Genomic DNA, 55,893 nt, shown 5'->3' with positions numbered 1-55,893 from the left:
TGCATGCGCGGATCGCCGCGATCTGCGACGTCTACGACGCGGTGACCTCGATCCGGCCCTACAAGCGGCCATGGTCGCCGCACGAGGCGCTGGCGCGGATGCTGGAGTGGGAGGGGCATTTCGATCCCGTGCTGCTCGACGCGTTCATCGCCAACCTCGGCATCCAGCCGCTGGGCGCGCTGGTGCGGCTGAACTCGAACCGGCTCGGCATCGTGCTCGACGGCGGCGAGGATCCGGCGTTTCCGCTGGTGCGCACCTTCTTCGACGTTCCCGACGCGTCGCTGCGGCCGATCGAGGACGTCGATACCAGCCGCGATCCGATCCTGCGCAGCGAACGCGGCGATTACTGGTTCCCCGATCGCTGGCCGGACATCCTGGCCAGCGTGCAGGCGGGCGAGACGCCGATGCCGCTCGATCCCGTGCCGATCGCCGCGGCGGGGGGACGATAGGTGCCCGCGCCCGATCGCGCCGCCACGCGTCTGCCGCGGCTCGCCGCTTGGTGGAAGGGCCCCGAGGGAGCGCCAGCGCCCGCGCCTGCGCCCACACCCGCGATGCCGGCGCCCGACACCGGTCTCGCCGCGATGCGCCGCGCCGGCGACCGCGCGCTGATGCAGCGGATCACCGCCTTCCTCGAGGCGCACGACCTGCCGCCGACCGCGGACTATCTGCTGATCGCGCGCGCCTATGCGGCGGGCGAGGATCGCGCATTGAGCGAGGCGATCGACGCGCGGCTGCGCGAGCGGCGACCGATCTCGCCCGCGTTTCTCGACACGCTGCCGACGTCGGCGCATGCCGAGCGGCTGGGCGCGGCGACGCTGGCCGAACTCGCCGATACGCTCGGCGCGACGCTCGCCGAAAGCAGCCGGACGATCGACCGGTCGTGCGATTCGGCGCGCGCCTATGAAGCCGCGCTCGACGGGGAGGTGCGCGATATGGCGGCCGATCCGCGCGGCTCGCTCGACCGGCTGGTGGCGCTGACCACCGCGGCGATCGAGCGTTCGCAACTGCTGGCCGGCGAGCTCGAGTCGATGGCGCGCGAATCTGACCGGCTGCGCAGCCGGCTGACCGCCGCGCGCCGCGCCGCCGAGCAGGATCATCTGACCAAATTGCCCAACCGCCGCAGCTTCGACGCGCGCATGGCACGCAGCGGCGTCGAACAGCCGCGCTGCGTCGCCCTGTGCGACATCGACGATTTCAAGCGCGTCAACGACCGCCACGGTCACGACGCCGGCGACCGGGTGTTGAAGGTCGTGGCGCGCCACCTGAAGACCGCGCTGGGGGGCCGGGTCATGGTGGCGCGCCACGGCGGCGAGGAATTCGCCTGCCTGTTCGAAGGAACGACGCTGCACGCCGCACGCCTCGCGCTGGACGATGCGTGCGAGCGGCTGGCGGAGCGCAGCTTCGTCAACCAGGTCGACGGCGTCGCGATCGGGCGGGTGACGCTGTCGATCGGGGTGGCGGCGCTGCGCGACGACCCGAGCGGCGCGATGCGCGCCGCCGACGCGGCGCTCTATGCCGCCAAGCGTGCCGGCAAGAACCGCGTCGTCGTCGCGGCGGGCGAGACGGACACCGGCGAACCGCAATTGGGTGGTTAAACCGCGCCGCGGCGGTTAGGGTCGCCCGCGTCCACTATCAGGTGACCCATGTCCGACGAATTCTACCGCATCAAGCGCCTGCCGCCCTATGTCATCGCCGAAGTCAACGGCATGCGGGCCGCGGCGCGCGCGGGCGGCGAGGACATCATCGATCTCGGCATGGGCAATCCCGACCTGCCGCCGCCCGAGCACGTCCTCGAAAAACTGATCGAGGTGACGCGCAAGCCCGACGCGCACGGCTATTCGCAGTCGAAGGGCATTCCCGGCCTGCGCCGCGCGCAGGCCAATTATTACGGCCGCCGCTTCGGCGTCGACCTCGATCCCGAGACCGAGGTCGTGGTGACGATGGGATCGAAGGAAGGGCTGGCCAGCCTTGCGACGGCAATCACCGCGCCGGGCGACGTCGTGCTGGCGCCCAACCCGTCCTATCCGATCCACACCTTCGGCTTCATCATCGCTGGCGCGACGATCCGGGCGGTGCCGACGACGCCCGACGAGGCCTATTTCGAAAGCCTCGAGCGCGCGATGGCGTTCACCGTGCCGCGCCCGTCGGTGCTGGTGGTCAATTATCCGTCCAACCCGACCGCGGAGGCGGTCGACCTCGCCTTCTACGAACGGCTGGTGGCGTGGGCGAAGGAAAACCAGGTCTGGGTCATCTCCGACCTCGCCTATTCCGAGCTGTATTACGACGGCAATCCGACGCCCTCGATCCTGCAGGTGAAGGGCGCCAAGGACATCGCGGTCGAGTTCACCTCGCTCAGCAAGACCTACAGCATGGCGGGCTGGCGGATCGGTTTCGCGGTCGGCAACGCGAAGCTGATCGCGGCGATGACGCGGGTGAAGTCCTACCTCGATTACGGCGCGTTCACGCCGATCCAGGCGGCGGCGTGCGCGGCGCTCAACGGCCCGCAGGACATCGTCGAGAAGAACCGCCAGCTCTACCACAAGCGCCGCGACGTGCTGGTCGAAAGCTTCGGCCGCGCGGGCTGGGAGATCCCCGCGCCGCGCGCGTCGATGTTCGCCTGGGCGCCGCTGCCGCCAGCGGTCGCGCACCTCGGCAGCCTCGAATTCAGCAAGCAATTGCTCACCCACGCGCAGGTCGCGGTCGCGCCCGGCGTCGGCTATGGCGAGAACGGCGAGGGCTTCGTCCGCATCGCGCTGGTCGAGAACGAGCAACGGCTGCGCCAGGCGGCGCGCAACGTGAAGCGCTACCTCCAGTCGATGGGCGTCAACACCCCGGGCCGAAAGGCAGGCTGATGTTCGTGTTCCGCGGGCTGGAAAGCCATCCGCGTTCGTTCCTGAAGGCGGTGTCGTGGCGCACCGTCGGATCGATCGACACGTTCGTGCTCGGCATGCTGTTCACCAGCGGCAACGCCAGGATCGCCGGGTCGATCGCAGGGACCGAGGTCGTCACCAAGATCCTGCTATTCTATTTCCACGAGCGCGCCTGGTCGCTCGTGCGCTGGGGCCACCGCCCCGCGGCCGAGCCCGACCAGTCGGGCGAAGGCCCGGTGGCGGCGTGAGGGCGGGCTTCGCCTTCTCCACGCGGTTCCGGGTGCGCTACGCCGAGATCGACGGGCAGAAGGTCGTCTTCAATTCGCGCTACCTCGAATATGCCGACGTCGCCGCGACCGAATTCTGGGAATGGACGGGGATCGCCGAAGCGCTCGGCGACGTCTGGCGCCACACCGAATTCCACGTCCGCAAGGCCGAGGTCGACTATCTCAAGCCCTTCGTCTGGGGCGATACGATCGAGGCGCACGTCCGGATCGACCGCGTCGGCGCGACCAGCCTGACGTTGGCGATGGATCTGGCGCACGGCGACACCGGCGCGCTGCACGCGATGATCCTGCTGGTGATGGTCAACGTCCACCTGCCGACCGGACGCCCGCTCGCGATCGGCGACGCGGTGCGCGCGTTCCTCGAGCGGCTCTAGGCGGTCTCGCCCCCCGAGACCTCTTCGGGCAGCGCCCAGATCAGGTCGCCCTTCTCGAGCACGCGGCCATCGTGCGCATGGACGGCAACGGCCGCGATCGGCCGCCGGTCGCGCGTGTCGACCAGGATCGGGAAGGCCGGCGCGCACAATTCCCAGCGCTCGCCCCATTGTCTCAGCGCAATCATCGTCGGCAGCAGCGCATGCCCCTTTTCGGTCAGCGTGTAGCGGATCTTGCGGCGGTCGCCGGGCAGCGGCTCGCGTTGCAGGATGCCGTGATCGACCAGCCGCGCCAGCCGGTTGGCGAGGATGTTGCGCGCGATGCCGAGCTCGCCCTGGAATTCCTCGAAATGATGCAGCCCGTTGAACGCCGCGCGCAGGATCAGGAACGCCCAGCGTTCGCCCATCGCTTCCAGCGCGGCGGGCAGGCTGCATTCGCGAAGCGTCTCGCGCAATCGGGGCCCATCGGCCGGTGTCGTCATCTCGATCCTTTGCGACCGCGAACCTAGCGGAAAAGCACAGCCGCGTAAGACCTTTATACGTTTTCAGTTGCAACCTGCAACCTATAACATTAGGCGACGGCATCGCTGTCGTTCAGACCGTCCGGAAAAGGATTCTCCCATGAAATCGTTCGCCCTGCTCGCGCTCGCGGTCGCCACACTGTCCGGCACCGCCGCCGTCGCCGCGCCGGCCGATCAATATGTCGCCGTCCCCGCTGCGGCATCGGCGAAGACCAGCTTCATCACGCGCTCGACCGTGTGGCGCTCGCAGAACGGTGGATTCGTCGCCGGGTCGGCGCCCGAGCGCCCCGCGGTGCTGTGCGAGCTGGTGGTGCGACAGGTGGGGGCGCTGACCAGCTTCGCGGTCGCCGGCCGGGCCTATGACGCCGACCAGCTCGCCAAATGCAATGCCAAGGCGAAGAAGGGCTGATCCGACGCGACCGGCCCGCGGGGGCCGGTCGCGCGCGTCTGCTCAGGCCGGGCCGATGAGGTGCACGATGTTCGCATTCGCATCGGTGGTCGCATTGATACCGGTGACGTTCGCCAGCAGCTGCGGCGCGGCGTTGCGGCGGATGGTGACCGCGATGCAGATCGGGTCGCCGCTGAAATCGATGACGCGCGACCGGTTGGGACCCGACAATTGCCCGCCGTGGCTCAGCGTCGCGAGCTGCGCGCTGGTCAGGTAGAAGATCGTGCTGGCGCTGGTCTGGTACAGCTGCGTCCAGCGCGCCTGCGCGACCTGATCGGCGGCGGTGACGAACTGCGCCTGCTGCGTCCCCGGATTGAGTCCCGCGGTGGTCGTCCAGGCGTGCTTCAGCGCGGTGACCTCCTGCACCGACATGCCGAGCACGGTGCGCAGATAGGTTTCGAAACCCCGGTCGAAGATCGTGGCGACGGCCTGCACGTCGAGCGGGCGGACGTGCTTGATCAGAAAATCGGCGGTGATACCCATGATGCCCTCCGGACGACGGATCGGTGCTGATCCGGCTGCAAGGTGTATCGTCGGAGCGGCGCGGCGCCCCACCGCCGATTGATCCGTTCTCGTCGTTCCGGCCGGGTCGATCCGTGTGCAGGGCCACCCGAATAATCCGCGGCGGATACTGTTGCGCACGCCGCCGGCGATACCCGCCCGGCGAAACCGGCCCGAAAAAACGCAACAATATGTTGCAAAGCGGCATCGCCCTCCCCCATGTGGTCGTCGTGCTACGGCAATACGAACTGGTCGACCGCGTGCTCGACTACGACCCGGACGCCGACGAGGCGCTGCTCAATCGCGCCTATGTCTTTTCGATGCAGGCGCACGGCTCGCAGAAGCGCGCCAGCGGCGACCCCTATTTCAGCCATCCGATCGAAGTCGCCGGCATCCTCACCGATCTGAGGCTCGACGACGAGACGATCGCCACCGCGATCCTGCACGACACGGTCGAGGACACGGTCGCGACGTCGGAGGAGATCGAGCGCGTCTTCGGCAGCAACGTCGCGCGGCTGGTCGACGGCGTCACCAAGCTCAGCAAGATCGAGGCGCAGACCGAGAACGAACGCGCCGCCGAGAACCTGCGCAAGTTCCTGCTCGCCATGTCGGACGACATCCGCGTGCTGCTGGTCAAGCTCGCCGACCGCCTGCACAACATGCGCACGCTCCATCACATTCCGAAGCCCGAGAAGCGGCGGCGGATCGCGAAGGAGACGATGGACATCTACGCCCCGCTCGCCGAGCGGATCGGCATGTACGAGTTCATGAAGGAGATGCAGACGCTCGCCTTCGCGCAGCTCGAACCCGAGGCGTACGAGTCGATCGCCCGGCGGCTGGAGCAATTGAAGACCGGCGGCGGCGACCGGATCGCGCGGATCGCCTCCGGCCTCAAGCTGCTGCTCGGGCGCGCCGGGGTCGAGGCCGAGGTGACCGGGCGCGAGAAGCATCCCTATTCGATCTGGCGCAAGATGAGCGAGCGTCACATCAGCTTCGAACAGCTGTCCGACATCATGGCGTTCCGCGCGATCGTGCCGACGGTCGAGGATTGCTACAAGGTGCTGGGCGTCATCCACCGCCGCTGGCCGATGGTGCCGGGGCGGTTCAAGGACTACATCTCGACCCCCAAGCGCAACGGCTATCGCTCGCTGCACACGAGCGTGATCCACGCCGACAATGCGCGCATCGAGATCCAGATCAGGACCGCGGAGATGCATGCCGAGGCGGAATTCGGCCTCGCCGCGCATTGGGCGTACAAGGAAAAGAAGGTCCGCGCGGACAGCCAGCACAGCTGGATCGCCGACCTCGTCGAGATTCTCGAGACCGCCGGCAGCCCCGAAGAGCTGCTCGAACACACGCGCATGGCGATGTACCAGGATCGCATCTTCGCCTTCACTCCGAAGGGCGAGCTGATCCAGCTGCCCAAGGGCGCGACGCCGATCGATTTCGCCTATGCGGTCCATACCGACCTCGGCGACCAGGCGGTCGGCGCCAAGATCAACGGCCGCGTCGTGCCACTGTCGACGGTGATCGAGAACGGCGACCAGGTGCAGGTGCTGCGCTCGAAGGGGCAGGTGCCGCAGCCCGGCTGGCTTAACTTCGCGATCACGGGGAAGGCGCTGGCCGGCATCCGCCGCCACCTGCGCCATCGCGAGCGCGACGAGCTCATCTCGCTGGGCCGCAAATTGTACGACGACATCGTCCGCCGCCTGCCCGCGCAGCTCGGCAACGATGCGCTGCCGCATGCGCTGTCGCGGTTGAAGCTCGCCGACGAGGCGGCGCTGATGACCGCGATCGCGCGGCGGACGCTGTCCGATGCCGCGGTGATGGAGGCGTTGATGCCGGGATCGGCGGGCGCCGACGCCGGGCTGCTCGCGCCGCAATCGACCGCGATCTCGATCAAGGGGCTGACCCCCGGCGTCGCCTTCGACCTCGCCGAATGCTGCCACCCGGTGCCGGGCGACCGCATCGTCGGGCTGCGCCGCCCGGATGCGGGGATCGAGGTGCATGCGATCGACTGCCGCGTGCTCGCCGAACTGGCCGAGCGTGGCGCCGACGAGACCGACTGGGTCGACGTCGACTGGGGCGACCAGGGCGAGGGCGCGGTGGCGCGGATCGCGGTGCAGGTGAAGAACGAACCCGGCGCGCTCGGCATCGTCTCGACGATCATCGGCGCGCACCGCGCGAACATCATCGCGCTGCGCCTCGATACGCGCGACTCGATCTTCCACACCAACGTCATCGACGTCGAGGTCCACGACATCCACCAGCTGATGCGCCTGATCGCGGCGTTGCGGGCCGCGGATGCGGTGAACGCGGTGGAGCGGGTCTGACCTGACCTACCCCTCGTCATTCCCGCGAAGGCGGGAATCCATAATCACGCCGGTCGGGGCAGGAAGCGCCGGCGTCAGCCAGTATGGATCCCCGCCTTCGCGGGGATGACGAAGGTGGGTTTCACGCGAAGACGCGAAGCCGCGAAGAAGAAGAGGATGTTCGCGCGGAGGCGCGGAGAACGCAGAGGGGTTGCGCTTGCGATGAGTGTCGTACGCTCCCCCCAACCGTCATCCCGGCGAACGCCGGGACCAATGGAGGCGGGACGAGCGTAAGGATGCGAATCGGTCGTTGCGGAGTCCATGGGTCCCGGCGTTCGCCGGGATGACGGATGGAGGTGGGGAGGCGTCACGTTCCCCCACATACGCTCTGCGTCCTCCGCGCCTCCGCGCGAACAAAAAAAGCTAACCCAGCAGCCCCAACGCCTGCAATTCCCCCCGCAACGTCGGCTCGTCCACGAAATGCAGCGCGATCAGCCCGACGCTCCGCGCGCCCGCGACGTTCGCCGCATTGTCGTCGATGAACACCGTGCGTTCCGCCGCCACCCCGAACCGGTCGAGCGCGAGGCGGTAGATCGCGGGGTCCGGCTTCACCAGCTTCTCGACCCCCGACACGACGACGTCGCGGAAGCGATCGAACATCGCCGCCTCGCGCGCGCGGAACGGCGGCCAGAATTCGTGGCTGAAATTGGTGATCGCGTAGAGCGGTACGTCCGCCGCCGCCAGTTCATCGACCAGCGCGGCCATCCCCGCGATCGGCGCGCCGATGCTGTCAAGGAAGCGCGGCCCCCAGGCGGCGATCAGCTCGGCATGCTGCGGGTACAGCGCGGCGAGCTCCGCCGAGGTGTCGGCGAAGTCGCGTCCGGCGTCATGCTGGAAATGCCATTCGTGCGTGACGACGTCGCGCAGGAACGCATCGAGCGCCCGATCGTCGTCGATCAGGCGCCGGTAGAGGATCCGCGGATCCCAGTCGTACAGGACCCGGCCGACGTCGAAGATGACGGCCGTGGGAACGGCCGCGGTGTCGACGACGGCCGTGGGCGTCCCCAAAGGGTTCAGCCCTGGCGCGCCTTGAAGCGGCGGTTGGTCTTGTTGATGACGTAGGTGCGGCCGCGGCGGCGGATCACGCGGTTGTCGCGATGGCGGTCCTTGAGCGATTTCAGGCTGTTGCGGATCTTCATGATCGATTCGCTTCTTTTCGTGTTGGCTGGGTGTCGATGAAAGCGCGAGCGCCTAGAGAGCACGGGCCCGATAGTCAAGCAACGGCACGCGCGTTAGAGCGTTCCCCACGTACACCATATCGCAAAAGGGTAGCCCGTCATGACCATCCGTCCGCTTCTGGTTCTCGGGCTGGGCGCCGCCGCACTCGCCGGCTGCACCACCACCGCGCCGCTGCCGCCGACCGAGGTGATCCGCTATCACCTGGGCGAACCGATCGCGCGAGGCACGATCGCGGTCGAGCCTCTGTCCGGCGGTGCGCCCGCCAGCCTGGAGTTCAAGACCTATGCCGCCGCGGTGCAGACCGAGCTGCTCAAGGTCGGCTATACCGTGCCCGCGCAAAGCGCGCGGCCCGATTTCGTCGCGACCGTCGGCTTCACCCGCACCAGCCGGCAGGGCCCGCCGCGCCAGTCGCCGATCAGCATCGGCATCGGTGGCGGCGGCTTCACCGGCGGTGGCGGACGTCGCGGCGGCGGCGGGGTGGGCCTGGGCGGCGGCGTCGGATTCCCGATCGGCAAGAGCCGCCCGACCGAAGTGCTGGTCGCCGAACTCGCGGTGACGATCAAGCGCCGTGCCGACCAGTCGCCGGTCTGGGAAGGCAAGGCGCAGGGCGTCAGCGACATCAAGGGCGCCGACGAACAGGCGGGCAAGCTCGCTCGCGCGATGTTTACCGGCTTCCCCGGGCAATCGGGGCGGACGATCACCGTCAGGTAACGAAGGTCACCCTCACCCTGCGCCGCCTGACGGCGTCTTTCCCTCTCCCGATGGGAGAGGGAGGGAGCGGCAAAGGGATCCCATGAAAGTATTACTTTCATGGGGCCCGAAGCCGCGGAAGGGTGAGGACGAAGTCACACCACCAACGCATCAGGCAGTCCCCATGACCCTTCACATCAACGCCGCCTTCGACGGCGGCAACATCCGCGTCGTCGCGATCGACGGCGACCGCGTCGACCTCGAGATCGTTCAGGATCACGCGTCGGACTTCTTCCAGTGGTTCTATTTCCGCGTCGCCGGCGCGCGCGGGCGGCGGCTGACCTTCCGCATCGTCAACGCCGGCCAGTCCGCCTATCCGTTCGGCTGGCCCGGCTACAAGACGCGCGCCAGCAGCGATCGACAAGCGTGGCGGATGATCGACACGACCTACACCGACGGCGTGCTGGCGTTCGATTATACGGTCGAGAGCGAACTCGCCTGGTTCGCCTATTTCGCGCCCTATACGATGGAGATGCACGACGATCTGGTCGCGCGCATCGCGCTGCGCCCGGGGGTGACTCATCGCCAGCTCGGCACCTCGCTCGGCGGGCAGGCGATCGATTATTTCCGGGTCGGCTCGGGCGAGAAACCCGTATGGCTCTACGCGCGCCAACATCCCGGCGAATCGATGGCCGAATGGTGGATGGAGGGCGCGCTCGACTGGCTGACCAGCGACGCCGCCGCGCCGCTGCTGGCCAAGGCGACCGTCCACGTCGTCCCCAACATGAACCCCGACGGCACCCGCCGCGGCCACCTGCGCACCAATGCCGCGGGCGTGAACCTCAACCGCGAATGGCATGCGCCCTCGGCGGAGCGCAGCCCGGAAGTGCTGTGCGTGCGCAACGCGATGGACGAGACCGGCGTCGCCTTCGCGATCGACGTCCATGGCGACGAGGCGATCCCGGCGAACTTCATCGCCGGCTACGAAGGCATTCCCAACTGGACCGAAGACCACGGCGCCAAATTCTACGCTTTCGGCCGCCGCCTCGCCGAACACACACCCGATTTCCAGGTCGAGAAGGGTTACGAGAAGGCGAGTGCGGGCAATGCCAATCTGTCGATGTCGACCAACCAGCTCGCGCAGCGCTTCGGCGCGGTGTCGGTGACGCTGGAGATGCCGTTCAAGGACCACGATCCCAACCCGGATGCCGCATACGGCTGGTCGCCGGAGCGGTCGAAGGCGCTGGGCGTGTCATGCCTGGAGGTGCTGACCGGGATGATCGACGAGATCTGATCGTCCGCCCGAGCATCCCCCTCCCAACCGTTCGCCCTGGTGAACAGGTCGTCGAGGCCCCCGGCCTCGACTGAAACGTCCGGGGGACGTTTCATCTGCTCACTGTCGAAGGGCAGGTGAGACACACCGCACTTCGACAAGCTCAGTGCGAACGGTGGGGGCCGGCGGCCGCCACCATTCGACACGCGCGCATTCGGGGATTAACGGACGCGCTCCATATCCTTCCGGGAGCCTTCGATGCCGCGCCTCGTCCTGATCCGCCACGGCCAGTCCAGCTGGAACCTCGAGAACCGCTTCACCGGCTGGTGGGACGTCGACGTCACCGAAAAGGGCGCCGCCGAGGCGCGCGCGGCGGGCGAATTGATGGCCGCCAGGGGCCTCGATTTCGACATGACCTTCACCTCGCTGCAGACGCGGGCGATCAAGACATTGAACCTCGCGCTGGAGGCGATGGGCCGGCTGTGGCTGCCGACGGAGAAGGACTGGCGTTTGAACGAGCGCCACTACGGCGGCCTCACCGGGCTCGACAAGGCGGAGACCGCAGCGAAGCACGGCGACGCGCAGGTGCACATCTGGCGCCGCAGCTTCGACGTGCCGCCGCCGGTGCTCGAGGCGGGCAGCCCCTACGACCTGTCGCAGGACCGCCGCTATGCCGGCATCGCGATTCCGGCGACCGAGAGCCTGAAGGACACGATCGATCGCGTGCTGCCCTATTGGGAAGAGCGGATCGCACCGGTGCTCAAGGCGGGCCAGCGCGTGCTGATCTCGGCGCACGGCAATTCGCTGCGCGCGCTGGTCAAGCATCTGTCGAACATCCCGGACGACGAGATCACCGGGCTGGAGATTCCGACCGGCCAGCCGATCGTCTACGAACTGGACGACGCGCTGAACGCGACGGATCGATACTATCTGAACGAGCGGTAGGTCGTTCCACCACATACCCCCCTTGTCACCCCGGACTTGTTCCGGGGTCCACCCATCCGCCAGCGTCGGACAAGAGGCGTGAAACGCTGCGTTTGCGGCGCAGTGGACCCCGGAACCAGTCCGGGGTGACGAAGGATTAGCATCACAGGCACTCGCACCCACGCGCGCCCGTTGCCCTCCCCTGCCTCTCCCGCTAACCGCGTCCCATGACATTGGTCGGCATCATCATGGGGTCCGTGTCCGATTGGGACACGATGCGCGGCGCGGCGGACGTGCTCGCCGAGCTGGGCGTGGCGCATGAGATCAAGGTCGTCTCCGCGCACCGCACCCCCGACCGGCTCTACGATTATGCCAAGACCGCGGCGAACCGCGGCCTCAAGGTGGTGATCGCCGGCGCGGGCGGCGCGGCGCACCTGCCCGGCATGGCGGCGGCGATGACGCATCTGCCGGTGCTCGGCGTGCCGGTGCAGAGCAAGGCGCTGTCGGGGCAGGACAGCCTGCTCTCGATCGTCCAGATGCCCGCCGGCATCCCGGTCGGGTGCCTCGCGATCGGCAAGGCGGGTGCGATCAACGCCGGGCTGCTCGCCGCCGCGATCCTCGCCACCAGCGACCCTGCGCTGTCGCAGCGGTTGCAGGCGTGGCGGCAGCGGCAGACCGACGCGGTCGCCGACGAGCCCGCCTGATGCTGCTCCCAGGCGCGACGATCGGCATCCTCGGCGGCGGGCAGCTCGGGCGCATGCTCGGCGTCGCCGCGGCGCAGCTGGGCTATCGCACCCACGTCCTCGCCCCCGATCGCGAGAGCGTCGCCGCGCAGACCGCGTCCAGCCTGACCCGCGCCGATTACCACAACCGCATCGTCCTCGCCGATTTCGCCGCGGCGTGCGACGTCGTCACCTACGAGTTCGAGAATATCGCGCTCGCCCCCGTCGAATGGCTCGCCGAGCGCGTCCCCGTCCACCCGCACCCGCGTGCGCTGGCCGTGGCACAGGAGCGAATCGCGGAGAAGCGCTTCGTCGAGCGCGTCGGCGGCCGCCCGGCACGCTGGGCGGCGGTCGACAGCCGCGAGAGCCTGGAGGCGGCGCTGGCGCATGTCGGCACCCCCGCGGTGCTCAAGACCGCGCGCTTCGGCTATGACGGCAAAGGGCAGGTGCGGCTCCACTCGCCCGCCGATGCCGATGCGGCGTGGGAGGCGATCGGCGGCCCCGCGGTGCTCGAGGCGTTCGTCGATTTCGCCTACGAATTCTCGATCCTGATCGCGCGCGGGCAGGACGGCGCCACCGTCCGCTACGATCCGCCGCACAACGTCCACCGCGATGCGATCCTGCACAGTTCGACCGTCCCGGCGCCGGCGGACATCCTGGCGCAGGCGGAGGAGGCGACCGCGCTCGCCGGCCGGATCGCGGAAAGCCTCGATTACGTCGGCGTGCTGGCGTGCGAGTTCTTTGCGACGGCGGACGGCCCGGTGTTCAACGAAATGGCGCCGCGCGTCCACAATTCGGGGCATTGGACGATCGAGGGCGCCGAAACCTCGCAGTTCGAAAACCACATCCGCGCGATCTGCGGCCTGCCGCTCGGCTCGACCGCGCTGACCGGGCGCAGCGTGGCGCTGGAGAATCTGATCGGCGACGATCCCTGGCAGCCGGTGCTGTCGGAAGCCGGCGCGCACCTCCACCTCTACGGCAAGGGCACCGCCCGCCCGGGGCGCAAGATGGGCCACATCACCCGCGTCGTGCGCTGAGCGACGATGACCGCGACGGCGAAACCATGGGACGAAGAGCAGGTCCGCCACTGGCTGGCCCGCCGACTTCAGGCCGCGCGGCTGGATCAGGCCGCCGCGGATCGCCGTGGCTACGAAGCGCAGGACGATTACGACAAGGCCGCCGCCGAGGAATGGCTGTGCCACGCGCTCCAGCCCGCCGCCTTCACGCAGACGCAGGCGAGCTTCGCCGCGCGGCTCAAGGACCTGATCGCGCAGGACGACTATCCGGCGACGGGTATCAACGACGACGTGCGGTTCACACGCCATGTCCGCAGCCATGCGCGGCGGCTGGCCAAGATGACCAAGGCGAACGAAGGCTTCGAGAACACGCTACGTTGGCAATGACCGCTGGTCAGGGAAGACGTTCGCCGATATCGATCCGGTTGCCATCGGGGTCCGCGAATACGAACGCCCGTTGTCCGTAATCCTTTTCCGTCAGTCCTTTGATGATCCGGACGCCTTCGGCTTCGCAGATCGCGTACAGCATCGAAGCATCGCTCACGAACATGTGCATGACGTTGACGGTTGAGGCTTTGTGGTCCGGCTTTTGGCTGAGGTGTATTTCCGCCTGATCTTTTTTCAGCACCATGAAGCCGACCGGATCGCCGTTTTCGAACGCCTTCGTGAAGCCCAGCACCCGCACGTAGAAATCATGCGCAGCGTGAATATCGCGCACGCAGATGCCGGGAGCGGTTCGGCCGAACGTGACTGCGGCTATGGTGGACGACGCCATCTTCTCTTCCTCTTCGGGCAGGGGCGGCGGTGCGCATGCCGGGTCGGGAGCGGTGTCCGTTCCATCGTTCGTGCAGAACGCACGAGGGCTTGTCAACGGAGGCGGCGTTGCGGCGTTACGCCTTCCCGAACGCCGACGATCCGCTCCCGCCAAACGCAAACGGCCCGCCTCCATCGGAAGGCGGGCCGCCGGTACGCTAGGCTAAGCCGATCAGCTGCGCTTGCCCGACAGCGGGAAGCTGCCGAACGCGCCGGCGCCGACGGTGCCGGTCAGCGTCTCGCCCTCGGCGGTGGCTTCGCAGTCGAGCGTCATCGGCATCGGCACGGTCATCTGCTGCTTCCAGCGGATCGTGTTGCCGTCGACCTCGCCCGATACGTCGCTCGATCCCATCGCGCCCGACGCGGTGCCGGTGAAGCTCGACCCGTCGCTGTTGACGGTCAGCGTCAAATTCTGGTCGCCCAGCGGCGATTTCACGGTGCAGTCCCAGCTGCCGTCGACGTCTGCCATTGCCACTCTCCTTACTTGGTTGCGGTCACGGGGCCGGCGGGGGCGCCGGCGACCGCGCTTGCGGCCATGACCTCGACCGGCAGGCCGAGGCTGTCAAGCTGCGGCTTCACCTTGGCGGCATCGCCGACCACGACCCAGGTGATCCGCTTCGGGTCGAGCGCGCCCTGGATGGCCGTGTTGAGCTGCGGCAGCGTATAGCCGCGATAGCGCGCGGTCAGCGTCGTCTGGTAATCGTCGGGGCGCTTGTACAGGTCGTTGCTCTGCATCGCGCTGAGCACCGCGTCCGACGTTTCGTAGGTGCCGGGCAGCGCGTTGATCGCGCCGTTGATCGCGCGGCGGAACTCGACCTCGGTCATCGGCTCCTTGCCGAGGAAGGCGACGACGTCGTCGCGCGCCGAGGCAAGCGACGGGCCGGTCTTGTCCGCCTGCACCGGCGCCGACAGGATGAAGGGTGCGGCCTGTTCGGCGGTCTGGAAGCCGCCGCGCGCGCCGTACGACCAATGCCTGTTCTCGCGCAGGTCCATGTTGAGCCGGCCGAGGAAGCTGCCGCCGAGCGCGTCGTTGGCGGTGTTGAGCGGCAGCAGGTCCTGCGTCCCCTTCAGCGCGGTCGGCACGACGCCGACGATCACCGACTGCGGGCTGTCGGGACGATCGATCAGCAGGATGCCGGGCTTCGCCGGGGTCTGCGCCACCGCGAAGTTCTTGGCCCCGGCAGCACCCGTCGCGGTCCAGTCGCCCAGCGCCGCGTCGAGCGCCGCGGTCACCTCGGCGAGCGGCCGGTCGCTGGTGACGAAGATCTTCGCCTTGTCCGGACGCAGCCAGGCGTTGCGGAACGCGACGAGATCGGCGCGGGTCAGCCCGGCGACGGCGCGCGGATCGCCGCCCCCCTGCGCCTTGGCGTAAGGATAGTCGGGACCGTAGGTCACGCGCGGCACGACGCGACCGATCAGCCCCTGCGGATTGGTCAGCTCCTGCTGGATGCCGGCGATCGTCTGCGCCTTGACGCGCGCGAGCTCGGCCTCGTCGAACGCCGGGTTGCGCGCGACGTCGGCGAACAGCGCCAGCGCGGGCTTCAGGTTGGCGCTCGGCACCTGCAGCGACAGCGTCGTGCGATCGAGGCTGCCGCCGGTTCCGATCTGCGCGCCCAGCCGCTCCTTCGCCTCGGCGAACCGGATCGAATTGAGCGTGGTCGTGCCCTCGTCGATCATCGCCAGCGTCAGCCCCTGCGTGCCGAGCTTGCCCGGCACGTCGGCGGCGATGCCGGCGTCGAAGCTGAGCACCGCCTGCGTCACCGGCACCGCATTGCGCTGCGCATAGACCACCTCGATGCCGTTACGCAGCTTCGCGCGCTGCACGGTCGGGAAGGTGAGGCCGGTGAGCGCGCCGACCGGCGGCAGCGGCCCGCGCGTGCCCTTGACCGGCGTCTCGGGCGCCGCCTTCACCGCAACGGCGGGCGGCACCTGCGCCTCGGCATAGGCGTCGCGCGGGCCGGGCACGACAGTGAGCGCATAGGCCGGGCGGCCGAGCCATTTGTCGGCCGCCGCCTTGACGCTCGCCGGCGTCTGCGCGGCGAGACGGGCGAGGCGCACCTTGTAGAAGCCGGGATCGTCGTAGAACAACGCACCCTGCGCCAGCGCCACCGCCTTGCCGCCGAAGCCGCCGACCGATTCCAGCCCGCCGATCGTGCTCGCGACGCGGGTGGTCACCACGCGGTTGACCTCGTCCTGCGTCGGGCCGGTCTTCAGGAAATCGGCGAGGATCGCGTCGATCCGCTGCTCGACCAGCTTCGGGTCGACGCCCGGCTTCACGATTGCGCGGATGCCGAAATTGCTGACCTGCGCACCGCCGCCGGCATAGGCCGAGACGTTCACCGCCAATTTGTCCTGCTTGATGAGCACGTTGTCGAGCCGGCTCGACGCGAGCCCGCCGAGCACCGACGCCGCGACGTCGAGCGCCGCCGCATCGGGATCGTTGCCGCCCGGAATCGCCCAGTTGCGCGACACCATCACCGCGGCGACGCGATCCTTGATCGTCTCCGCCTTGGGCGCGGCCAGTGTCGGCACCGGCGCGGGGCGCTTGACGCTCTTCGGCCCGGCCTTGATGCTCCCGAAATACTTGGTGACCAGCGTCTTCGCGGTGGCGACGTCGACGTCGCCGGCGAGCACCAGCACCGCATTGTTCGGGCCGTAATGGCCGGTGAACCAGTCCTTGACCGTCTGCAGCGATGCCGCATCCAGATCGGCCATCGAACCGATCGTGTCATGGCCATAGGGGTGGTCGGCGGGGAACAGCCCTTCGGTGATCTTGTAGCGGGTCAGGCCATAGGGCTGGTTGTCGCCTTGGCGCTTCTCGTTCTGGACGACTCCGCGCTGCTCGTCGAGCTTGGCTTGCGTGATCGCGCCGAGCAGATAGCCCATGCGGTCGCTTTCCAGGAACAGCGCGCGTTCCAGCGCGCCGGTCGGCACCGTCTCGAAATAATTGGTGCGATCGAGGTTGGTGGTGCCGTTGAAGTCGGTGGCGCCGACCTGTTTCAGCGGTTCGAAGAAATCGTCGGGGGCGTTTTCCGATCCGTTGAACATCAGATGTTCGAACAGATGCGCGAAGCCGGTCGAACCCTTGGGCTCGTGCTTGGCGCCGACGTCGTACCAGACGCTCACCGCGACGACCGGCGCCTTGCGATCGGTGTGGACGATGACGCGCAGCCCGTTGGGCAGCGTGAACTGCTGATAGGGGATGTCGACCTGCTTGACGAGGCTGGCCACCGGCGCGGGCTTGGCCGCCTGCGGGGACGTCTGGGCGTGCAGCGGCGCGGCAAGCGCGATCGATGCCACGCCGGCGAGCGCGAAGAACTTGGTCATTGGGATCCCCGGTGCTGTCTTGAACGACTGTATCGCTGGAGCATAACGGTGGGGCGATCACTAGCAAGCGATTGCGTGCGGCTTTTTAACGCCGCACGACCGGACGCGGCGGGCCGACCGACACTCTTGTGTTGCACAATGGCAACACTACATCCGGTGCAAGACAGATAGGGGCGACCATGAACCTCGAAAAATTTACCGACCGCGCCAAGGGCTTCCTCCAATCGGCGCAGACCGTCGCGATCCGCATGAACCATCAGCGGATCGCACCCGAGCATATCCTGAAGGCCCTGCTCGAGGACGAGCAGGGCATGGCCGCCGGGCTGATCGCCGCGGCGGGCGGCGACGCGCGGCGTGCCGTGACCGAAACCGATACGGCGCTCGCCAAGCTGCCGGCGGTGTCCGGCTCGGGCGCACAACAGACGCCCGGCCTCGACAACGATACCGTCCGCGTCCTCGATTCCGCCGAACAGATCGCGCAGAAGGCCGGCGACAGCTACGTCACCGTCGAACGGTTGCTGGTCGCGCTGGCGCTGTCGCTCAATACCGCGGCGGGCAAGGCGCTGAAGGCCGCGGGTGCGACGCCCGAGGCGCTCAATACCGCGATCAACGACCTGCGTGGCGGCCGCACCGCCGACACCGCGTCGGCCGAGGATCGCTACGACGCGCTCAAGAAGTTCGCGCGCGACCTGACGCAGGCGGCGCGCGACGGCAAGCTCGACCCCGTGATCGGCCGCGACGAGGAGATCCGCCGCACCATCCAGATCCTCGCGCGCCGCACCAAGAACAACCCCGCGCTGATCGGCGAACCCGGCGTCGGCAAGACCGCGATCGCGGAAGGGCTCGCGCTGCGCATCGCCAACGGCGACGTCCCCGATACGCTGAAAGGCCGCACGCTCATGTCGCTCGACATGGGCGCGCTCATCGCCGGCGCGAAATACCGCGGCGAGTTCGAGGAGCGGCTGAAGGGCGTGCTCGACGAGGTGAAGGCCGACGAGGGCGACATCGTCCTGTTCATCGACGAGATGCACCAGCTGATCGGCGCCGGCAAATCCGAGGGCGCGATGGACGCGGGCAATCTGCTGAAACCCGCGCTCGCCCGCGGCGAGCTGCATTGCGTCGGCGCGACGACGCTCGACGAATATCGCAAATATGTCGAGAAGGACCCGGCGTTGCAGCGCCGCTTCCAGCCCGTCTTCGTCGGCGAACCGACGGTCGAGGATACGATCAGCATCCTGCGCGGGCTGAAGGACAAGTACGAGATGCACCATGGCGTGCGGATCACCGACGGCGCCTTGGTGTCGGCGGCGACCCTGTCCAACCGCTACATCACCGACCGCTTCCTGCCCGACAAGGCGATCGACCTGATGGACGAGGCGGCGAGCCGCATCCGCATGGAGGTGGAATCGAAGCCCGAGGAGATCGAGACGCTCGACCGCCGCATCCTGCGGTTGAAGATCGAGCGTGAGGGGCTGCGTCGCGAAACCGACGACGCCTCGCGCGATCGTTTCGCCAATCTGGAGGGTGAGCTCGCCAACCTCGAACAGCAATCGGCCGAGCTGACCACGCGCTGGCAGGCGGAAAAGGACAAGATCGCCGGCGAGGCGAAGCTGAAGGAACAGCTCGACGCCGCGCGGCTCGAGCTGGAGCAGGCGCAGCGCGCGGGCGACCTCGCCAAGGCGGGCGAACTCTCCTACGGGCGCATCCCCTCGCTCGAGAAGCAGCTTGCCGAGGCGCAAGGCGCGACGAAGGGCGCGATGCTGCGCGAGGAGGTCACCGCGGACGACATCGCCGGCGTCGTCAGCCGCTGGACCGGCGTGCCCGTCGAACGCATGCTGCAGGGCGAACGCGACAAATTGCTGCGCATGGAAGAGGTGATCGGCAAGCGCGTCATCGGTCAGGCCGATGCGGTACGCGCCGTCTCCACCGCCGTCCGCCGTGCGCGCGCCGGGCTGCAGGACCCGAACCGGCCGCTGGGCTCGTTCCTGTTCCTCGGGCCCACCGGCGTCGGCAAGACCGAGCTGACCAAGGCGCTCGCCGAATTCCTGTTTGACGACCCTTCTGCGATGGTCCGCATCGACATGAGCGAATTCATGGAGAAGCACGCCGTATCGCGGCTGATCGGCGCGCCTCCCGGCTATGTCGGCTATGAGGAAGGCGGCGTGCTGACCGAGGCGGTGCGGCGCCGGCCCTATCAGGTCGTGTTGTTCGACGAGGTCGAGAAGGCGCACGGCGACGTGTTCAACGTGCTGTTGCAGGTGCTCGACGACGGTCGCCTGACCGACGGCCAGGGCCGCACGGTCGATTTCAGCAACACGCTCATCATCCTGACCAGCAACCTCGGCAGCCAGTATCTGGCCAACCTGGAAGAGGGGCAGGACGTCGAGACCGTCGAGCCGCAGGTGATGGAAATCGTCCGCGCGCATTTCCGGCCCGAGTTCCTCAACCGGCTGGACGAGGTGATCCTGTTCCACCGCCTGGGCCAGAGCCACATGGCGCCGATCGTCGACATCCAGGTGGCGCGCGTCGGCAAGCTGCTGGCCGACCGCAAGGTGACGCTCGACCTGACCGATGCCGCGCGCGCGTGGCTCGGCCGGGTGGGCTACGACCCGGTCTATGGCGCACGACCGTTGAAGCGCGCAGTCCAACGCTACCTGCAGGACTCGCTCGCGGAAATGATCCTGCGCGGCGAGGTGAAGGACGGCGCGAGCGTACGCGTGGATGAGGGCGACGGGAAGCTGGCGTTGCGGGTCGAATAGACCCGTTCCGCCGGGAGCGTGATGACATCAGCGCGACCCGTTCGGGCTGAGCCTGTCGCAGTCCTCCGCTCCCGCCTGCATTGCGACAGGGGAGGCCGGCCGTTCGACAAGCCCGGGGCGAACGGGACGATGATTCATTCCGTTCTGATCGACAGACAAAAAAAGGGCGGCTCCGGTGGGAGCCGCCCTTTCCCGTTTTCCGAGGAGACGGGATTTAGAAGTTGAACTTCGCGCCGGCGCGATACTGACGGCCGAAGATGCCGTCGCCGCCCTGCACCGCGTTATACAGATACGCGCCATAGGTGACCGGATCGATCGGAGGCAGGCGGTTGAAGATGTTCAGCGCATTGACGTAGAACGTGAACTTGTCGTTGACCTTGAAGCTCGCGTTCGCATCCGCCGTGATGTAGCTCTTCACGCGGCAGCCGTAATAGGCCGGTGCCTGACCGCAATCCTTGTACGCGTCGCCCTGATCCATCGCCGACAGGTCGTAACCCGACGTGTAGTTGACGGTGCCGGTCAGCGCGAAATCGCCGAAGTCGAACGTGTTGACCCAGTTGCCCTTCCACTCGAACGTGCCCGAACCGGCCGTCAGGTTGAAGTTGCCGAGCGTGTCGACATAGGTCTGGCGGACACCGTCTACCGTCGTGCTCAGCTCGAGGATGAGGCTGGCATTAAGGTTGGTATTCCACTTGAACGACCCGAAGTCGACGAAGCCGTTGGCACCGAAATCGATGCCTTCCGACTTGATCGTCTGCGCGTTGATGAGCTGCGAGCGGACGAACGCGATCTTCGGCTTGGCGGTCGGGTTGTTGACGTCGACCGCATCCGGGATGACCTCGAAGCCCGCCGGGATCGCCGAACCGGCATAATAGGCCGCGATCGCCGGCGACAGATCCGGCGTGGTGATCGCGCCCGTCTTCTTGATGTTGTAGTAGTCGACGGTCAGCGACAGGCCGCGCACCGGCTCGACCTTGATGCCGCCGGTGAAGCTGCGCGACTTCTCGGGATCGAGGTTCGGCGAGGCCAGCGTGGTCTGCCCGATCGAGTAAGCGGTGATGTAGCCCGAGCAGTTGTTCGGCGTCGCCGCCGTACAGATCTGACCGGCGCCCGGATTGGTGCTGTACTGGCGCAGGAACGCCGCCGGGATGCCGTTGAGCGACTGCGTCACGTAACCCGTCGTGGGCAGGGCGTTCGCCTCACCGAACGAGGGGATGCGGAACCCGCGCGAGTAGGTGCCGCGCAGGCTGACCTGGCGGATCGGCTGGAAAAGCGCACCGAACTTCGGCGAGAAGGCGCTCTGCCCGCTCGAATAATGATCGTAGCGGCCCGATGCATTGACCGTCAGCTGATCGAAGATCGGCGCGTTGACCTCGTAGAAGGCCGACGAGACGGTACGATTGCCCTTGGTGCCGAAGGCGTTGAGGCGGAAGTAGCGCTGGGTCGGGCCGTTATAGTCGGCGTTGGCGCTCGGCGCATCGACCGCTTCGTAGAAGATCGATCCGCCGACCGCGACGCGCAGGTCGCCACCGGGCAGCGCGAACAGCGCCTTGCCGAGGGTGAACTGGGCCTGGACGAGGTCCGAGCTGTCGTCGGTGATGTTGGTCGGCGTCAGATAGTCGCGCACCGCCTGGCTGTTTTGCGACGGATTGACGAAGTTGTAGCTGCCGTCCTTGATGACGTCGAGCAGGTGCTGGATGTAGACGTAGCCGTTCTGCGTCAGGCGCAGGTCGGTATGCATCGCGGTCGCATCGAAGCGATAGTCGACGTCGTTGAGGATCGTGCCGTTGATGCCGAAGGCGGCACGATAGACGCGGCTGCGCGTCTGGTTCGATTCGCGCGAATCGGACAGCGTGCCGATGATCCGTGCGACCTGACCCTGCAACGCGTACGGGTTGTTCGGGTTGAACGTGCCGTTGGTCGCGTTGCACGCACCGACCGTGCTGCGCGGGCAGATGTACACCGGAAGCGCGAGGATCGCCGAATTGGGATCGATCGCAGGCGTCGCATTCTGCGAGGTCGAATATTGCGGGAAGAGAATGCCCGCCGGCGCGTTCGCGCGGATGATCGACGGCGTGCCGGTGTAGCTCGACGTCGCCTGCTGGAAGTTGACCTGCAGATAGGCTTCCGACGAATCACCGACCTTGGCGGTGAAGCGCGCCGAGGCACCGTAGCGCTCGATGTCCGGCGTCACGTTGCCGTACAGCTTCTGGCCATCGACCTGGCAGACGGTGCCGGGCGCGGTCGCGTTGATCGGCAGCGCCAGTTCGGCCGCAGTCGGGTTGTAGGGCGTGCCCACGCGGCAACCCGCTGCCGGATTGAGCAGCTGATACCGGCCGAGCGCCGTGGTGTTGGCGGCGTTGGCAGGACGCACGTAGAACGTCGGGGTCGTCGCGAAACCGTTGGTGAACTGGTTGTTCGCGTCGAGGCCGTTGGCGATGTTGTTCGGGCCGCAGACGGTGCTGCCGGTGCGGTTCGAACAGATGCCACGCTCGTCGCTCGTGTTGAACGGCGAGGGCAGCGACGCCGCCTTCACGCCTTCGCTGCGATAGTAGAAGCCGCTGACATAGGCGTTGTAGCCCTGCTCATCGAGGTCGCCGGTGCCGGCGGTCAGCGTCAGGCGCTGGTTGGCATTGTAGCCACGCTCGGAAATGCCCGCTTCCGCACGACCCGAGACGCCCTTCACCGAGCGCTTCGTGATGATGTTGACGACGCCCGCGATCGCATCCGCGCCGTAGCTCGACGATGCGCCGTCGCGCAGCACTTCGACCCGGTCGACGATGTCGTCGGGGATCGTGTTGAGATCGACGAAGTTGCGCGTGCCGTCGTCCGACAGCGGATAGTAAGCGGCGCGCAGGCCGTCGAACAGAACCAGCGTCGAGTTGGTCGACAGGCCGCGCAGCGACACCGACGATGCACCGCCGGCGAACGCGCCGTTGGCGGTGAACGAGTTGGTCAGCGCCGGGCCGTTGTTCGACGACAGCGCCTGGATACCGCCCTGCACGGTGTTGATGCCGCGCGCGTCGAGGTTCTCGGCGGTGATCGTCGACACCGGCGACGGGCCGACGTCCGCACCGCGGATGATCGATCCGGTGACGATGATGTCCGAACCGGTCGACTGATCGCCGGCGGTGGTTTCGGGCAGGACACCGGCATCGGCACGCGCTTCGGCGTTCTGCTGTGCGGCAGGAAGCGTATCCTGGGTCGCGGGCGGGGTCGACGGCGCTGCGCTGGTCTGGGCGACGGCGGCGCCGGCATAGAGGATGGCGAATGGCGTGACTGCGGCGAGCAGCGCGGCCTTACGCGTCGTACGGCTGAAAGTGGTCATCATGTTCCCTCGCTTGACCCGATCCCGGACCCGCTGTGGCGGTAACCATGGACAGGTTTTGCCAAGCCCCTTTGAGCCGCGGCGCGACCCTCAAGAGACATGGGTCAGGAATGAAGGGCGCAATTCTGACTGTAAACCTGTCATTCCGGCCCGATGCCCGTTTGTGATCGGGTGTCGCCAAAATGACACAACCGTTGCCCTTGTTTCCACTTGGCGGTCGATGTTCCGGCCCGATTTTGCGGCACCGCAGCACGAACTGCCCGTTCGACGGGCAGCGTGTCACCGTTCCGGCATCGCCCCCGCCACCAGCAGCGGGTCGAGCCGGGCGTCGCGCCAGCGCAGGCTCCAGTGCAGGTGCGGCCCCGTCGCGCGGCCGGTCATGCCGACCGCGCCGATCGGCTGGCCCTGGCGGACGTGGTCGCCGGGCCGCACGTCGATACGCGACAGGTGGAGGAAGGCGCTGTTGAGGCCCATGCCATGGTCGATCATCAGGAGGTTGCCCTCCAGTGTGAAGGGCGCGGTGGCGGCGAGGACCACCACGCCGTCGGCCGGCGCCACCACCGGCGCGCCGGTCGGCAGCGCGATGTCGGTGCCCGAATGATAGGCGCCCGGTTCGCCGCGATAGATGCGTTGCGCGCCGAACAGGCCGGAGATGCGCCCGGTCGCGGGCCAGACGAAGCGCTGGCGCCAGCCGGTCGCGTCGGTCGCCTGCGCGCGGGCGGCGGCGATCTGCGCGAGTTCGCCGGGGCGGCGTTGCGCCATCACCGGATCGGGGACGGGAAAGCGCGGCAGCGTGTTCAGCCGCTCGATCCGCCACGCGCGCGGGGCGACGGCGAGCGGCTGAACGATGCGGCGGCCATCGGCGAGCGTCGCTTCGAGCCGCGCGGCGGGGCCGGCGTCACGGTCGAAGCCGGCGACGAACTGGCCGGCGGCGAGCGTTAGCGGCTGGCCGTCGAGCGTGACGGCGATGCTGCCGGCGGGCGCGGTGCCGGCGATCAGCCCGCCCTGCGTCGGCGTGCCGGTCCAGCGGAATGCGGTCGCGGCGACCGGCGGGGTCTGCGGAGCGGCGGCGACGCTGCCCAGGACGAGCGCGAGCGGCAGCAGCGCGGCCTTCATCGCGGGCGGAGCGCCTCGCTGGCGAGGTGCGCGCTGGCATAGGCCTCCTGCCGCGCGACGCTCCAGTAGCGCAGGCCGTCGAGCGGGATGCGCGCGCCGCTGACGCCGCAGACGACATGGTCGCCGGGGCTGAGCACGCGAAAGCCGTTGGCCATGTAATGGAGCCGCGCCGGGCGATCGGAATTGGAAACGAGCATCGTCAAGTGTCCGTGTCAGAGCAGCGTCGGCTGGTCGGGCTTGGGGGCGACATAGGCGCGCGCCGGCTTGCGCTCAACCTTCGCCGGCGGCGCCGGTTCGGGCGCACGATCGCCGACGGTCGCATCGACGCTGCCGTCGCGGAAGCGAAGCGTCACCGCGCCCGCGTCGCGCACCGCTGCCGCCGAGGACAGCGTCGCGCCACCGCGCGCGGTGACGCGGGCATAGCCGCGGTCGAGCACCGCATCGGGGTTGAGCGACTGCACCAGCCGCCACGTCGCCGCCAGCCGGTCACGGTTGCGGTCGACCTGCTGCTGCAGCACCGCCGGGCGCAGCGCACCGGCGGAGCGGTCGAGCTGGCCGCGCGCCAGCGTCACGCGCCGTTCGAGCCCGCGGTCGAGCCGCTGGCCGGCATCGTCGGCGCGCTGGCGCTGCGGCCCGAGCAACGCGTCGCGCCTGGGCAGGAGCCGGGCGAGACCGGTCAGCTGCTCGCGGCCGCGCTCGACATAGCGGTTGGCGCAGCGCTGCGTGCGCGAGGCATGGCTCTGGATCGTATAGCGCAGGTCGGCGAGCACCGGCACCGCCAGCTCCGCCGCCGCGGTCGGAGTCGGCGCGCGCAGGTCGGCGGCGAAGTCGCACAAGGTCGTGTCGGTCTCGTGCCCGACCGCGGAGATGATCGGGATGCGGCAATCGGCGACGGCGCGGACGACGACCTCTTCGTTGAACGCCCACAGATCCTCGATCGACCCGCCGCCGCGCGCGACGATGACGAGGTCGGGGCGCCGCACCGGGCCGTCTACGGGCATGGCATCGAAGCCGCGCACCGCCGCGGCGATCTCCTCCGCCGCGCCCTGCCCCTGCACCTTGACCGGCCAGACGAGGACATGCGTCGGGCAGCGGTCCTCGAGCCGGTGGAGGATGTCGCGGATCACCGCGCCGGTCGGCGAGGTGACGACGCCGATCGTCTGCGGCAGGTATGGCAGGCGCTGCTTGCGCGAGGCCTCGAACAGCCCCTCGCCGGCGAGCTTGGCCTTCAGTTTCTCGAACAGCGCCATCAGCGCGCCGGCGCCGGCGAGCTCCATCCGTTCGATGACGATCTGGTATTTGGAGCGCCCGGGATAGGTGGTGAGCTTGCCGGTGGCGATCACCTCGATCCCGTCCTGCGCCGCGAAGGCGAGTGCGTTCGCCGCGCCCTTCCACATCACGCCGTCGATCACCGCGCTGTCGTCCTTCAGCGCAAGGTAGACGTGGCCCGAGGTCGCGCGCTTGTAGCCCGATATCTCGCCGCGCAGGCGGACGTGGCCGAATTCGCCCTCGACCATCCGCTTCAGCTTGAAGCTGAGTTCGCCGACCGACATGGCGAGCGCGTTGTCGCCGGGGCGCTCCTCGGCTAGCAGCCGGGCGTCATCGGTATCGGATAGGAACTCTGGCATGAACGTCCTGCTGCTGGGATCAGGCGGCCGCGAACACGCTCTGGCGTGGAAACTGGCGCAATCGCCTGCCCTCGATACGCTCTATGCCGCGCCTGGCAACCCCGGCATCGCAGCGCATGCGACGTGCGTCGCGCTGGACGCGACGGATCATGCCGCGGTGGTCGCCTTCGTGCAGGGACACGCCATCGGGCTGGTGGTGATCGGGCCGGAGGCGCCGCTGGTCGATGGCCTCGCCGACAGTTTGCGCGCGGCGGACGTGCCGGTGTTCGGACCCGGCAAGGCGGCGGCGCAGCTGGAGGGGTCGAAGGGCTTCACCAAGGACCTGTGCCGCCGTGCCGACATTCCGACCGCGGGCTATGTCCGGGTGAACAACCGGGCGGAGGCGGAGGCGGCGCTGGCGAGCACCTTCAGCTATCCGGTGGTCATCAAGGCGGACGGCCTCGCCGCGGGCAAGGGCGTGGTGATCGCGATCAGCGAGGCCGAAGCCGCCGCGGCGTTCGACACGATGTTCGAGGCTGGCGACGCGCCGGTGGTGCTCGAGGAGTTCCTCGACGGCGAGGAGGCGAGCCTGTTCGTGCTGACCGACGGCGTCACGCTGCTCCCGTTCGGCAGCGCGCAGGACCACAAGCGCGTCGGCGAGGGCGACACCGGCCCCAACACCGGCGGCATGGGCGCGTACAGTCCGGCGCCGGTGCTCACCCCGGCGCTGGAACGGCGTGCGATCGACGAGATCGTCGCGCCGACGGTCAAGGCGCTGGCCGACGAGGGCACGCCGTTCAGCGGGGTGCTCTACGCCGGGCTGATGCTGACCGCGACGGGCCCCAAGCTGATCGAATATAATGCGCGGTTCGGCGATCCCGAATGCCAGGTGCTGATGGCGCGTTTCCGCGGCGACCTGCTCGCGGTGATGCTGGCGGTGGCGCAGGGGCGGCTCGCGGACCTGCCCGCGGCGGACTTTTCGGACGAAGTCGCGATGACGGTGGTGCTGGCGGCGGCGGGCTATCCCGGTACGCCCAGGGTCGGCGGTGCGATCCGCGGCATCGACGCGGCGGAAGCAACCGGCGCGACCGTGTTCCAGGCGGGCACGCGGCGGGATGGCGATACGCTCGTCGCGGCCGGCGGGCGGGTGTTGGCGGTGACGGCGACCGGTTCGGATATCCGGTCGGCGCGTGATGCGGCGTATCGCGGGGTGGATGCGATCGACTTCGCGGATGGCTTCTGCCGGCGCGACATCGGGTGGCGTGAACTGGCAAGGTAGCTTTGATTTTCACGCGAAGACGCGAAGACGCGAAGAGAAGAAGGTTTGTTCACGCGGAGACGCGGAGGCGCGGAGAAGAAGAGCATGCCGCGTCAGCGGCTTCAGTGCTTCCGCCATGAGGCTGACTAGACGCTTCGCGTCAATGACAACATCTCTGCGCCTCTGCGCGCATATTCTTCTTCTTCTCCGCGCCTCCGCGTCTCCGCGTGAATCCACTTTCTCTTCGCGCCTTAGCGTCTTCGCGTGAAATCACACTTCCTGCCGCAACGGCCGCGCCAACAGCGCGTCGATCACCTCACGCACCGGCGCGCCCTCCAGCAGGCGGCAGACCGCGGCGGTGACGGGCATATCGACGTCTGCCTCCGCTGCCGCCTCGCGGAGCACGGGGGCGGTGAAGGCACCCTCCGCCACGGTGCGGCGATCGGCGAGCAATTCGGCGGCCGCCCTGCCTTGCCCCAATCCCAGCCCGAGCGAGAAATTGCGGCTGCTGGTCGACGAACAGGTGAGGACGAGGTCGCCCAGCCCGGACAGGCCGGCCAGCGTTTCCGCGCGCGCGCCGCGGGCGAGGCCGAAGCGCGTCATCTCGGCGAAACCGCGCGCGATCAGTGCCGCGCGCGCATTCTGGCCCAGGCCGGCACCCTCGACCACGCCGCAGGCGATCGCGAGCACGTTCTTGACCGCGCCGCCGATCTCCGCACCCACGACGTCGCGGCTGGCATAGGGCCGGAAATGCGGCGCGGCGAGCCGCTCCGACAGCGCCGAGCCGAGCGCCTCGTCGGCGACCGCCAGCGTCACCGCGGTGGGCAAGCCCGCCGCCACCTCATGCGCGAAGGTCGGGCCGGAGAGCACCGCGACGGGGGCCTGCGGATGCACCTGCCGCGCGACCTCGCCGACGAGGCTACGGGTGCCCGCCTCGATCCCCTTGGCGCACAGCACCAGCGGGCGGGTACCGACGTCGATTTGCGCCAGCACGCCGCGGACATGCTGCGCCGGCGCGACGACGAGCAGCGCGTCGCTGGTCGCCAGATCGGCGAAGTCGGCGGTCGCGCGGATCGACGGCGACAGCGGTACGCCCGCCAGGAACAGGCGGTTCTCATGGGCTCCGTTGATCCCCTCGACCACCTCCGGCTCGCGCGCCCAGAGCGTGACGTGCTCGCCGCGATGCGCCGCGACCTGCGCGAGCGCGGTGCCCCACGCGCCGCCGCCGATGACGCCGATCTTCATGCCTTGCTCCCCAGATGATCCGACCATCCCTGCCGTTCGCCCTGAGCCTGCCGAAGGGCATTGGCACTCCGATCCCTCGACGAACTCGGGGCGAACGGTGTGCGGGAGGTCATGCCTTCACCCCCGCACCACGCACCGCTTCCGCGTCAGGATCGAGCGGCCAGCGCGCCCGCGCCGGCGTGTCGAGCGGATCGGTCAGCCCCGCGGCGAAGCGCTCCGCCCCCGCCCAGGCGATCATCGCGGCATTGTCGGTGCACAGCCACAAGGGCGGCGCGACGAAGCGCAGGCCGTTGGCGGTGGCGAGCTCCTGCAACGCCGCGCGCACCGCGCCGTTCGCGGCGACGCCGCCGGCGACGACCAGCGCGGTCGCCTCGATTCCCGCGATGCCGCGTCGCGTCCGGTCGATCAGGCAATCGACCACCGCCGCCTGGAACGAGGCGGCGATATCCTCGGGTGCGTGATGGCCGACCGCGCGCGCGACCGCGCTCTTGAGGCCGGCGAAGGAGAAATGCGGTTCGCTCGATCCCTTCAGCGGCCGCGGCAGCGGCACGATCGCGCGGCCGAGTGCGGCGGCCTGTTCCACCTTCGGCCCGCCGGGAAAGCCGAGGCCGAGCAGCTTGGCGGTCTTGTCGAACGCCTCGCCCGCAGCGTCGTCGATCGTCGTCGCGAGCCGGCGATAGCGCGCGACCCCCTCGACCAGCAGCAGCTGGCAATGTCCGCCCGAGACGAGCAGCAGCAGATAGGGGAATTGCAGATCGGGATCGGACAGCCGCGGGCTGAGCGCATGGCCCTCAAGATGGTTGACCGCGACCAGCGGCTTGCCCGCGGCATGCGCGAGCGCCTTGCCGGTGACGAGGCCCACCATGACCCCGCCGATCAGCCCCGGGCCGGCGGTGGCGGCGATCGCATCGACCTGATCGAGCCGCAGGCCCGCATCGGCGAGCGCCGCCGCGACCAGCGGCTCGAGCGCCTCGACATGCGCGCGCGCGGCGATTTCGGGGACGACGCCGCCGAACGGCGCGTGCGCTGCCTCCTGCCCCGCGAGGCGGTGGCTCAGCACCTGACGGTCGCTGGTGACGAGTGCGGCGGCGGTCTCGTCGCACGAGGATTCGAGGCCGAGGATGATCCGGGGGGGCATCTTCGCGTCCTTACTCCCGTTGCCGGAGGTTGTCGAAGGGCCCCGGTTTCGGCCATGGGCGGGCACAGGGTTCATGTCACCCTCACCCTTCCGCGGCTTTGCCGCTCCCTCCCTCTCCCATCGGGAGAGGGAAGAGGCGCCGCAGGGTTCCCATGAAAGTCCTACTTTCATGGGGTCCCGAAGGCGACGATAGGGTGAGGGTGACGCGGGAGTGACGATGGCGATCAATTTCAGGCTGGGTACGCGGGGATCGCCGCTGGCGCTGACGCAGGCGGGGATGGTGCGCGACGCGCTGTGTGCGGCGCACGGCTGGCGCGCGGAGGAGGTGGCGCTGGTCGTCATCCGCACCACCGGCGACCGCGTGCAGGACCGCCCGCTCGCCGAGATCGGCGGCAAGGCGCTGTGGACCAAGGAGCTCGACCGCGCGCTTCTCGACGACGAGATCGACGCCGCGGTCCATTCGATGAAGGACGTCGAGACGATCCGGCCGGCCGCGATCCGCATCGCCGCGATGCTGCCGCGCGCCGACGTGCGCGACCGGCTGATCGGTGCGGAGAGCATCGCCGCGATCGCCGCGGGGGCAGTCGTCGGCACCAGCTCGCCGCGGCGGCGCGCGCAATTGCTGCGGCTGCGCCCCGACCTCAATGTCGTGATCTTCCGCGGCAACGTCGACACGCGGCTCGCCAAGCTGGCGGCGGGCGAGGCGGATGCGACGCTGCTCGCCGCGGCGGGACTCGACCGGCTGGGCCGCGACGGCATCGGCCGCGCGATCCCAACCGACGTGATGCTCCCCGCCCCGGCGCAGGGCGCGGTGGGGATCGAGGTGCGCAGCGACGACACCCGCGCCGCGACGATCGTCGGGAAAATCGACGATGCCGCGACCAGCGCCTGCGTGCTCGCCGAGCGCGCGTTGCTCGCCGGGCTCGGCGGCGACTGCCATTCGCCGATCGCGGCGCTGGCGGCGCTGTCGGGCGAGATGCTGACGCTGCGCGCCGAACTGCTCGCCGAGGACGGCAGCCTGTTCGTCGAGGGCAATGGCGAGGGCACCGACGGCGCGCTCGTCGCCGCCGAACTCGCTGCCGACCTGCTCGACCGCGCGCCCGACGTGGTGCGGCGCCTGTTCAACCCGTGAGCGCCGCCCGTTCCTGGGGCCTGCTCGTCGTCCGTCCGGAGCCGGGCAACACCCGCACGGTGGCGCGACTGCGCAGCGGTGGTGGCGACGTCGCGAGCCTGCCGCTCTTCGCCGCGGCGCCGGTGGCGTGGGAGGTGCCCGACCCGGTGCACTTCGACGCGCTGTTGCTGACCAGCGCCAATGCGGTGCGCCACACGGGCGATGGCCTCGCGCGACTGGCGACGCTGCCGGTCATCGCGGTCGGGGCGGAGACGGCGGCGGTCGCGCAGGCGGCCGGGCTCGGCATCGCGGTGACCGGCGACGGCGGCATCGCCGACGCGCTCGCCGCCGCGGCGCGCGCCGGGCTGCACCGGCCGCTGCATCTCGCCGGCCGGGAGCATATGCCGAGCGGCCACCCGACCGCGATCGTCTATGCCAGCGCCGACGTCGCCGCCGATCCTCACGATTTCGCCACGCTGGCGAGCGGACGCATCGTGCTGCTCCATTCGGTTCGCGCCGCACGGCGAGTCGCCGGGCTGGTCGCCGACACCCGGCAAGCCACGGGAATCGCTGCCTTGAGCCCCGCGATCCGTGCCGCCGCGGGCGACGGCTGGGCGCTCGCACTGACCGCCGCGATGCCGACCGATGCCGCGCTATGTGCCATGGCGCTCGAACGGGCGATTGACCCTGCGGCGGGGGGCGGGGATAAGAGGCCATGACCGACGTCCAGCCGATCGACGCGACCGCCAGGCGTGGGACCCGAACCGGCGTGTTCCTGGCGATCATCGCGCTGGCGTTCGTCGCGGGTGCGGTGCTGACCGTCTATCTGATGCGCAACGTGTCATGGCTGGGCGGATCGGCGCCGGCGACGAAGGTGGTGCAGCCCGAACCGACCAGCTTCAACCCCGCACAGCCGCTCAACGCCAGCGGCGAGCGCGTCAACGCGACGCTCGACCCCGCCGCGCTCGCCTCGCGCGAGGCGACGCTCGCCGGGCAGCTGACCGCGCTGGAGGCGCGCACCGCGACGGTGACCAGCGATGCCGCCGCCGCCGCGGCGCAGGCGGGCCGCGCCGAGGGACTGCTCGTCGCCTTCGCCGCGCGCCGCGCGCTCGATCGCGGCGTCGGCCTGGGCTATCTCGAAGAGCAGCTGCGCACCCGCTTCGGCACCGTACAGCCCCGCGCGATCGCCTATGTCATCGACGCCGCGCGCCAGCCGGTGACGCTGGAGGACCTGCGCCAGGGGCTGGAGGCGATCGCCCCCGATATCGCGACGGTCAGCAGCGACGGCTGGTGGCGCAGCCTGCGCCGCGAGCTCGGCGGGCTGGTCGTGCTGCGCGAGGCGGGCACGCCCTCCCCGCGCCCCTCCGACCGGCTGGCGCGCGCGCGGCGGCTGCTCGAGGGCGGGCAGGTCGAGGCGGCGCGCGCCGAGGTCGCCCGGCTGCCGGGCGCGGGCGATGCCGGTAACTGGATGCAGGCCGCCGACCGCTACGTGATGGCGCGCCACGCGCTCGACCTGATCGAAAGCGCGGCGATCCTTGGGCAGGCGAGCAAGCCCCCGATCGCCGGGGCCGCGCCCGCCCCCGAACTGACGACCGTCCCCGAGGCGACGTCGAATACGGAAGAGACGACCTCCGTCGGGATGTGATGCCCCCAACCCGGCTTCGACAGGCTCAGCCTGAACGGTGGGATGGGGTGGCGTCGAACCACTCAACCCGTTCGTGCTGAGCCTGTCGAAGCACCGGTGTGTTTCGATGCCCTTCGACGGTGATCTGGTGGATCGACATCCATCATCGGCGAGGATCGTCGCGAAGACTATTCAAGAAGATGGTTCGCGCAGAGGCGCAGAGAGCGCGGAGGTGGCGTACCCGGCGCCATCGGCGCCTTTCACCAAGCAGCAGCAGAAACGAAAGAAACGAAACGCTGCCGCGCATCCAGCCCTTCTCTGCGTCCTCCGCGCCTCTGCGCGAACCATCCTTCTTCGCGTCTTCGCGCGAACGGAACAGCTGCGCGCTACGCCCGCGGCCGGGTCCATAAATCAGGATCACGCGACACCTCGATCAGCTCATGCCGCCCCCGCGCCTCGAACGCCGCTCGCGCGATGAAGCCGATCTTTTCCGTCTTCGACGTCGATACCCGGCTGTTCCACGCCGCCGCCCCCCGCGCCGCGACCTTCCGCCCGATCGTCCCATAGATCCGCGCCGCCGCCAGCACCGCCCAGGCCGACCGGAACGACAGCGCGCGCGTGCCGATCCACGCACTCGCCTCGAACTGCGCGGCACGGTCGGTCAGCCGCCGCGCAAGGACGGCGAGCGCTCCGCGATGCTCGGGCGCCATCACCGCGTCGGTCGCGATCCCCATCTCCGCCAGCCACGCGCCCGGCAGATAGCAGCGCCCGCCGCGCGCATCCTCGTCGACATCGCGCGCGATATTGGCGAGCTGGAACGCCATGCCGAGGTCGCACGCGCGGTCGAGCACCGCCTCGTCCTCGGGCGAGACCCCCATCACCACCGCCATCATGCAGCCGACGATGCCGGCGACATGGTAGCAATAGGTGAGCAGGTCATCCTCGCTCCACGGCCGCCAGCCGTCGCCGTCGAGGCGGAACCCCTGGATCAGATCGTGCGCGAAGCGGTGCGGCAACCGCGTCTCCGCCGCGACGATGCGCAGCGCGTCGAACGCCGGCTCGCCGATCACCTGCCCGGCCAGCGCCGCATCGGTCAGTGCCGCCATCGCCGCGATCCGCTGCGGCGCGTCCTCGACCACGCGCAGGTCGTGGCCGTGATCCTGCCCGTCGGCGATATCGTCGCAGGCACGGCACCAGGCATAGAGCAGCCACGCGCGCTCCCGCGTCGCGCGGTCGAACAACAGGCTCGCCGTGGCGAAGCTCTTCGATCCGCGCGCGATCGATTCGTGCGCGGTCGCAATGATAGCGTCGCGCGTCGGGATCGCGTCAGAGGTCAGACGTCTTCATCCGCACGATCGGCTGCGTCGGCACGTGGCGCTCCATCTTCGCCAGCAGCCCGTCGAGGGTATTATCGACGATCAGCAGGTCGCGATGCTGCGGCCGCAGGAAACCGACCTCGGCGGACTTCTCCCAGAAGGCGATCAGATGATCGTAATAGCCCGCGACGTTGAGCAGCCCGACCGGATCGGCGTGATAGCCGAGCTGCGCCCACGACAGCGCCTCCCACAATTCGTCCATCGTCCCCGTACCGCCGGGGATGGTGACGAAGCCATCGGCCAGATCGGTGAACGCCGCCTTGCGCGCATGCATGCCGCTGACGACGTGCAATTCGGTAAGCCCGCGATGCGCGACCTCGGCATCGACCAGCGCCTGCGGGATCACGCCGATCACCTCGCCGCCCGCCGCCAATGCGCTGTCGGCGATCGCCCCCATCAGCCCCAGCCGCCCGCCGCCATAGACGACGCCGATCCCCCGCTCGGCAAGCGTGCGCCCGATCGCGCGGGCGGATTCGATATAGACGGGGTCGGCGGGCGTGGCGGAGCCGCAATAGATGGCAAGGCGTTTCATCGCGCCGCCGCTACGCCGATGCGCGCCATGCGGCAAGGTCAACGCGGGCTCGTCTGCCAGCGGTAGCGCATTGCGGCGAGGTCCGCCGCCGACGCATCGGGCCGCGGCGCCGCCGGTCTGCCCCTGCGCAGCGCCACGCGATCGCGCTCGGGCGGGTCGACCCGCCGCACCCGCACCGCCGCCTGCCCCACCGCGCGGATGCCGAGCAGATCGGCGGCACCGCGCGACAGATCGACGATCCGGCCGGCCACGAACGGCCCGCGATCGTTGACTCGGACGAGGATCGTCCGACCGGTCTCCAGCGAGGTCACCTCGACATAGCTCGGCAGCGGCAGCGTGGTATGCGCGCCGCTGATCGCCTTCGCGCGGAACGCCTCGCCATTGGCGGTACGATTGCCCGATTCGCCGCCATACCAGCCGGCGAACCCCAGGGCGTCGTAACCGGGCGCTGGCGCCGGCGTGTAGGTGACGCCGCGGACGCTATACGGCCGCCCGATCTTGACCGGAAAATCGCTCACCGCGCGGCCACCGCAGGAGGCGAGCGAGAGGAGCAACGCCAAGCCCAAGCCTCTCCCCACCTTCGTCATCCCCGCGCAGGCGGGGATCCATACTGGCTGACGCATCGGCTCCATCACCACGTTCAGCGACTATGGATTCCCGCCTGCGCGGGAATGACGAAGAAGTGGTGGAGGTGGGTCACCGCCCACCCAACATCAGCGCCGCGGTCGCCTTCGCACTCCCCACCACCCCCGGAATACCCGCCCCCGGATGCGTCCCCGCACCGACGAAATACAGGTTCGGGATATGGTCGTCGCGATTGTGAACGCGGAACCAGGCGCTCTGCGTCAGGATCGGCTCCAGGCTGAACGCGCTGCCCAGGTGCGCGTTGAGATCGGCAGCGAAGTCGTTCGGCGCATAGCTGAACTTGGTAACGATCCGCTCGTGGATATCCGGGATCAGCCGCCGCCCGACCTCGTCGAGGATGCGCTTCTCCAAGATGGGCCCGACCTCGTCCCAGTCGACCGGGAACTTGCCCATGTGCGGCACCGGGGCGAGCGCGTAGAAGGTCGAATGCCCCTCGGGCGCCATCGACGGATCGGTGACGGTCGGGTGGTGGAGGTAGAGCGAGAAATCCTGGCTCAACACGCCATGGTCGTAGATATCCTCGAGCAGCCCCTTATAACGCGGGCCGAACAGGATCATGTGGTGCGGAATGCCCGGCCACGCGCCCTTGATGCCGAAATGGACGACGAACAGCGACGGCGAATAGCGCTTCTTTTCGAGGGACGCCCTGGTCCGCTGCGCGCTGCGCGACGTCGACAGCAGGTCGCGATAGGTGTGCATGATGTCGCTGTTCGCCGCGACCGCATCGGCCTCCGCGCTCCAGCCGCTCTCGCACCGCACGCCCGTCACCCGGTCGCCGAGCGTATCGATGCTCGCGATCGGATCGCCCAAGCGCAGCGTGCCGCCGATCCGCTGGAACTGCGCGACCAGCCCCGCGACCAGCCGGTTGGTCCCGCCTTTCGCGAACCACACGCCCCCGTCGCGCTCCAGCTTGTGGATCAGCGCATAGATCGCACTCGTCGTCATCGGATTGCCGCCGACCAGCAGCGTGTGGAACGACAGCGCCTCGCGCAGTTTCTCGTTCTTCACGAACTTCGACACGATCGAATAGACCGACCGCCACGCCTGGTATTTGGCCAGCGCCGGCGCCGCCTTCACCATCGACGCGAAGTCGAGGAAGGCGACATGGCCGAGCTTCTCATACCCCTCGTGATAGACGCCCTCGGCATATTCGAGGAACTTGGCGTAACCGGCGATATCGGCGGGATCGAGCTTGCCGATCTCGCGATGCAGCAGCGCCTCGTCGTTGGTATAGTCGAAATTGGTGCCGTCGGGCCAGTTGAGCCGGTAGAAGGGGGTGACCGGCTCGAGGGTCACGTCCTCCGCCATGTCGCGCCCGGTCAGCGCCCACAATTCCTGCAGGCAGGCGGGATCGGTGATGACCGTCGGCCCGGCATCGAAGGTGAAGCCGTCGCGTTCCCAATAATAGGCGCGCCCGCCCGGCTTGTCGCGCGCCTCGACGATCGTCGTCGCCACGCCGGCCGATTGTAGCCGGATACCCAGCGCCAGCCCGCCGAACCCTGCCCCGATGACGATCGCCGACTTCATTGCCTGTTCCATTCGTTGGTGGCTCAACGCCACGCGGTCGTTCTGAGGACCCGGATCGCCCGCCCCACCGGCACCGGCGGCTTGCCGGTCAGGATGCGTGCCTTGTCCTTGAGGCTCGACCGCCCCGCATAGAAGCGGGTGATGAGCATCGGGTCCAGCCGGTAGAAGCGCTCGATGATGCGCCAGCGTTCCGCCGGTTCGCCCGCGCGGAACATCATCGCGCCGAGCATGCGGTAGAATGCGCCGCGTTTCCACGCCGCGCGGGCGTAATCATGGGTGAAGCGCGCGAGCGCCGCCCCCGACAGATCGCTCTCCGCCGCCAGCCGCACCGCGAGGCGCACCGCATCGGGCAACGAATAGCCGGTGGCGGGCTGGAACAGCCCCGCGCGCATCCCCGCCTTGGCGATTCCGCCGCCGGTCGAGCGCCAATAGGCGTCGAAATCGCCCCCCAGCGTGATCGGCAGCACGCCGGCCTCGCCACGCACGACACCGGTCACGTCCCAGCCGCGCGCCCTCGCATAATCGGCGATGCGCACGCCGATCGCCGCGCCGTCCAGATCGGGGGTATCGCTGTAATAGGTGTCCTCGACGAACATGCGGCGCTCGCCAAAGGGCAGGCAATAGATGAAGCGATAGCCGTCGATCTGTTCGACCGTCGCGTCCATCACCCGCGGCCGGTCGATCCCGTGCGGCGCGGCCAGCGCCAGTTCCTGCCCGACGAACTTCTGCCAGCCGAGGTCGAGCGTCGACAGGTCGCCCGGCCCGCGCGCGTCGATCACCCCCTTCGCCTCGACCCGGTCGCCATCGGCGAGCACCACCGCGGTCGCCGACGCGGCGAGCACCTTGCGCCCCAGCATGACCGCGTCCGCGGGCAACGCGCCCCGCACCACCGCGTCGAACCGCTCGCTGGTCAGCGAATAATAGGTCGCATCGACGTCGCGCGACAGATGCGGAAAGGCGACGTCATAGCCGCGCCAGCCATGCACCACCAGCGGCGCGACCAGCCAGCGGTCGCCCTCCACGACGTCGCTGCCGAAGAACGACCAGACATGGTCGCCGCCCAGGCTCGCGCCGGCCTCGACGATGCGGATGTCGAGGTCGGGCCGCTTCGCCTTGAGCGCGAGCGCGATCAGCCCGCCGGCAAGCCCACCGCCGACGATCGCCAGGTCGCAAGGGATCGTCGTACCCATCGCGTCCGCGCCTAGCCCAAAGCGACGCCCGCGAGAACCGGTTTCGGTCGGTAGCGGGGATGGAGAGAGGATGGGGTCGCGCAGAGGCGCGGAAGACGCGGACGTGTATAGGCCCGGGCAAATGGCGATCCGGCCAAGGATGGTGACCTCAAACAACCCCCGTTCGTGCTGAGCCTGTCGAAGTACGATGAGTCTCACACCCCTCGACAGCAAGCAGGCGAAGAGGTGGATCACCCGACACCACCATGATTAAGACAAACGCCATGACCGCCCCGACGCTCCGCACCGACCGCCTGACGCTGGCCGCCCATCACCCGGACGATCTGGACGACCTCGCTGCGATGTGGGCGCATCCCGCGGTGTACGGGATGATCGGCGGCACGGCACGATCGCGGGAGGAGGTGTGGATCCGCCTCCTTCGCTCGATCGGCCAGTGGCAGGCGTTCGGCTACGGCAGCTGGGTGGTGCGCGACCATGCCGGCGGCTTCGTCGGCGAACTCGGCCTGATCGAGGCACGGCGCGCGATCGACCCGCCGCTCACGCTGCCGGAAATGGGCTGGACGCTGGCGCCGCACGTCCACGGCCGGGGCTATGCGCATGAGGCGCTGGTCGCGGTGCTCGGCTGGGCGGCGGTGCACGACATCGCGCGCACCACCTGCATCATCGATCCCGCCAACGCGCCCTCGCTGAAGCTCGCCGCGAAGCTCGGCTACAAGCAGGTCCGCGAGGCGCTCTACAACGACCGCCCGACACTGGTGCTCGAACGCTGACCCCCATCCCCCCGTCACCCCGGACTTGTTCCGGGGTCCACTCCGCGGCGAGGCAAAGGGTTTGAGCTGCCTGCCTTCCGCTCGCGGCGCCGTGGACCCCGGAACAAGTCCGGGGTGACGAAGTCTGTGAAGGCCCCCGCCTCACGTTCCCCCGCCCCATATCCCCCGCCGCCACATTCCGCTAAACCGCCGGCCATGCTGCTCGCCGTCACCTTGTCCGCGCTCGCGATGACGCTGATCGTCGGCGTGCGCTATCTGCTCGTCTCGGGCGCGTTCGCCGTCGCGACCCGCGCGAAGCATCCCGGCCTCTACCGCGGGCTCGATGCGCAGGTGCGGCGCGAAATCGCATGGAGCCTCGCCTCCGCGGCGATCTACGGCATCCCCGCCGGCGTACTCGCCTGGGGGTGGCAGGCGCATGGCTGGACGCGAGTGTATGGCGACGTACATGCCTATCCCTTGTGGTATCTGCCCGTGTCGGTGGCGCTGTACCTCGTCCTCCACGATACGTGGTTCTACTGGACGCACCGCTGGATGCATCGGCCGGCGGTGTTCAAGGCCGCGCACGCCGTCCATCACGCCAGCCGCCCGCCGACCGCCTGGGCGGCGATGGCGTTCCACCCGCTCGAGGCGGTGACCGGGGCTGTGGCAATTCCGCTACTGGTGCTCGTCATTCCGATCCACGTCGGCGCTCTGGGCTTCGTGCTGGCGGTGATGACGGTTATGGGCGTGACCAACCACATGGGGTGGGAGGTTTTCCCGAGGTTCATGTGGCACGGGCCATTGGGCGGGTGGCTCATCACGGCGAGCCATCATCAGCGCCATCATGAACGATATGGATGCAATTATGGGCTTTATTTCCGCTTCTGGGACCGGCTGTGCGGCACCGACCGGGGGGTCGGCGATTTCGCCCGCACGCATGCCCAGGCGGCGGGGCGCCCGATCGCCCGCCCGGTCGCTGGCCCGCGCGGCGATGCTGCTGCCGGCGGCGGCGCTGGTGCTGGGCGCGGCGCCGATCGCGCGGCTTGACGTCTCGGTCGGCCATCTGCGCTCGGCCAAGGGCATGCTGCGCGTCTGCCTGACCGCGGACCCCGCCAATTTCCCTGCCTGCGTCGACGATGCCGATGCCGTCACCCGTTCGGTGCCCGCGGGCACGCACGCGCTGCGCTTCGACGGGCTGCCGCTCGGCCAATATGCGGTGGCGGTGATCCATGACGAGAACGGCAACGCCAAGCTCGACACGATCGCCGGCATCCCGCGCGAAGGCTTTGGATTCTCACGCAATCCGGTGATCCGCTTCGGCGCGCCGCGCTTCGCCGCCGCACGCTTCGCGGTGACCAGTGATGCAAATCAGCAACAGATCAACATGCGTTATATCTTCTGACGCTCGCCGATGGGATAACTTTGGACATAATGGCGTTACGCTTACGTAACATGCTTGGAGTTGCCCCTTTGGTCCGTTCGTTCCTGATGCCGCTCGCCTGCGCGGCCGCCGCAGCCCCCGCCCTGATCCTCGCCGCGCCTGCGTTCGCGCAGGATGCCGGCGCGCCGCCCAATTCGGGTTCGGTCGCCGGCAAATCGGCGGAGTTCGACCTCGACCGCGACACGGTCACGGTCGGCGCCGCCGGCGTCTACCTGACCGATTACGAAGGGTCGAACGACTATCGCTGGACGCCCGCGCCCGCCGCGATCGGTTCGGTCAAGGGCTTTTCCTTCACGCTCGCCGGCAACCGCCTCAGCGTCGACCTGATCCCCAACCAGCCCGGCGCGTCGTGGGACGTGCAGGCGGGGCCGATCGGCGTCGTCAACTTCAACCGCAACAGCCTCAAGAGCATCGACGACCCCCGCGTCCGCGCGCTCGGCAAGGTCGATACCGCGATCGAGCTGGGCGGCTATGTCGGCATCGGCAAGACCGGCGTCATCACCAGCCCCTACGACAAACTGTCGGTCACGGTCAGCTATCGCCACGACGTCGCCGGCGCGCACGACAGCGGCATCTGGCAGCCGAGCGTCAACTATCTGACCCCGCTCAGCACCAAGGCGGCGGTCGCCGTCTTCGCCTCCGCCGAGCACGCCGGCCGCGGCTATGCGACGACCTACTTCTCGGTCTCCCCGACGCAGACGATCGCCAGCGGCCTGCCGACCTACAATGCGCGCGGCGGGTGGAAGAACTATACGCTCGGCGGCCTCGCCACCTATTCGCTGACCGGCAACCTGCTGAAGGGGTTCAAGATCGTCGCCGGCGGCACCTATCGCCGCATGCTCAACGACTTCGGCGACAGCCCGCTGGTCAGCATCGCGGGCTCGCGCAACCAGTGGCTCGGCGCGGTCGGGCTGGCGTATACGTTCTGAACTGACGGTCCTGCCTTGGCCTCAAACCCGTCGTCACCCCGGACTTGTTCCGGGGTCCACCAGGCCGCGGGCATAGGGCAAGAGGCTCGAGCCGTGCGCCTCGCCGCGGAGTGGACCCCGGAACAAGTCCGGGGTGACGGGGGAGGTGATGCAATGTCACGCGCCTCACCCGACCCGGCACCACCATCAGCCGCTGAGCTTGCCCGCGGCCACCACCGGCCCGGTCGGCAGCCCCGTGGGCGAGCCGCCCGCCGGCTCGATCGAGATCGCCAGCACCGTCTCCGCCGCCATCGCGCCGCGTAGTGCCGCCGGGACGGCAAGCCTCGCCGTACCACGTGCCGGCAGCAGCCCGAGCGAACGTGGCGCCGCCGTCCCCCGGATCGCCCACACCTCCGCGGAGCGTCCGGCGGGCACGTCGACGCCGCCGGCGATTCGCACCACGCCGCTCGCGCGGTCGTAAGCCGCGGCGATCGGCGCGCCCTTCGTGGTCGGCGCGATCGCGGCGATCAACGGCGGCGGTGTGGTGACGGTCACCGGCACGCGCACCGGCAGCGGCGCGGGACGCAGCATCAGCAGCGTCGTCACCGCCAGCAACACGCAGGCGGCGATGCTCGCCAGGATCGCCAGCGTCCGCCAGCGATGGTCGTTGTCGTTGGCCGCACCGCCCGCGCCACCCGCCGCGCCGCGGTCCAGCGTTGCCTCGATCCGCGCCGCCAGATGCGCCGGCGCCGCCACCGCGGGCCAGTCGGCGAACAAGGCCGCCAGCCGGTCGCGCCACCATTCCACCTCGGCGGCGAAACCGGGTTCGGCGACCAGCCGGCGCAACGCCGCGGCACGTTCGTCGCCGTCGAGCACGCCCAGCGCCAGTTCGGCGGCGGTCATGTCGGGATCGGGATCAGGCGTCGCCATCGAGGCACCCCCTGAGCGCCAGCAGCCCGCGCCGCACCCAGCTCTTCATCGTCCCCAGCGGCACCGCCGCCTGCACCGCCAGTTCGGCATAGGTCAGCCCGCCGAAGAACGCGCTGCGGATCGCGGCACGCTGGCGGCTCTCGATCCCCTCTAGGCAATGGTGCAGCCGCGCATGCGCCTCGACCGCGAGCAGCGCATCGTCCTGCGCCGGCGCGCCGTCGGGCACCGCCTCGGCATCCTCGACGCCCACCGCGCGGGTGCGCGCCTGTCGCCGGCGCCAGTCGATCGCCCGGTTGCGCGCGATCGTCGCCAGCCACGAGATCGGACTCGCGCGCCCCGGCTGATAGGCGCCCGCACGGTTCCAGATGGTGAGATATACGTCGTGCAGCACGTCCTCGGCGCCTTGTCGGTCGGCGCAGATACGCAGGCAGATGCCGAAAAGCTTCGCGGAGGTCAGACGATAGACGGTGCGGAACGCGTCGCGGTCCTCGTCGCCGGTGCGGACCAGCGCCTCGACCAGCGCCGCACGCGCAGCATTCAGCTCGGAAGTGTCGGTGCCCACCACGGCGTCAAGGGCTAACGATACTCGGGGTCGCAGGCAACAGCCTTCGAACCGCTTCAGCGGACCTGCCCTATCATCTTGCCACTGCTTCCCTTTTTCTTTTGTTGCCGCTGCATCCTTTGCGCGGGCGGCGCGTAACTGCCTCAGGTTGACCGTGACCGGTGCGTCCCCTGGCGCGCCGCTTTCCCGGATTTTCCGAATACAAGGTGAGGGAGGTTGCTGACGATGACCCAGACCGATCAGATCATCGAGGCGCTGGACGCCCGCGTGAGGCGGCGTGACGAACGCCGTGATTTCTTCAAGAACGCCATGGGCCTGGCCGCGGTGACCGCCGCCGGCGCCGCGACGATGGGCCTGGCGAGCGCCGCCGAGGCGCAGACGACCGGCCCGTCCGAGATCGACGTCCTCAACTTCGCGCTCAACCTCGAATATCTCGAGGCGCAATTCTACAGCTATGCCGCCTTCGGCACCGGCCTGCCCGCCAATTTGCTGACCGGCGGTGTCGGCACGCAGGGCGCGGTCATCACCGGCACCGGCGCGGGTTCGGCGCGCAAGGTCAACTTCTCCGACGCCGGCATCGCCGCCTATGCGCGCGAAATCGCGCAGGACGAGGTCGCGCACGTCAGCTTCCTGCGCGCCGCGATCGGCAATGCGGCGCTGACCGCCGCGCAGCCGCAGATCAACATCTCGAGCGGTACCGGCGGTGCCTTCGCCGCCGCAGCATCGAGCACGACGCCGCCGCTGACCGGCTTCGACGCCTATGCCGACGACAACAGCTTCCTGCAGGCGGCCTTCATCTTCGAGGATGTCGGCGTCACCGCCTACAAGGGTGCGGCCGGCGCGCTCATCAACAACAAGACGTATCTGGAAGCGGCGGCGGGCATCCTCGCGGTCGAGGCGTATCACGCCGCGATCGTGCGCACCGCGCTCTACGCCCGCGGCGTCGCCGTGCCGGCGCTGCGCACCAACGCCGATGCGATCTCCAACCTGCGCGATTCGGTCGACGGCACCACCGATCTCGATCAGGGCATTTCGGCGACCACCATGGCGGGCCAGTCGGTGTCCAACATCGTGCCGCTCGACACCAACGGCCTCGCGTTCAGCCGTACGCCGGCGCAGGTGCTCAACATCGTCTACCTCAATCCCCGCTCGGTGACCGCGGGCGGGTTCTTCCCGGCCGGCATCAACAACGGCAACACCGCGATCCGCTCCAGCGGCGCGAACTGAGGGGACCAGAGATGATCAACGAAATTTCGGTTCTCGACATCGTCGAGAAGACGACTGCCCGCCGCAACGCGCGCCGGGCGTTCATGAAGACCGCCGTCGGCGGCGCCGCCGCGGTTGGTGGCCTGACGCTGCTAGCCGCCTGCGGTGACGACGACAATGCGATGTCGACGCCGTTCCCGACGCCGACGCCGACCCCCGCGGCGGTCAGCACCGACGTCGCGGTGCTCAACTTCGCGCTCAACCTCGAATATCTCGAGGCGCAGTTCTACAGCTATGCCGCCTTCGGCGTCGGCCTCACCGCCGCGCAGCTGACCGGTACGGGCACGCAGGGCGCGGTGGTCACCGGATCGGGTGCGGGCTTCCCGCGCGCGGTCGATTTCAGCGGCGATCCGCTGATCGGCCAGTACGCGCGCGAGATCGCCTATGACGAGATCGCCCACGTCAACTTCCTGCGTGCCGCACTCGGCACGGCGGTGGTGGCACAGCCGGCGATCAACATCTCGGGCACCGCGGACGGCGCCTTCTCGGCGGCGGCACGCGCGGCCGGGATCATCTCGGGGGCGACCGCGACGTTCGATCCCTATCTGAACCCGACCAATTTCCTGCTCGCCGCCTATATCTTCGAAGACGTCGGGGTCACCGCATACAAGGGCGCATCGCCGGTCATCTCGTCGATGTACCTCGACGCCGCGGCCGGCATCCTTGCGGCGGAGGCCTATCATGCGGGTCTCGTCCGCACGATCCTCTACACCCGCGGTGTCACCAACCGCGACATCATCACCCAGGCGCAGCAGATCTCGAACCTGCGCGATGCCGCCGACGGCACCGCGACGGGCTCGCTGGCGGGCGGCACCACGCCGACCGCGGGCAGCGCCTCGCCGGACGGCAGCACCGCGAGCGCGGGCGACGACGATCAGGGCATCGGCGGTACCAACATCGGCGTGCTAGCGACCGGCGTGTCGAACATCGTGCCGACCGACGTCAACGGCCTTGCCTACAGCCGCACGACGCAGCAGGTGCACAACATCGTCTACCTCAACGCGACCGGCGCGAACCGCACCAGCGGCGGCTTCTTCCCGGCGGGGACGAACAACCCCAACCCGGCCTTCACCGTCGGGCTCGGCTAACCCCCTTCCCCTTGCCGGCCCGTGCGCCCCCCTTGCGGGCCGGCAACCCCAACCTCCCCTGGCCACCGCCTTACCGCGGTCGGCCGGGGGAGGTTTTTTTCCCCGCGTTCGCCCGCCCGCGCCGCTCCGGCCGGCCGATTTCCGGCGCACACGGGGTTGACGCATCGGGCGGGATGCGGAACGGCTGCAGGCCATCAGGGGCGGTTCGTCGCCGCCCGCGCGATGGGGAGAACCCGAGTAATGACCGCCAGCATCGACATCGACAGCGCCACCATGACCGCGGCGCTCGACGCCCGCGTCCGGCGCCGCGAGCAACGCCGCGACTTCTTCAAGTCCGCACTCGGCGCCGCGGCGGTGACCGCGGCCGGCGCCGGCGCGCTCGGCCTCGCCTCGGCAGCGGAGGCGCAGACCACCACCTATACCGACGCGGACATCCTCAACTTCGCGCTCAACCTCGAATATCTCGAGGCGCAATTCTACGCCTATGCCACCACCGGCACCGGCATCGCCGCCAATCTGCAGACCGGCACGGGGACGCAGGGCGCGGTGCGTGCCACCGGCGCCGGCGCGGTGCCGTTCAGCGATCCCGTGATCGCCCGCTACGCGCGCGAGATCGCCGCGGACGAGGTCGCGCACGTCGCCTTCCTGCGCAACGCGCTCGGCACGACCAGCGCGGTCGCGCAGCCGGCGATCGACATCTCGGTCGGTGCCTCCAGCGCCTTCTCCGCCGCCGCGGTCGCCGCCAAGATCATTACCGCCGGCCAGACGTTCAACCCTTACGCCAACGACGAGGCGTTCCTGCTCGGCGCCTTCATCTTCGAGGACGTCGGCGTCACTGCCTACAAGGGCGCGGCACCGCTGCTGACCAAGACCTATATCGAGGCGGCGGCGGGCATCCTGTCGGTCGAGGCCTATCACGCCGCGACGATCCGTGGCGAATTGTACCGCAAGGGCATCGTCGCCGGATCGGCCCTCATCACGCAGGTGCAGGGCATTTCCGACGCGCGCGACAGCCTGGATGGCGGGACCGAGATCGACCAGGGCATCACCGCGACGACGACGACCAAGCCCAACCAGACGACCGACACCACCACCTTCCCGGTGTCGAACATCCTCCCCGCCGACGCCAACGGCCTCGCCTACAGCCGCAGCCCCAATCAGGTGCTCAACATCGTCTATCTCAACGCCGCCGCGGCGAGCGCGGGTGGGTTCTTCCCCGCCGGCCTCAACGGCACGATCAAGGCGGCGACCGCCTCCTGATCCCTCGCCGCCCGCGCGTTTTGACCGATATCCTGGGGATTTGACCCGATGACCGACCTGCCTACCGACACCGTCCTCGACGCGATCGCCGCCCGCCGCGCCGAACGCCGCAATTTCCTCCGCTATGCCGGTGGCGCCGCCGCCTCGGCCGGTACGCTGTCGCTGCTCGCCGCCTGCGGCGGCGACAACGGCACCGCGACGCCGACCCCGACGCCGTCGGCCACCGCGACCTCGATCGCCGCCGACGGCGACGTGCTCAACTTCGCGCTCAACCTCGAATATCTCGAGGCGCAATTCTACAGCTTCGCCGCCTTCGGCCAGGCGCTCGCCGCCGGGCTCACCACCGGCGTCGGCACCGCCGGCACCGTGACCGGCGGCGCGCAGGTGCCCTTCTCCGATCCGCTCGTCGCGCAATATGCGCGCGAGATCGCGCTGGACGAGGCACAGCACGTCACCTTCCTGCGCACCGTGCTCGGCAGCGCGGCGGTGGCGATGCCGGCGATCAACATCGCCGGCGACGCGACCGGCGCCTTCACCGCCGCCGCGCGCGCCGCCGGCGTCGTCGGGCCCAGCGGCACGTTCAACCCCTATGCCGACGACGTCAGCTTCCTGCTCGGCGCCTATCTGTTCGAGGATGTCGGCGTCTCCGCCTACAAGGGCGCCGCCCCCGTCCTCGGCAACAAGACCTATATCGAGGCCGCCGCCGGCATCCTCGCCGCCGAAAGCTATCATGCCGGCCTCATCCGCTCGGTCCTCTACCGCAAGGGCATCGACGCCAACACGATCCTGACCAACGCGCGCCTGATCTCCGACGCGCGCGACACGCTCGACGGCGGCACCGACATCGACCAGGGCATCGGCGACGCGACGACGGCCAACATCGTGCCGACCGACACCAACGGCATCGTCTACAGCCGCTCGACCGGCCAGGTGCTCAACGTCGTCTACCTCAACAAGGCCGCGGTCGGCTCCGGCGGCTTCTTCCCCTCGGGCATCAACGGCAACATCCGGACGAGCGCCGCGAGCGGCTGACCTCGCGGGGGAGCCCCCCTTCGCCCCAACTCCCCGTCACCCCGGACTTGTTCCGGGGTCGACCGGGCCGCACGCGCCGGACAAGAGGCTCTGCCTTCACGCTCGCGGAACAGTGGACCCCGGAACAAGTCCGGGGTGACGAAGGGTGTTGGGCAGCGGGGTAACGCGCCCCCTCTGCTCTGCTGGTCGAGGAATTAGGTTGGCGCATCCTGATGAACCGCGTACAACCCGACGCATCCCCGGGGGAGCGCTGCGACGGCGCTTGAGAGGCGGCCACGAGGTCGCGACCCGCTGAACCTGATCCGGTTGACACCGGCGGAGGGAGGGAGCGGTTTTCATCCGAAATCCGTGCCCGCTCTCCGCGCATTGGAGAGCTTGCCATGGCCGACATCCCCGCCCGCACCGAAATCGGCGTCACCACCGGTCCCATCCGCGGCTCGAAGAAAGTCCACGTCGGCCCGCTCAACGTCGCGATGCGCGAGATCCACCTCGACCCGTCCTCGGGCGAGCCCCCCTTGCGCGTCTACGACACGTCCGGCCCCTATACCGATCCCAATGCCCGCATCGACATCATGGCCGGCCTGCCACAGCTGCGCCGCGACTGGATCATGGCCCGCGGCGACGTCGAGAGCTACGACGCCCGCGAAATCCGCCCCGAGGACAACGGCCAGCTCGGCCCCGACCGCTCGGGCGGCGTGCCGCAATTCCCCAACACCGTCCGCCGCCCCCTGCGCGCGAAGGCCGGCGCCAACGTCAGCCAGATGCACTACGCCCGCCGCGGCATCGTCACGCCCGAGATGGAATATGTCGCCACGCGCGAGAATCTCGGCCGCGAACGGCTGCGCGACTATGCCCGCGACGGCGAGAGCTTCGGCGCCGCCATCCCCGACTTCGTGACGCCGGAATTCGTCCGTGACGAGGTCGCCCGCGGCCGCGCGATCATCCCCAACAACGTCAACCATCCCGAATCCGAACCGATGGCGATCGGCCGCAACTTCCTGGTGAAGATCAACGCCAACATCGGCAACAGCGCGGTCGCCAGCAACGTCGCGGCAGAGGTCGACAAGCTCGTCTGGTCGATCCGCTGGGGCGCCGACACGGTCATGGACCTGTCGACGGGCCGCAACATCCACGACACCCGCGAATGGATCCTGCGCAACAGCCCCGTGCCGATCGGCACCGTCCCCATCTATCAGGCGCTCGAAAAGGTCGGCGGCATCGCCGAGGACCTGACGTGGGAGGTGTTCCGCGACACGCTGATCGAACAGGCCGAACAGGGCGTCGACTATTTCACCATCCATGCCGGCGTCCGCCTGCCCTACATCCCGATGACCGCCAAGCGCGTCACCGGCATCGTGTCGCGCGGCGGCTCGATCATGGCGAAATGGTGCCTCGCGCATCACAAGGAATCGTTCCTTTACGAACGCTTCGACGAGATCACCGAGATCATGAAGGCCTATGACATCGCCTACAGCCTCGGCGACGGCCTGCGCCCCGGCAGCATCGCCGACGCCAACGACGAGGCGCAGTTCAGCGAGCTCTACACCTTGGGCGAACTCACCCACCGCGCCTGGGCGCAGGACGTGCAGGTCATGATCGAAGGGCCCGGCCACGTGCCGATGCACAAGATCAAGCAGAACATGGAAAAGCAGCTCGAGGTCTGCGGCGAAGCCCCCTTCTACACATTGGGGCCGCTCACCACCGACATCGCGCCCGGCTACGACCATATCACCAGCGGCATCGGCGCTGCGATGATCGGCTGGTACGGCACCGCGATGCTCTGCTACGTCACTCCCAAGGAGCACCTCGGCCTCCCCGACCGCGACGACGTCAAGGTCGGCGTGGTCACCTACAAGCTCGCCGCCCACGCCGCCGACCTCGCCAAGGGCCACCCCGCCGCGCAGATGCGCGACGACGCGCTCAGCCGCGCCCGCTTCGACTTCCGCTGGCGCGACCAGTTCAACCTGTCGTTGGACCCCGAAACCGCCGAGGACTATCACGACCAGACGCTCCCCGCCGAAGGCGCCAAGACCGCCCACTTCTGCTCGATGTGCGGTCCCAAATTCTGCTCGATGAAGATCACCGCCGAGGTCCGCGAATTCGCGGCCAAGCAGAACCAGTCGGCGGACACGTTCATCGCCGCCGACGCCGCGGATGCCGACCGCGCGCTGTTCGCCAGCGGCAAGGGCAGCGTTGCGGATGCCGAAGCCGGCATGGCGGAGATGAGCGAACGCTTCCGGGAGAAGGGTGGAGAGGTTTACCTGCCGGCGGCGGAATGACCGTTTTTTGAAAAGAGAGGGCGTTGGTAAACGTTTTTAAACCGTGGTAACGGTTTTTGCATGGCCGACGCCCTTTCTCACGATGACCGACAGGCGATCGGCCACCTCTGGCTGCGGCAGACGCTGGGCCTGCGCGTGCCGCGGCCGTATGTCGAAAGCTATGTCGTGTCCGGCGCACGCCGGACCGAGGTCTACGGCACCCGGACGGTTGAATATTACGGTCGCTCTTATCTGAACGATCCGTCGGACCTGCGCGCGCACCTGCGTTTCGCGCTGCGCCACGAACCGGCCGATCTGCGCATATTGGTCGCCGCCTTCAAGGTGCTGGGCCCCGACCCCATCCGCCTGTGGGTGCAGGACGAACCGACCGGCAGTTTCAGCCGGCGCGCCTGGTTCCTGTATGAAACCTTCACCGGCGAACGCCTCGACCTCGACGACGTGCGGGGCGGTCCCTACGTCGACGCGCTCGATCCGAACCGTCACATCGTCGCCGCGCGGCGCAATTCGCCGCGCCACCGGGTCGTCGACAATCTGCTCGGCGGACGCGATTTCTGCCCCACCGTCCGCCGTACCCAGCGGCTGGAGGAATTGCGCGGGGCGCACGTCGATGCGGAGGCGCGGCGCCTGCTCGACCGCTACGATCCCGCCACGCTCGCGCGCGCGATCAGTTACCTCTACACCAAGGAAACCCGGTCCTCCTTCGCGATCGAGGGCGAAACCCCGACGCCGGGCAAGGCGGGCCGGTTCGTCGCCGCGCTGCGGTCGGCCGACCGGTTCGATCCGCAGCGCAAGGCCGCGATCCTCGCGTTGCAGAACCAGATCGTCGATCCGCGCTATGCCGCGGACGACTATCGCGATTTCCAGAATTTCGTCGGATCGACGACCGCCGGTTTCCGCGAAGAGGTGCACTTCATCTGCCCCCGCCCCGAGGACGTCGGATCGCTGATGCGCGGCTGGAGCACGTCGATCGACCGGTTGATCGACGACCTCGATCCCGTCGTCGCCGCCGCGGTGATCGCCTTCGCCTTCGTCTTCATCCATCCGTTCGAGGACGGTAACGGCCGCATCCATCGGTTCCTGATGCATCATGTGCTGGCGCGCACTGGTTTCAGCCCGTCCGGCGTGATCTTTCCGGTGTCCGCCGCAATCGCCCGCGACCAGCGCTCCTATGACGAGGTGCTCGAATCCTTCTCGACGCCATTGCTCAAGCATATCGACTGGCAGTGGAATGGCGACCAGACGATCGCCGTCGGCAACGATACCGCCGATCTCTACCGCTATTTCGATGCCACGTTGTTCGCCGAATATCTGCACGACCGGGTCATCGATACGGTGCACAAGGACCTGCGCGACGAATTGCAGTTCGTGTCGATCTTCGATGCCGCGATCGACGCGATCGACGCGATCGTCGACATGCCCGATCGTCGCGCCTCGCTGTTCGTCAAATTGTGCATGCAGAATGGCGGACGACTGGCGAACCGCAAGCGCGACGAATTTGGTGAACTGACCGACGCCGAAATCACCGCGATGGAAGACGCGGTGCGTATCATCATCCAGCGCGAAGCCAACGAACAGGCCGACATGCTGCCCGGCTTGTTCGAAACACCGTCATTCAACGCCATGTAGATCGAAAACCATTCATTGGCGTACAAAAGCGATCACCAACGCGGTTAAGGATTCAAAATCGATCATCGCATGGACGATCGAAGGGCCGGCGAATTACTCCGCCGGCCCCGATTTCGTCGACGTTATGCGTATCGCATCAACGTCCAGATCGTCGCACTGCCGTTATAGGGCGGCATCCGATTGCCCTTGGCGATCGGAGCAGTGGTCGAACCGTTTGCCGGCTTCCACACGCCGAACTCGGGGCAGGTTTCGCCGGTGCGTGCGGTCGTACCGATGGGCTTGGTCATTGTTTTCCTTCCAGACGGTCAACGCCAGCCACACGCGTTGACCCGAAGAAGGAGGGTCCCTATTGGCCATCTCGCGTAGCAACGCACGAGGTGGGCGACTGCCTCAAGGCCAGAGGCGTCTCTTCCAAGACGCCTCTGGTTACATAGCGCTAAGGCAATGTTTCAATGACGTCAACATGCCCATGCCGTCATTATTGAAAACTGCGCTTGCTGTTGTTAGATGATGGATCGCCGCTTCTGTGCGGCAGATCGAGTCAGCAATGACGGCATGTTGCGGTTGGTCCCCGATCTCTGAACGGCTACACCTCTCCGAAAACGAGGTGGGTGATCTGCCGGGTTGCAGTTGGCCCCAGATCTCTGAACGGTGAGCCGTCGCAAGACGGCTCACTACAGACGATCACACCGCCGCCGGCAATGTCCAGTCGATCGTTCCCCGGCCATGTGCCGCCAGAAACGCGTTCGCTTGGCTGAACGGCCGGCTGCCGAACCAGCCCTTATGCGCGGACAGCGGCGAGGGATGCGGCGCGCGCAGTACCAGATGGTGGCCGCCCGCCTGCACGTCGCGGACGAACCCCGCCTTCTTCTGCGCATGCGCGCCCCACAGCAGGAACACGCTGGGCTCCGGCCGGTCGGCGACGGCATGGACGACCGCGTCGGTGAACGCCTCCCACCCGCGTGCCGCATGCGAGGCGGCGCGGCCCTGTTCAACGGTCAGTACGCTGTTGAGCAGCAGCACCCCCTGGCGCGCCCAATGCTCCAGATGGCCGTGGCCGGCGGGCGCGATGCCGCAATCGTCGTGCAGCTCCTTGTAGATGTTGCGCAGCGACGGCGGCACCGCGACGCCGGGGCGCACCGAGAAGCTGAGACCATGCGCCTGCCCCGGCCCGTGATAGGGGTCCTGCCCGAGGATGACGATCCGCACCGCGTCGAGCGGCGTCAGCTCCAGCGCCCGGAACCAGTCGCGCGAATGGGGCAGCACTGTCTTCCCCGCCGCCTTTTCCGCGACGAGAAAGTCGTGCAGCCGCGCCATCGGCTCGCCGGCCAGCACCGGATCGAGCGCCGCGCGCCAGCTCGGGTCGATCGCCGCCACGCTCACGTCAGCGCTTGCGCACGAATTCGGCGCGCAGCACCAGTCCCTTGATGCCGTCGAACTTGCAGTCGATCTCCTGCGCGTCGCCGGTCAGCCGGATGCTCTTGATGAGCGTGCCGCGCTTCAGCGTCTGCCCGGCGCCCTTGACGGTCAGGTCCTTGATGAGCGTCACCTGGTCGCCATCGGCGAGCAGGTTACCGACCGCGTCGCGCACCTCGACCGCGCCGTCGCCGTCCACGCCCGCCGCCGCGGCGTCGGCGGCGCTGATCCACTCGCCGCTTGCCTCGTCGTACACGAAGCTGTCGTCATCCTGCATCCGTCGGTCCTCGTCTCATTACGCCGCCGCCCTACAGCCAAATCGTCACGCCGTCCCACACCAGCTTCGCACCGAGCAGCACCATCAGCGTATAGACGACGACGTAGAAGCGCTGCGGGCTCATCCGCCGGATGATCCACACCCCCGCCAGCGTCGAGAGGATCGCCAGCGGCAGCAGCGCCGCCGACGCGGTCAGCGTGGCGCGATCGAAGGCGCCGAGCGCCAGATAGGCCGGCACCTTCGCCCAGTTGACGATGGCGAACAGGATCGCGCCGGTGCCGACGAAGCGCTCGTGCGGCAGCTTGCGCGGCGCCACCCACATCTGGAACGGCGGCCCGCCGGCATGCGCGATCTGGCTGGCGAAGCCCATGCCGACGCCGACCAGGCTGCCGACCCAGCCGGGCGAGGTGGAGGCCGCGACGATCCGCCCGCCGCGCTCGATCCACAGCCGCCACAGCCCGAACGTCAGCGTGATCGCGCCCAGCATCGCCATCACCGCCGGCGCCGGCAGCACCGCCGCGAACGCCCAGCCGCCGGCGATGCCGATCAGCGCGCCGGGCAGCATCCAGCCGATCACCCAGCCGTCCCACGTCCGCCGGAACGCCCACACGCTCACCGCATCCTGGACGAGCAGGATGGGAAGCAGGATCGCCGCCGCGACGACGGGCGAGACGGCGAGCGCGAGCAGCGGCGTGCCGAGCGCACCCAGCCCCGACAGCCCGCCCTTGGCGAGCCCGACGAGGATCACCGCCGCCGCGGCGACGATGAGGAACAGCGGATCATGGAGCATGTATGGCGCCTAGCACGGGATGACGTCGAACACCCCGTTCGTGCCGGGTCTGTCGAAGCACAGGTGAGACCCGGACGATCCGCGCACAGGCGAACCGCGGTGAGCCGGACCGACTCCGGTCATCACGCGTCGACCGCGGCGAGCCGGTCAGAACAGCCCCGGCACCTCGCGCTGCGCCGTCGACATGCCGGTGGGCGATGGCTGCAACGCGGTCATCGTCTCTTCGCGTGCCACCTTCGCGGCCTGGCTTTGCGTGCTCGCGGCACCATCGGCACTCGCGGTGGCGCCGATCCGCGTGCAGCTCTTGCCCTGCAGGAAGTCGAGCGCCGAGCGCGTCGACGCCTCGCGCGGATCGCCGAGCGGATAGGACAGATCGTCCGCCGCGCGGCAGCTCGCCTCCACCGTATTGGCGAGGCCGTTGTAATAGGCACCCTGCCGCGCCGCATTCTGCAGCGCGAAGGCGATGACGCGCAGCCGGTCGTCGCACGCCGCCTTGTCGAGCGCGATCTGGCCGACCGGCTTGCCATAAGTGTTGGTGCCGATCAGCCCGGCGTTGGCGTGCAGATAGGGGATGAAGGCGTTGATGACATATTCGCTCGCCGACGCGGTCCCGCCGGTGCCGATGAAGGCGATGCGCGTCGCCGCGACCGATTGCGCCTGCGGCGTGAAGAAGGTCGTCTCGTTGTTCGCCGATTTCTCGCTGCGATAGGTCGTGTAGCTCTGCACCTCCGACGTCGACCGGTTGCCGCCGAGCAGATTGCTCATCAGCTCGGCGGTGCGCACCAGCCCGCCGCCGTTGTAGCGCAGGTCGACGACGATGTTGGTGATGCCCGCCGCCTTGAACCGGGCGAAGGCGTCGCGCAGCGCGGGATCGGCGGTGTCGATGAAGGTGCGCAGGTTGACATAGCCATAGCGCTGGCCGGCATCGGTGATGATCTGCGTGCCGTAACGGCTGGAGACCGGGGTCAGCGTGAAGTCGTTCTTGGTCACCGACACCGTCCGCGTGCCCGCCGCATCGCGGATCTGGAAGACCCGCGTGGTGCCCGACGTGTTCGGCCCCAGCGAATCGCTCAGCGCGTTGCCGCCGGCATTGTACAGGCTGCTCACCGTCTGCAAATTGCTGCTGGTCGTGCCGATCGCCAGAATCTCCGCACCGCGATCGACGCCCGCGGTCAGCGCCGGCGCATTCTCGAACGATTCGGTGACGTACAGCCGGCCGCTGCTGTCGAGCCCCAGCCGCCAGCCGAACCCCGCGCTCGACCCCGAGCTGTAGTAAGCGTTCTCCTGCGCGATCGAGGTCAGATAGGTGAAATAGCGATCCTTGTTCTGCGACCGCGCGGTCGCGGTGAGCGCGTCTAGATAGCTGTCGGCGCTGCTGTACGGCGTCGGATCGAGGCTGGCGGGCAGCGTGTCGGGGAACAGATACCATTCGCGCAGCTGCGCCGCGACCCAGTCCTGCCGCTCGCGCAAGCTGCAGCCGGCGACCGCGGTGGGGGTCGGCGTCACCCCCGGCGTCGGCGTCGATCCGGTCGCGCCGCCCGACGATCCGCCACCACCGCCACCGCACCCTGCCAGCATGGCGGTCATCGCCAGGAACGCCACCGAACGCCGTACTGCCACCGATTCTACTCCACCCGCGTCGACCCGAGGCTAGGCCGGGTTTTCGTCACGGGCAATCGGCTTCGCGCCGCTGTTCGCCTGATCTGCATCAAGCCCTTTCGCCGCAACCCGCGCGCATCGCCGCTCGTTGAGCCCCGCGACATCCACCATCGACACGGAGAACACTCATGGGCCTGTTCAGCAAGGACATCGCGACCTTCGAGGATCTGTACATCCACCAGCTCGAGGACGTCTATTACGCCGAGCAGCAGATCACCAAGGCGCTGCCGAAGATGATCGAGAAGGCGACCGATACGCAGCTGCGTCAGGGTTTCGAACAGCATCTGCGCGAGACCGAGGGGCAGATCGAGCGCCTGCGCCGCGTGTTCGAACTCGAGGGCCTGCAGCCCAAGGGCGCGACTTGCCCGGCGATCGACGGCATCATCAAGGAAGCCAACGAAGTCGCCGGCGAAGTCGGCGACAAGGCGGTGCTCGACGCCGCGCTGACCGCCGCCGCGCAGGCGGTCGAGCATTACGAGATCGCGCGCTACGGCACGCTCGTCACCTGGGCCAGGCAGCTCGGCCGCACCCAGAGCGCCGCGCTGTTCCAAGAAACGCTCGACGAGGAAAAGGCGACCGACGAAAAGCTCTCGCAGCTCGCCACCAGCCGCATCAACGCCCGCGCCGAAGCGGCAGTCGAGGCGTAAGGACTTGGTTCGGGGGATCATTCAGGGTCCCCCGGCAGCCCCAACCTGTTCGTCATCAAGTCAGTTGTTGGTGTGGTGGGAGGGCATCGCGGATGCGTGCGTTGGCGATGGTGATGATCTTACGCATGAGGGCGGCGATGGCGAGGCGCTTGGGTTTGCCGTTGGCGAGGAGGGTCCGATAGAAGTCGCCGAG

At 68.6% G+C, this 55,893-nt stretch carries 54 protein-coding genes, 1 pseudogene and 1 riboswitch (1 of these 56 only partly in view); of the genes and pseudogenes, 29 read left to right on the top strand and 26 right to left on the bottom strand.

The annotated features are described in order from the left end of the window. The 5 genes from M9979_RS14480 to M9979_RS14460 all read left to right on the top strand — a co-directional run. Positions 1 to 449, top strand: partial view of a cyclic di-GMP phosphodiesterase gene (locus M9979_RS14480; protein WP_254290066.1) — the 3' portion only. Its footprint begins 814 nt before the window's first position; only the last 449 of its 1,263 coding nucleotides appear in the window; its start codon lies off the left edge, out of view; its stop codon occupies positions 447 to 449. Between the two features lie 102 nt (positions 450 to 551). Continuing rightward, on the top strand, positions 552 to 1,595 hold the full coding sequence (locus tag M9979_RS14475) for a GGDEF domain-containing protein (protein ID WP_254290065.1): 1,044 nt from the start codon (positions 552 to 554) through the stop codon (positions 1,593 to 1,595). Between the two features lie 48 nt (positions 1,596 to 1,643). Further along, complete coding sequence (locus tag M9979_RS14470; protein ID WP_254290064.1) at positions 1,644 to 2,852, top strand: LL-diaminopimelate aminotransferase; 1,209 nt, start codon at positions 1,644 to 1,646, stop codon at positions 2,850 to 2,852. After that, a complete protein-coding gene (locus tag M9979_RS14465) occupies positions 2,852 to 3,118 on the top strand; it encodes a DUF2061 domain-containing protein (protein WP_254290063.1) in 267 nt (88 codons plus the stop codon). Before M9979_RS14470 ends, M9979_RS14465 begins: the two co-directional genes overlap by 1 nt. Continuing rightward, positions 3,115 to 3,531 carry an acyl-CoA thioesterase gene (locus M9979_RS14460; protein ID WP_254290062.1) on the top strand — a complete coding sequence of 139 codons (417 nt, stop codon included), beginning with the start codon at positions 3,115 to 3,117 and terminating at the stop codon, positions 3,529 to 3,531. Before M9979_RS14465 ends, M9979_RS14460 begins: the two co-directional genes overlap by 4 nt. Here M9979_RS14460 and M9979_RS14455 read toward each other — a convergent pair. Continuing rightward, positions 3,528 to 4,010, bottom strand: coding sequence for a winged helix-turn-helix transcriptional regulator (locus M9979_RS14455; protein ID WP_254290061.1), 483 nt, complete (start codon positions 4,008 to 4,010; stop codon positions 3,528 to 3,530). The genes M9979_RS14460 and M9979_RS14455 overlap by 4 nt on opposite strands. A gap of 139 nt (positions 4,011 to 4,149) precedes the next feature. Here M9979_RS14455 and M9979_RS14450 point away from each other — a divergent pair, with 139 nt between their 5' ends. After that, a complete protein-coding gene (locus tag M9979_RS14450) occupies positions 4,150 to 4,458 on the top strand; it encodes a CC_3452 family protein (protein ID WP_254290060.1) in 309 nt (102 codons plus the stop codon). Positions 4,459 to 4,500: 42 nt separating this feature from the next. Here M9979_RS14450 and M9979_RS14445 read toward each other — a convergent pair whose 3' ends face one another. Beyond that, a complete protein-coding gene (locus M9979_RS14445) occupies positions 4,501 to 4,980 on the bottom strand; it encodes a hypothetical protein (RefSeq protein WP_254290059.1) in 480 nt (159 codons plus the stop codon). 248 nt (positions 4,981 to 5,228) lie between these two features. Here M9979_RS14445 and M9979_RS14440 point away from each other — a divergent pair, with 248 nt between their 5' ends. After that, positions 5,229 to 7,331: a RelA/SpoT family protein gene (locus tag M9979_RS14440; protein ID WP_254290079.1), complete on the top strand. Its 2,103-nt coding sequence runs from the start codon at positions 5,229 to 5,231 to the stop codon at positions 7,329 to 7,331. A 402-nt stretch (positions 7,332 to 7,733) separates the two neighbouring features. On the opposite strand, the gene M9979_RS14435 is transcribed toward M9979_RS14440, so the two are convergent. Both M9979_RS14435 and ykgO read right to left on the bottom strand, forming a co-directional pair. Continuing rightward, positions 7,734 to 8,378, bottom strand: coding sequence for an HAD family hydrolase (locus M9979_RS14435; protein ID WP_254290058.1), 645 nt, complete (start codon positions 8,376 to 8,378; stop codon positions 7,734 to 7,736). A gap of 5 nt (positions 8,379 to 8,383) precedes the next feature. Further along, the gene (gene ykgO, locus M9979_RS14430) at positions 8,384 to 8,509 is read right to left on the bottom strand and encodes a type B 50S ribosomal protein L36 (protein WP_003046794.1); all 126 of its coding nucleotides are present in this window, start codon (positions 8,507 to 8,509) and stop codon (positions 8,384 to 8,386) included. A gap of 139 nt (positions 8,510 to 8,648) precedes the next feature. On the opposite strand from ykgO, the gene M9979_RS14425 reads away from it, so the two are divergent. From M9979_RS14425 to M9979_RS14400, 6 genes are all read left to right on the top strand, one after another. Then, positions 8,649 to 9,260 (top strand): DUF4136 domain-containing protein, encoded by a 612-nt coding sequence (locus M9979_RS14425; RefSeq protein WP_254290057.1) that lies wholly within the window; start codon positions 8,649 to 8,651, stop codon positions 9,258 to 9,260. A 163-nt stretch (positions 9,261 to 9,423) separates the two neighbouring features. Further along, positions 9,424 to 10,533, top strand: coding sequence for a M14 family metallopeptidase (locus tag M9979_RS14420; protein WP_254290056.1), 1,110 nt, complete (start codon positions 9,424 to 9,426; stop codon positions 10,531 to 10,533). A 237-nt stretch (positions 10,534 to 10,770) separates the two neighbouring features. Continuing rightward, on the top strand, positions 10,771 to 11,457 hold the full coding sequence (gene gpmA, locus M9979_RS14415) for a 2,3-diphosphoglycerate-dependent phosphoglycerate mutase (protein WP_254290055.1): 687 nt from the start codon (positions 10,771 to 10,773) through the stop codon (positions 11,455 to 11,457). Between the two features lie 206 nt (positions 11,458 to 11,663). Continuing rightward, the gene (gene purE / locus M9979_RS14410; protein WP_254290054.1) at positions 11,664 to 12,140 is read left to right on the top strand and encodes a 5-(carboxyamino)imidazole ribonucleotide mutase; all 477 of its coding nucleotides are present in this window, start codon (positions 11,664 to 11,666) and stop codon (positions 12,138 to 12,140) included. Further along, positions 12,140 to 13,195: a 5-(carboxyamino)imidazole ribonucleotide synthase gene (locus M9979_RS14405; RefSeq protein WP_254290053.1), complete on the top strand. Its 1,056-nt coding sequence runs from the start codon at positions 12,140 to 12,142 to the stop codon at positions 13,193 to 13,195. Before purE ends, M9979_RS14405 begins: the two co-directional genes overlap by 1 nt. Before the next feature lie 6 nt (positions 13,196 to 13,201). Beyond that, positions 13,202 to 13,561, top strand: coding sequence for a hypothetical protein (locus M9979_RS14400; protein ID WP_254290052.1), 360 nt, complete (start codon positions 13,202 to 13,204; stop codon positions 13,559 to 13,561). Positions 13,562 to 13,568: 7 nt separating this feature from the next. Here the strand turns inward: M9979_RS14400 and M9979_RS14395 are convergent, their stop codons facing one another. From M9979_RS14395 to M9979_RS14385, 3 genes are all read right to left on the bottom strand, one after another. Further along, positions 13,569 to 13,949, bottom strand: a complete 381-nt coding sequence (locus M9979_RS14395; protein WP_254290051.1) for a glyoxalase superfamily protein — start codon at positions 13,947 to 13,949, stop codon at positions 13,569 to 13,571. Positions 13,950 to 14,159: 210 nt separating this feature from the next. Continuing rightward, on the bottom strand, positions 14,160 to 14,456 hold the full coding sequence (locus M9979_RS14390; RefSeq protein WP_254290050.1) for a DUF3833 domain-containing protein: 297 nt from the start codon (positions 14,454 to 14,456) through the stop codon (positions 14,160 to 14,162). Positions 14,457 to 14,467: 11 nt separating this feature from the next. Then, positions 14,468 to 17,314 carry a M16 family metallopeptidase gene (locus M9979_RS14385; protein WP_254290049.1) on the bottom strand — a complete coding sequence of 949 codons (2,847 nt, stop codon included), beginning with the start codon at positions 17,312 to 17,314 and terminating at the stop codon, positions 14,468 to 14,470. A gap of 179 nt (positions 17,315 to 17,493) precedes the next feature. Between M9979_RS14385 and clpB the strand changes: the two genes are divergently transcribed. After that, positions 17,494 to 20,073, top strand: coding sequence for an ATP-dependent chaperone ClpB (clpB, locus tag M9979_RS14380; protein WP_254290048.1), 2,580 nt, complete (start codon positions 17,494 to 17,496; stop codon positions 20,071 to 20,073). A 214-nt stretch (positions 20,074 to 20,287) separates the two neighbouring features. On the opposite strand, the gene M9979_RS14375 is transcribed toward clpB, so the two are convergent. From M9979_RS14375 to xseA, 4 genes are all read right to left on the bottom strand, one after another. Further along, positions 20,288 to 23,401, bottom strand: a complete 3,114-nt coding sequence (locus M9979_RS14375) for a TonB-dependent receptor domain-containing protein (protein WP_254290078.1) — start codon at positions 23,399 to 23,401, stop codon at positions 20,288 to 20,290. 279 nt (positions 23,402 to 23,680) lie between these two features. Then, positions 23,681 to 24,517, bottom strand: a complete 837-nt coding sequence (locus tag M9979_RS14370; protein ID WP_254290047.1) for a M23 family metallopeptidase — start codon at positions 24,515 to 24,517, stop codon at positions 23,681 to 23,683. Further along, complete coding sequence (locus tag M9979_RS14365) at positions 24,514 to 24,714, bottom strand: DUF2093 domain-containing protein (RefSeq protein WP_254290046.1); 201 nt, start codon at positions 24,712 to 24,714, stop codon at positions 24,514 to 24,516. Before M9979_RS14365 ends, M9979_RS14370 begins: the two co-directional genes overlap by 4 nt. A 15-nt stretch (positions 24,715 to 24,729) precedes the next feature. Then, on the bottom strand, positions 24,730 to 26,145 hold the full coding sequence (gene xseA / locus M9979_RS14360; RefSeq protein ID WP_254290045.1) for an exodeoxyribonuclease VII large subunit: 1,416 nt from the start codon (positions 26,143 to 26,145) through the stop codon (positions 24,730 to 24,732). On the opposite strand from xseA, the gene purD reads away from it, so the two are divergent. Beyond that, positions 26,144 to 27,403: a phosphoribosylamine--glycine ligase gene (purD, locus tag M9979_RS14355; protein WP_254290044.1), complete on the top strand. Its 1,260-nt coding sequence runs from the start codon at positions 26,144 to 26,146 to the stop codon at positions 27,401 to 27,403. The two genes, xseA and purD, sit on opposite strands and share 2 nt — an antisense overlap. 249 nt (positions 27,404 to 27,652) lie before the next feature. On the opposite strand, the gene M9979_RS14350 is transcribed toward purD, so the two are convergent. Beyond that, positions 27,653 to 28,627, bottom strand: a complete 975-nt coding sequence (locus tag M9979_RS14350) for an NAD(P)H-dependent glycerol-3-phosphate dehydrogenase (RefSeq protein ID WP_254290043.1) — start codon at positions 28,625 to 28,627, stop codon at positions 27,653 to 27,655. A gap of 109 nt (positions 28,628 to 28,736) precedes the next feature. Continuing rightward, entirely contained in the window at positions 28,737 to 29,765 is a 1,029-nt protein-coding gene (gene tsaD / locus M9979_RS14345; protein WP_254290042.1) for a tRNA (adenosine(37)-N6)-threonylcarbamoyltransferase complex transferase subunit TsaD, read from the bottom strand. Between the two features lie 217 nt (positions 29,766 to 29,982). Here tsaD and hemC point away from each other — a divergent pair, with 217 nt between their 5' ends. From hemC to M9979_RS14330, 3 genes are read left to right on the top strand one after another with little or no spacing between them, the layout of a single operon-like run. Further along, the gene (gene hemC, locus M9979_RS14340) at positions 29,983 to 30,897 is read left to right on the top strand and encodes a hydroxymethylbilane synthase (protein ID WP_254290041.1); all 915 of its coding nucleotides are present in this window, start codon (positions 29,983 to 29,985) and stop codon (positions 30,895 to 30,897) included. Then, positions 30,894 to 31,595: a uroporphyrinogen-III synthase gene (locus tag M9979_RS14335; RefSeq protein WP_254290040.1), complete on the top strand. Its 702-nt coding sequence runs from the start codon at positions 30,894 to 30,896 to the stop codon at positions 31,593 to 31,595. Before hemC ends, M9979_RS14335 begins: the two co-directional genes overlap by 4 nt. Then, positions 31,592 to 32,521: a hypothetical protein gene (locus M9979_RS14330; protein WP_254290039.1), complete on the top strand. Its 930-nt coding sequence runs from the start codon at positions 31,592 to 31,594 to the stop codon at positions 32,519 to 32,521. Before M9979_RS14335 ends, M9979_RS14330 begins: the two co-directional genes overlap by 4 nt. 365 nt (positions 32,522 to 32,886) lie before the next feature. On the opposite strand, the gene M9979_RS14325 is transcribed toward M9979_RS14330, so the two are convergent. The 5 genes from M9979_RS14325 to crtY all read right to left on the bottom strand — a co-directional run bounded on the left by M9979_RS14325 (position 32,887) and on the right by crtY (position 37,770). Then, positions 32,887 to 33,837: a phytoene/squalene synthase family protein gene (locus M9979_RS14325; RefSeq protein ID WP_254290077.1), complete on the bottom strand. Its 951-nt coding sequence runs from the start codon at positions 33,835 to 33,837 to the stop codon at positions 32,887 to 32,889. Further along, positions 33,827 to 34,408, bottom strand: a complete 582-nt coding sequence (locus M9979_RS14320) for an LOG family protein (RefSeq protein WP_254290038.1) — start codon at positions 34,406 to 34,408, stop codon at positions 33,827 to 33,829. The genes M9979_RS14325 and M9979_RS14320 overlap by 11 nt, the downstream gene beginning before the upstream one ends. A gap of 38 nt (positions 34,409 to 34,446) precedes the next feature. Next, entirely contained in the window at positions 34,447 to 34,995 is a 549-nt protein-coding gene (locus M9979_RS14315) for a septal ring lytic transglycosylase RlpA family protein (RefSeq protein WP_254290076.1), read from the bottom strand. A 109-nt stretch (positions 34,996 to 35,104) separates the two neighbouring features. Then, a complete protein-coding gene (locus tag M9979_RS14310) occupies positions 35,105 to 36,580 on the bottom strand; it encodes a phytoene desaturase (protein WP_254290037.1) in 1,476 nt (491 codons plus the stop codon). A 23-nt stretch (positions 36,581 to 36,603) separates the two neighbouring features. Next, on the bottom strand, positions 36,604 to 37,770 hold the full coding sequence (gene crtY, locus M9979_RS14305) for a lycopene beta-cyclase CrtY (RefSeq protein ID WP_254290036.1): 1,167 nt from the start codon (positions 37,768 to 37,770) through the stop codon (positions 36,604 to 36,606). Between the two features lie 263 nt (positions 37,771 to 38,033). On the opposite strand from crtY, the gene M9979_RS14300 reads away from it, so the two are divergent. The 4 genes from M9979_RS14300 (at position 38,034) to M9979_RS14285 (ending at position 40,889) form a co-directional block, all read left to right on the top strand. Next, positions 38,034 to 38,540 (top strand): GNAT family N-acetyltransferase, encoded by a 507-nt coding sequence (locus tag M9979_RS14300; protein WP_254290035.1) that lies wholly within the window; start codon positions 38,034 to 38,036, stop codon positions 38,538 to 38,540. A 195-nt stretch (positions 38,541 to 38,735) separates the two neighbouring features. Then, the gene (locus M9979_RS14295) at positions 38,736 to 39,566 is read left to right on the top strand and encodes a sterol desaturase family protein (protein WP_254290034.1); all 831 of its coding nucleotides are present in this window, start codon (positions 38,736 to 38,738) and stop codon (positions 39,564 to 39,566) included. Next, complete coding sequence (locus M9979_RS14290) at positions 39,511 to 39,921, top strand: DUF2141 domain-containing protein (RefSeq protein ID WP_254290033.1); 411 nt, start codon at positions 39,511 to 39,513, stop codon at positions 39,919 to 39,921. The genes M9979_RS14295 and M9979_RS14290 overlap by 56 nt, the downstream gene beginning before the upstream one ends. Positions 39,922 to 40,007: 86 nt before the next feature. Then, positions 40,008 to 40,889, top strand: a complete 882-nt coding sequence (locus tag M9979_RS14285) for a MipA/OmpV family protein (protein WP_254290075.1) — start codon at positions 40,008 to 40,010, stop codon at positions 40,887 to 40,889. A gap of 186 nt (positions 40,890 to 41,075) precedes the next feature. Here M9979_RS14285 and M9979_RS14280 read toward each other — a convergent pair whose 3' ends face one another. Continuing rightward, positions 41,076 to 41,798 carry an anti-sigma factor gene (locus tag M9979_RS14280; RefSeq protein ID WP_254290032.1) on the bottom strand — a complete coding sequence of 241 codons (723 nt, stop codon included), beginning with the start codon at positions 41,796 to 41,798 and terminating at the stop codon, positions 41,076 to 41,078. Beyond that, positions 41,785 to 42,360, bottom strand: a complete 576-nt coding sequence (locus tag M9979_RS14275; protein WP_254290031.1) for a sigma-70 family RNA polymerase sigma factor — start codon at positions 42,358 to 42,360, stop codon at positions 41,785 to 41,787. Before M9979_RS14275 ends, M9979_RS14280 begins: the two co-directional genes overlap by 14 nt. 225 nt (positions 42,361 to 42,585) lie before the next feature. Between M9979_RS14275 and M9979_RS14270 the strand changes: the two genes are divergently transcribed. The 6 genes from M9979_RS14270 (at position 42,586) to M9979_RS14245 (ending at position 50,911) form a co-directional block, all read left to right on the top strand. Beyond that, a complete protein-coding gene (locus M9979_RS14270) occupies positions 42,586 to 43,587 on the top strand; it encodes a ferritin-like domain-containing protein (protein WP_254290030.1) in 1,002 nt (333 codons plus the stop codon). Between the two features lie 11 nt (positions 43,588 to 43,598). Beyond that, positions 43,599 to 44,714, top strand: coding sequence for a ferritin-like domain-containing protein (locus M9979_RS14265; RefSeq protein ID WP_254290029.1), 1,116 nt, complete (start codon positions 43,599 to 43,601; stop codon positions 44,712 to 44,714). A 240-nt stretch (positions 44,715 to 44,954) separates the two neighbouring features. Next, complete coding sequence (locus M9979_RS14260) at positions 44,955 to 45,974, top strand: ferritin-like domain-containing protein (RefSeq protein WP_254290028.1); 1,020 nt, start codon at positions 44,955 to 44,957, stop codon at positions 45,972 to 45,974. A 48-nt stretch (positions 45,975 to 46,022) separates the two neighbouring features. Beyond that, the gene (locus M9979_RS14255; protein WP_254290027.1) at positions 46,023 to 47,006 is read left to right on the top strand and encodes a ferritin-like domain-containing protein; all 984 of its coding nucleotides are present in this window, start codon (positions 46,023 to 46,025) and stop codon (positions 47,004 to 47,006) included. A 231-nt stretch (positions 47,007 to 47,237) separates the two neighbouring features. Then, positions 47,238 to 47,347: riboswitch (TPP riboswitch) on the top strand. A 39-nt stretch (positions 47,348 to 47,386) separates the two neighbouring features. Then, positions 47,387 to 49,285, top strand: coding sequence for a phosphomethylpyrimidine synthase ThiC (gene thiC / locus M9979_RS14250; protein ID WP_254290026.1), 1,899 nt, complete (start codon positions 47,387 to 47,389; stop codon positions 49,283 to 49,285). Positions 49,286 to 49,345: 60 nt separating this feature from the next. Next, positions 49,346 to 50,911: a Fic family protein gene (locus M9979_RS14245; protein WP_254290025.1), complete on the top strand. Its 1,566-nt coding sequence runs from the start codon at positions 49,346 to 49,348 to the stop codon at positions 50,909 to 50,911. Between the two features lie 122 nt (positions 50,912 to 51,033). Here the strand turns inward: M9979_RS14245 and M9979_RS14240 are convergent, their stop codons facing one another. From M9979_RS14240 to M9979_RS14220, 5 genes are all read right to left on the bottom strand, one after another. Continuing rightward, complete coding sequence (locus M9979_RS14240; protein ID WP_254290024.1) at positions 51,034 to 51,198, bottom strand: hypothetical protein; 165 nt, start codon at positions 51,196 to 51,198, stop codon at positions 51,034 to 51,036. A gap of 397 nt (positions 51,199 to 51,595) precedes the next feature. Next, on the bottom strand, positions 51,596 to 52,294 hold the full coding sequence (gene ung / locus M9979_RS14235) for a uracil-DNA glycosylase (RefSeq protein ID WP_422922182.1): 699 nt from the start codon (positions 52,292 to 52,294) through the stop codon (positions 51,596 to 51,598). A gap of 1 nt (position 52,295) precedes the next feature. Beyond that, the gene (locus M9979_RS14230; RefSeq protein WP_254290023.1) at positions 52,296 to 52,604 is read right to left on the bottom strand and encodes an alkylphosphonate utilization protein; all 309 of its coding nucleotides are present in this window, start codon (positions 52,602 to 52,604) and stop codon (positions 52,296 to 52,298) included. A 31-nt stretch (positions 52,605 to 52,635) separates the two neighbouring features. Beyond that, on the bottom strand, positions 52,636 to 53,394 hold the full coding sequence (locus M9979_RS14225; RefSeq protein WP_254290022.1) for a sulfite exporter TauE/SafE family protein: 759 nt from the start codon (positions 53,392 to 53,394) through the stop codon (positions 52,636 to 52,638). Between the two features lie 147 nt (positions 53,395 to 53,541). Then, positions 53,542 to 54,981, bottom strand: coding sequence for a S41 family peptidase (locus tag M9979_RS14220; protein ID WP_254290073.1), 1,440 nt, complete (start codon positions 54,979 to 54,981; stop codon positions 53,542 to 53,544). Positions 54,982 to 55,181: 200 nt separating this feature from the next. On the opposite strand from M9979_RS14220, the gene M9979_RS14215 reads away from it, so the two are divergent. Beyond that, a complete protein-coding gene (locus tag M9979_RS14215; protein WP_254290021.1) occupies positions 55,182 to 55,700 on the top strand; it encodes a YciE/YciF ferroxidase family protein in 519 nt (172 codons plus the stop codon). A gap of 55 nt (positions 55,701 to 55,755) precedes the next feature. Here M9979_RS14215 and M9979_RS14210 read toward each other — a convergent pair. After that, a pseudogene (locus M9979_RS14210) lies at positions 55,756 to 55,893 on the bottom strand (IS110 family transposase); the annotation flags it as partial.

Origin of the sequence: Sphingomonas liriopis, assembly GCF_024211255.1 — a bacterium.
GTDB classification, from domain to species: Bacteria; Pseudomonadota; Alphaproteobacteria; order Sphingomonadales; family Sphingomonadaceae; genus Sphingomonas; species Sphingomonas liriopis.
Note: the sequence above shows the minus strand (reverse complement) of the source record. Positions and strands in the feature narration are given on the sequence as shown.

Excerpts from the sequence above, each read along its gene's own strand:
- M9979_RS14475 (WP_254290065.1), top strand. The coding sequence starts at position 552 with ATGCCGGCGCCCGACACCGGTCTCGCCGCGATGCGCCGCGCCGGCGAC.
- M9979_RS14470 (WP_254290064.1), top strand. The coding sequence starts at position 1,644 with ATGTCCGACGAATTCTACCGCATCAAGCGCCTGCCGCCCTATGTCATC.
- M9979_RS14465 (WP_254290063.1), top strand. The coding sequence starts at position 2,852 with ATGTTCGTGTTCCGCGGGCTGGAAAGCCATCCGCGTTCGTTCCTGAAG.
- M9979_RS14455 (WP_254290061.1), bottom strand. The coding sequence starts at position 4,010 with ATGACGACACCGGCCGATGGGCCCCGATTGCGCGAGACGCTTCGCGAA.
- M9979_RS14450 (WP_254290060.1), top strand. The coding sequence starts at position 4,150 with ATGAAATCGTTCGCCCTGCTCGCGCTCGCGGTCGCCACACTGTCCGGC.
- M9979_RS14445 (WP_254290059.1), bottom strand. The coding sequence starts at position 4,980 with ATGGGTATCACCGCCGATTTTCTGATCAAGCACGTCCGCCCGCTCGAC.
- ykgO (WP_003046794.1), bottom strand. The coding sequence starts at position 8,509 with ATGAAGATCCGCAACAGCCTGAAATCGCTCAAGGACCGCCATCGCGAC.
- M9979_RS14425 (WP_254290057.1), top strand. The coding sequence starts at position 8,649 with ATGACCATCCGTCCGCTTCTGGTTCTCGGGCTGGGCGCCGCCGCACTC.
- M9979_RS14420 (WP_254290056.1), top strand. The coding sequence starts at position 9,424 with ATGACCCTTCACATCAACGCCGCCTTCGACGGCGGCAACATCCGCGTC.
- gpmA (WP_254290055.1), top strand. The coding sequence starts at position 10,771 with ATGCCGCGCCTCGTCCTGATCCGCCACGGCCAGTCCAGCTGGAACCTC.
- purE (WP_254290054.1), top strand. The coding sequence starts at position 11,664 with ATGACATTGGTCGGCATCATCATGGGGTCCGTGTCCGATTGGGACACG.
- M9979_RS14405 (WP_254290053.1), top strand. The coding sequence starts at position 12,140 with ATGCTGCTCCCAGGCGCGACGATCGGCATCCTCGGCGGCGGGCAGCTC.
- M9979_RS14400 (WP_254290052.1), top strand. The coding sequence starts at position 13,202 with ATGACCGCGACGGCGAAACCATGGGACGAAGAGCAGGTCCGCCACTGG.
- M9979_RS14395 (WP_254290051.1), bottom strand. The coding sequence starts at position 13,949 with ATGGCGTCGTCCACCATAGCCGCAGTCACGTTCGGCCGAACCGCTCCC.
- M9979_RS14390 (WP_254290050.1), bottom strand. The coding sequence starts at position 14,456 with ATGGCAGACGTCGACGGCAGCTGGGACTGCACCGTGAAATCGCCGCTG.
- M9979_RS14385 (WP_254290049.1), bottom strand. The coding sequence starts at position 17,314 with ATGACCAAGTTCTTCGCGCTCGCCGGCGTGGCATCGATCGCGCTTGCC.
- clpB (WP_254290048.1), top strand. The coding sequence starts at position 17,494 with ATGAACCTCGAAAAATTTACCGACCGCGCCAAGGGCTTCCTCCAATCG.
- M9979_RS14375 (WP_254290078.1), bottom strand. The coding sequence starts at position 23,401 with ATGACCACTTTCAGCCGTACGACGCGTAAGGCCGCGCTGCTCGCCGCA.
- M9979_RS14370 (WP_254290047.1), bottom strand. The coding sequence starts at position 24,517 with ATGAAGGCCGCGCTGCTGCCGCTCGCGCTCGTCCTGGGCAGCGTCGCC.
- M9979_RS14365 (WP_254290046.1), bottom strand. The coding sequence starts at position 24,714 with ATGCTCGTTTCCAATTCCGATCGCCCGGCGCGGCTCCATTACATGGCC.
- purD (WP_254290044.1), top strand. The coding sequence starts at position 26,144 with ATGAACGTCCTGCTGCTGGGATCAGGCGGCCGCGAACACGCTCTGGCG.
- xseA (WP_254290045.1), bottom strand. The coding sequence starts at position 26,145 with ATGCCAGAGTTCCTATCCGATACCGATGACGCCCGGCTGCTAGCCGAG.
- M9979_RS14350 (WP_254290043.1), bottom strand. The coding sequence starts at position 28,627 with ATGAAGATCGGCGTCATCGGCGGCGGCGCGTGGGGCACCGCGCTCGCG.
- tsaD (WP_254290042.1), bottom strand. The coding sequence starts at position 29,765 with ATGCCCCCCCGGATCATCCTCGGCCTCGAATCCTCGTGCGACGAGACC.
- hemC (WP_254290041.1), top strand. The coding sequence starts at position 29,983 with ATGGCGATCAATTTCAGGCTGGGTACGCGGGGATCGCCGCTGGCGCTG.
- M9979_RS14330 (WP_254290039.1), top strand. The coding sequence starts at position 31,592 with ATGACCGACGTCCAGCCGATCGACGCGACCGCCAGGCGTGGGACCCGA.
- M9979_RS14320 (WP_254290038.1), bottom strand. The coding sequence starts at position 34,408 with ATGAAACGCCTTGCCATCTATTGCGGCTCCGCCACGCCCGCCGACCCC.
- M9979_RS14315 (WP_254290076.1), bottom strand. The coding sequence starts at position 34,995 with ATGACGAAGGTGGGGAGAGGCTTGGGCTTGGCGTTGCTCCTCTCGCTC.
- M9979_RS14310 (WP_254290037.1), bottom strand. The coding sequence starts at position 36,580 with ATGAAGTCGGCGATCGTCATCGGGGCAGGGTTCGGCGGGCTGGCGCTG.
- crtY (WP_254290036.1), bottom strand. The coding sequence starts at position 37,770 with ATGGGTACGACGATCCCTTGCGACCTGGCGATCGTCGGCGGTGGGCTT.
- M9979_RS14300 (WP_254290035.1), top strand. The coding sequence starts at position 38,034 with ATGACCGCCCCGACGCTCCGCACCGACCGCCTGACGCTGGCCGCCCAT.
- M9979_RS14295 (WP_254290034.1), top strand. The coding sequence starts at position 38,736 with ATGCTGCTCGCCGTCACCTTGTCCGCGCTCGCGATGACGCTGATCGTC.
- M9979_RS14290 (WP_254290033.1), top strand. The coding sequence starts at position 39,511 with ATGCTGCTGCCGGCGGCGGCGCTGGTGCTGGGCGCGGCGCCGATCGCG.
- M9979_RS14285 (WP_254290075.1), top strand. The coding sequence starts at position 40,008 with ATGCCGCTCGCCTGCGCGGCCGCCGCAGCCCCCGCCCTGATCCTCGCC.
- M9979_RS14280 (WP_254290032.1), bottom strand. The coding sequence starts at position 41,798 with ATGGCGACGCCTGATCCCGATCCCGACATGACCGCCGCCGAACTGGCG.
- M9979_RS14270 (WP_254290030.1), top strand. The coding sequence starts at position 42,586 with ATGACCCAGACCGATCAGATCATCGAGGCGCTGGACGCCCGCGTGAGG.
- M9979_RS14265 (WP_254290029.1), top strand. The coding sequence starts at position 43,599 with ATGATCAACGAAATTTCGGTTCTCGACATCGTCGAGAAGACGACTGCC.
- M9979_RS14260 (WP_254290028.1), top strand. The coding sequence starts at position 44,955 with ATGACCGCCAGCATCGACATCGACAGCGCCACCATGACCGCGGCGCTC.
- M9979_RS14255 (WP_254290027.1), top strand. The coding sequence starts at position 46,023 with ATGACCGACCTGCCTACCGACACCGTCCTCGACGCGATCGCCGCCCGC.
- thiC (WP_254290026.1), top strand. The coding sequence starts at position 47,387 with ATGGCCGACATCCCCGCCCGCACCGAAATCGGCGTCACCACCGGTCCC.
- M9979_RS14245 (WP_254290025.1), top strand. The coding sequence starts at position 49,346 with ATGGCCGACGCCCTTTCTCACGATGACCGACAGGCGATCGGCCACCTC.
- M9979_RS14240 (WP_254290024.1), bottom strand. The coding sequence starts at position 51,198 with ATGACCAAGCCCATCGGTACGACCGCACGCACCGGCGAAACCTGCCCC.
- M9979_RS14230 (WP_254290023.1), bottom strand. The coding sequence starts at position 52,604 with ATGCAGGATGACGACAGCTTCGTGTACGACGAGGCAAGCGGCGAGTGG.
- M9979_RS14225 (WP_254290022.1), bottom strand. The coding sequence starts at position 53,394 with ATGCTCCATGATCCGCTGTTCCTCATCGTCGCCGCGGCGGCGGTGATC.
- M9979_RS14220 (WP_254290073.1), bottom strand. The coding sequence starts at position 54,981 with ATGACCGCCATGCTGGCAGGGTGCGGTGGCGGTGGTGGCGGATCGTCG.
- M9979_RS14215 (WP_254290021.1), top strand. The coding sequence starts at position 55,182 with ATGGGCCTGTTCAGCAAGGACATCGCGACCTTCGAGGATCTGTACATC.